Below are 57,025 nucleotides of genomic sequence, written 5' to 3'. Positions count from 1 at the left end.
GCCGGCGCTCGAAGCGGGGCTCGGCCTGCTGGGGGTGCCCTGGCCCGGCCAGGACGAGGACGGGCTCCGCGCATGCGCCACCGCCTACCGTGCCTGCGCCAAGGCGCTCACCACCGACGTCATCCCGCTGGCCGACGCCGCACTCCACAAGATCGGGGCGCACGACATCGGGGACCACGTCGAAACGTTCCGGGCTTTCTGGGCCGAGTACCACAAAGACGGCGACGACTCCTCCCACCTGCCCAACCTCGCCACCACCCTGCACGCCTTCGCCGATGTCCATGACGTCGCCGCCGACATCGTCGAGGCGCTCAAGGTGCTCCTCATCACCTGCGCGGCCGCGGCCCTGGCGTGGCTCGTCGCCTCGGCCGCCTTCGCCGGCATCGGTGCCGTCCCGGCGCGGGCCGCGATCCTGACCTTGCGCGGCGGCGCCCAGCGGTCCTGGGCCGTCTTCCGGCATCAGCTCGAACGTTTCCTCGGAAAGGGCGTGGCCGGCGCCGTCCGGAACCGTCTTCGCCGTCTGCTCGGCGCCCGTCGGCCCCTGCACGACACACCGGCCGCGATGACCGGAGGGGCCGCGCCGGGGGCGCGGCGGTTCACCTCTGACGAACTGCGCGTCCTCGCCGAGACCGAGGCGCGGGTCCAGCGGAGGCTCGTCGACAGGCTGGGGCCGTTCGCGCCGAGGATCGACTTCACGTCGGTCGCCATGGATCCGCGCATCGCGCGAGAGTTCGGCGACGCCCTCGACCGGCTCGGCGAGCGGTTCCCGAATGTGATGGCCAAGCTGAAGGAGATCGGCGTGAGCGACCCCAGGAGCAGGTTCGGATCCGACGGCCGCGGCGCCTACTCCGTGCTGGCCGGTGATGATCGCGGCATCTACTTCGACCCTCACCAGCTGACGGACCACCAGGTCGTCGCGTCCAGGTACGCGGCGAACATGAACTCCGGCTGGCTTTCACAGGGCTGGCGATCCGTGCAGGCGATCGTCCATCACGAATTCGGCCACCACCTTCTCGTCAATCTGCCGCCCAGTGGCGAGCGGCGGCTGAATCAGGCCATCCGGGACGTGCTCGGCCGGAGGGTCGATGTCCAGGGCGGGATGTTCCATCCGGCGACCGCGGCCCGGGTCAGGGAGGAACTGGGCGGCTACGGCGCCACCGAACCACACGAGATGATCGCCGAGGCGTTCGCGGAGTACATGTCGTCAAGCTCCCCGCGTCCGCTCGCCAGCGCGATCGGCAGGGAACTGGAGAGCATCTTCAACTGAGGTTCAGGAGGCCCGCACCCGCTCCTCGTAGAGCCGCAGCGGCATCTCTCCGTAGTCTTTGAGGACGAACCGGATGCCGTTGTCGCCCGGATACGGATTCCGATGGTCGAAACCGCCGAAGAAGATCGCGTCCGGGACCTTCTCCGGGAACGCGTCGCAGTGCGGCGTCCACAGGTCCGCCGAGGTCTCCGCCTCGGGATTGCGGCGCAACCGCAGGCGCGCGCAGGCGTCGCAGATGTTCGGCTCCCGTACCATGATCTCCCCTCCTCGAAGGTCACGAGCCTATCGCCGCGGCGGCCCCGGCCGGTGACCCCGCGGCGCCGTCGAGGGCGGCGCTCTCGGCCGCGGACGCCAGCGCGCGGACCAGGGCCGCCGTCGCCGGAGGATCGGGCGGCTCGCCGTAGACCGCGGCGATGACGTTCCTGCTGGAGCCGGGGATCTCGCTCAGCCGTACACCGGGGTGGCGATGGGCGGACAGCGCCAGGCGCGGCAGTACGGTGACACCCAGCCCGGCGGCGACCATGGCCTGCACCGCCACGTAGTCGTCGGTGGTGAACGCGATGGCGGGGTCGAACCCGGCCGCGCCGCACAGCGCCAGCAGGTGGCTCCTGCACCGGTCACATCCGGCGATCCACTTCGCGCCGGCGTACGAGCCGAGCTCCCCGCCCGGATCCACCTGCGGTGGGGTGACCAGGAACCCCGGGTCCTCGAACAGGCCGACCGTCCTCACCCCGCCGGCGCCGGCGCCGTCCACCCCCATGTCGGTACCGAGCCCCGAGGTGCCGTACCGGAACGTCACCGCCACGTCGACCTGGCCCGCGCGGAGCATGGCGAGCGCCTCGGGCGGCTCCGCCTCGATGAGGCGCAGGTCCAGGCCGGGGTGCTCGCGGGCCAGCCGCAGCGCCGCCGCGGGGACGAACGTGCCAAGCGCCGAGGGGAACGCGGCGAGGCGTACCCGCCCGGAACGCAGGCCGACGTGCGCCGCCAGCTCGTTCGACGCGGCGTCGAGCCGGCCGATGATCTCCGCGGCACGGTCGGCCAGGAGCCGCCCCGCTTCGGTGAGGCGGATGCCCCGCCCCACTCGCTGGACCAGCTTCGCCCCCGTCTCGGCCTCCAGCCGGGCCAGATGGTGGCTGACCGAAGGCTGGGAGTAGTGCAGTTCCCGGGCCGCCGCGGTCACCGAGCCGTGCCTGGCCACGGCATCGAGGACGCGTAAGCGCAGGACATCGAGCATCTATCAACCATATCTATGGGAAAGAGCGTGGGTTGGCATTGGACCTATGGATGGCCGATGCCCGAGCGTGGTCTCCGTGCAAACGACTTCGCCGTCCGTCACCGACGTCCTCCATGCCGCCCAGCTGATCGCTCCCCGCCTGCCCGAGACGCCCTTGTGGTCGTACCCCGTGCTCGACCGGCGGACCGGGGCGGAGACCTACCTCAAGCACGAGAACGCCCAGCCGACCGGCGCGTTCAAGGTCAGAGGCGGGATCAACCTGATGGCGCGGCTCCCCGAGGAGCAGCGGGAGGCGGGGGTGCTCACCTACTCGACGGGCAACCACGCCCAGTCGATCGCGTACGCCGCGCGGGCCTTCGGCGTCCCGTGCACGATCGTGATGCCCGAGAACCCGAACCCGTCGAAGGTGGCGGCCCTGGAGGCGCTCGGCGCCGCGATCGAGGTCAAGGGCGCGACGATGGTCGAGGCGGGCGAGTACGCCGCCACCCTGGCCGCCGTGCAGGGCAACCGTCTGATCAGCCCGGCGGACGAGCCCGACCTCATCGCCGGGGTCGGGACGCTGTACCTGGAGATCCTCAACCGGTGCCCGGACCTCGACGCGATCTTCGTCCCGATCGGCTCGGGGACGGGCGCGGCGGGCGCGTGCCTGGTGGCCAAGGCCGTCGCACCCCGCTGCCGGATCATCGGCGTGCAGTCGTCACTGGCTCCCACGGCGCACGACTCCTGGCGCGCCGGTGAGCTGGTCCGGCGTCCGGTGGGGACGGTCGCCGACGGCCTGGCCACCGGCTCGGCCTTCGCGACGCCGCAGAGGATCATGCGCGACCTGGACGACTTCATCCTGGTGAGCGACGAGGAGATCCGCCAGGCCCAGCGGATCCTGCTGTACGAGGCGCACACGCTGACCGAACTCGCCGGCGCCGCCGCCCTCGCCGGCCTGCTCGCCAGGAGGGAGGAGTTCGCGGGCCGGAAGGTCGCCCTCGCCTGCACCGGCGCGAACGCCTCCCCTGCCGAGCTCCACCGGCTGCTCTCGTCGCCGCCCGCCGGCACCTGACCCTGCCGGGCTCAGGACGCCGCGGCGGCGTTCCGGCCGGCTATGCGACCGTGGAGCAGGTCGACGAGGGTGGAGTGGATCTCGGTCAGGGGGCGCTCGGGGTGGAGCGCGCGGTGCTCGATCGACACCGTCAGCACCATGCCGAAGACGGCCGTCGCCGCCGTCTCGACGTCGAGGTCGGTGCGCAGCAGCTCCGCCGCGACGGCCTCGCGCAGCACGTCGGCGTACACCCCGAGGGCCTGCTCGCGCAGCCGGGCCACGGCGTCCTGCCAGGTGGTGCGCCACATCTCGGCCAGCAGGACCCTGGCGAACGCGCCGTACTCCTCGAAGAAGCGCAGCTGCGCCATCACCACCGCGTCGAGCCGGCGCAGCGCGTCGCCGGGCTCCGACTGGCGGGCCTGGTGGAGGGAGTCGGCCAGCCGGTGGATGCCGTGTTCGAGGAGGGCCGCGAACAGGGCGTCCTTGCTGCCGAAGTTGTAGAACACCGTGCCCTTGGCCACCCCGGCGCGCTCGGCGATGGCGTCGACGGTGGTGGCGCTGTAGCCCTGTTCGGCGATCAGCTCCACCGCGGCCATGTAGAGCTTGAGCTGGGTCTCCATGCGGCTCATAGCGACAGCTCCGGGTGCAGGCGGCGCAGGGACCAGGTGCGGCTCCGGTGGACGGCGAGCACGGTGAGCGCCAGGCCGAGGAGGGTGAAAGCGGTGAGCACGCCGCAAGCCTGCCACACGACCGCGGCGTCACCGCCGCTGATCAGGCGCCGCAGGGCACGCACCACCCAGCTCATGGGCAGCCACGGGGAGATCGCCTGGAAGAAGCCGGGCGAGGTCTCGATCGGGTAGGTGCCGGCCGCGGAGGTCAGCTGGAGCATCAGCAGCGCCAGGACGAGCACGCGGCCGGGCGGGCCCACCAGGGCGTTCACGGCCTGGACGATCGCGAGGAAGGCGCAGACCGTCAGCGCGAGCAGGCCGATCATGCCCGCCCAGTTCGCCGCCTGCAGCCCGAGGCCGAAGCGTATGACGCCCAGCAGCACCGCGATCTGCAGGAAGCCCATGGTGACGCCGGGGACCCAGCCCGCCATGGCGATCCGCCAGGCGGGGGCGGAGCCCGCCAGAAGGCGCGGGTTCATCGGGCGCAGCACCATGTAGACCACCATCGCCCCGACCCACAGCGCGAGCGGCACGAAGAAGGGCGCGAAACCCGTGCCGTAGTTGGGGACCCGGTTGTCGATCTCACTGTCGAGGCGCACCGGGTCGCTCATCATGCCCGTGCGGCTGTCGCGCTCGGGGGCGGTGTAGTCGGGGATCTTGCCGGCGCCGTCGCTGAGGCCGCTCGCCAGCTGCTGGGAGCCGTCGGCCAGCCGGTCGAGGCCGTGGTCGAGGTCGCCCGCCCCCGCGTGCAGCTTGCCGATGCCGGCGTCGAGCTTGCCCGCGCCCTGGCCGAGCGCGGCGAGCCCGCCGCTGAGCTGGTTGGCGCCGTTGCTCAGCTGGGACAGCCCCGAACCGAGCCGGCCGGTGGCCTGCGCCGCGGTGCCCGCGCCCTGGCTGAGCTTGGCCGAGCCCGCGGCGAGCTGCTTGAGGCCGCTGTCGAGCTGGTTGTACTTGTCGCGGGCGGCGTCGAGCTTGGTGCCGAGCGTGGGGGCGGCGGCGGCGAGCTTGCGGGCGGCGACGGCGACCGCGCGCGCGTCGTGCCGCACCTCGTCGATGGCGTCCTGCTGCGACTGGACGCGCTCCTGCAACCGGCCCGCGGCGTCGGCGAGCGCCTGCGCGGAGTTCGAGGCCCTGCGCAGCAGCGCCCGCAGCTTGGGGTCGGCGTCAGGGTGGTCGTCGAGCCAGCCCTCCACCGCCGCGAGGTCGCGCTGGGCGCGCTCGGCGTCGGCGTTGATCTGGGAGGGAAGGTCGCCGAGGCCGTCGGCGAGGAGGTCGGCGCCCTTCGCCACGGTGAGCGCGGCCTGCCGGATCTTCTCGCCGTCGCCCTTCAGGATCGGGACGTACTTGTTCGCGGCGTCGTTGATCGTGCGGGAGTAGGCGTGGACGCTCTTGTACGCCTGGGCGTTGCCGGCGGCGACCTTCTTCGCGCCCTGGTCGAGCTGGACGAGACCGCGGCGCAGGGTCTCGGCGCCACGCTGCGCCGTCGCGAGCCCTCCGGCGAGCCGCGACGCGCCGTTCTGGGCGGCGGCGGCGCCGGTGGCCAGGCGGTGGGTGCCCTTCTGCGCGTCGCCGAGCCCGTTCTCGAGCCTGGCGGCGCCCTTGCTGGCCTGCGCGGTGCCGTCGCTCAGCTTGTCGGCGCCCTTGGCGGCCTTGGCCGTGGCGTCGTGGATCTCGCCGAACGACAGGAAGATCTTGTCGAGGTAGCCGCGGATCGCGCTGCGGCTCGCGGCATCCCTGACCTCGGCGAACACCGCGTCGGAGATCGTGCGCATGATGTAGCTGCGGCCGGTGTCGACGCGGACGCCGAGTTGCGCCGGGGTGGGGGAGCCGTCGCCGTTGGGCGAGGCGAGGTCGGCGCTGAAGTCTTCGGGGATCGTCAGGGAGAGGTAGTAGGTGCCGTCCTTCACCCCTTGGTCGGCCCGGCGCGCGTCGACCTGGTGCCAGGCGAAGACCCGGCGCTGGCGCAACTCCTCGGCGAGGTCGGCGCCCGCGTCGAGGGTCTTGCCGTCGACCGTGACGGGCCTGTCGGCCACGACCAGGGCCACGGGGATGCGGTCGAGGTTGCCCTGAGGGTCCCAGAACGACCAGAGGTAGAGCCCGGCGTACAGCAGGGGGAGGAGCACGACGGCGGCCAGCGCCGCCCGGGTCAGGCGTGACCTGGTGAACCGGCGAAGCTCCAACCGCCCGAGGTGAAGCGGGAGCGGCTTCCTCACGACTGCTCCTTCCACGTCGCGGGGGTCGTCACCGGCGCCGCCCCGGCGGGGCCGTCCGGCCGCGACGTCTTCTCCGCCTCGCGGGCGGTGTCGTCCTGAGTCTGGTGCGCCTGGTGGGCGGCGTCGTCGTGCGGGCGGCCGGTCTCGGGTTCGGAGGCCGTCTCCGGCACGTGGGGATGAAGGTCCTGCTCGCGGACCAGGGACACGACGGCGTCGACGCCGGCGGGCGGCTCGGTCGCCGCGACCACCACGGTCAGCCCGCGGCCCGTGAGGCCCCGCAGCGTCGTCAGCAGGGCGCCGCGCTGGTCGTCGCGCAGGCCGGCGTCGAGGTTGTCGACCAGCAGCAGCTCGGGTTCGTCGAGCAGCGCGAGGGCGATGCCGAGGCGCATCCGCTGGTCGCGCCCGAGGTAGCGCACCAGGGTGCGATCGCCCTCGGACAGGACGGACACGTCGAGCCCGGCGTCGAGCAGGACGGCCTCGGCGATCTGGTCGTCGCGGTGCCGGCGCCCGCCGTGGCGCGGGCCGGTGGACGGACGGCCGAGCAGCTCGCGGGCCCGCAGCACGGCGGCGTACGGCAGGGGACGGTGCGGGCGCAGCCTCTCGTGGACGTGCTCGCGGACGGACAGGCCCTCGTCGAGGTCGTTGACGCCGTCGACCAGGCCGAGCGCCGCCAGGCGCCGGATGCGGTGGAGCTTGGTCTGGCCCGCCACGGCCAGTGTGCCGTCGGTGGGACGCATGCGCCCGGCGAGCGTCAGCAGCAGGCTGGTGCGGCCGCTGCCCGACTCTCCGACGAGGGCGAGGAGGCTTCCCGCGGCGACGTCGAGGTCGATGTCGCGGTAGACCCAGCCGTGGCCGCCCTTGAGGGACAGGCCGCTCGCGAGGATCGCCGGCGTCTCCGGACGCTCGCCTGGCATCGCAGGACCCCTTCTTTGTACTGACTGGTCAGTTTAAAGCTACCACCATCGCGGTCGCTTCGCGTTGCCCTGCTGTGAACGTTTCATGCCGTTCACGTGTGTGAAACCGGTCGCGGGGGAGGTCGCGCAGCTCGTGGCCCTCGCGGCCCATGTCGATCAGGCGCCCGGCCGCTCGGCGTGACCGGCCGGGTTGACAGCCGTGAGGGCCGTTCCTACCTTTCAAGTCGTTCGCTCACATGTATGACGTACATATATGTGGACGCTTCACGAAGCCCGGACAAGAGCCGAGGAGTGATCATGGGCGTGATCGTGAGCAAGAGGAACGCAGGCGGCGCCGTCCTGGCGGCGACCGGCCTGGTGCTGGTGGGCGGCCTCGTCAACGGCACGGCGTCGGCCGCCCCGGCGGTGGTCCAGGCGGCGGCCCCCGGCCTGGTGGGCTGGGCCACGCAGAACGGCGGGACCACGGGCGGCGGGAGCACCTCGCCGACCACGGTGAGCAGCGCCTCGGCGCTGACCAGCGCGCTGTCGGCCTCGGGCGCGGCGGTGATCCGCGTCTCGGGCACGATCACCTGTTCGGGGATGCTGAAGGTGACCTCGAACAAGAGCATCCTCGGCAACGCGGGCGCCACCATCGTCGGATGCGGCCTCAACGTCTCCCAGGCGAAGAACGTGATCATCCGCAACCTCGCCTTCAGGGACTGGAGCGACGACGCGATCAACGTCCAGTACTCCACGAACGTGTGGATCGACCACAACACGCTGAGCCACGGATACGACGGGGCCGTCGACATCAAGCGCGCCAGCGACTACGTCACCGTCTCCTGGAACCGTTTCTTCAACCACGACAAGCTGATGCTGCTGGGCCACAGCGACGACAACGGCTCGGAGGACCGCGGGCACCTGCGGGTGACCTACCACCACAACTACTTCGACGGCACCACCCAGCGGCACCCGCGCGTGCGCTTCGGCAACCCGGTGCACGTCTACAACAACTACTACGCGTCGGTGAAGAGCTACGGCGTCGCCTCCACCAAGGAGGCGGGCGTGCTGGTCGAGGGCAACTACTTCGAGAACACCAGCGACCCCTACCACCGCGGTGAGGGCAGCTCGCCCGCGGGCAACCTGGTCGCCCGCGACAACTACCTCTCCAACTCCGGGAGCGGGGACGCCGGAGGCAGCGTGGCCTCGATTCCCTACTCCTACACCCTGGACACCCCGTCGAGCGTGAAGTCGATCGTGACCGCCGGCGCAGGCGCCGGCAAGATCACCGTCTGAGGTCAGGGGACGACCCCGGCGCGGGAAGCACGGACAGCGGCAAGCCCCTCGTGCGACGGCACGAGGGGCTTTGGCGTTCCCGCCGCCGTCCGGCCCGCGCCCTACGCCCGGTGGCCGCCGCTCAGGCTGCCGACCGCCGCGACGACCCGGTCGACCTCCTCCTCGGTGTTGTAGTAGTGCGGTGACAGGCGCAGGCACCATTCGACGTCCTTGTCCCCGAAGTCGAACTGGGCGAACTCGCGGAAGCTGAGCGCCGAGTTGACGCCGCGGGCGTCCATGGCGGCCTTGAACGGCTGCGGCCGCCACCCCTCGATCGCGAACGTGACGATGGCTCCGAGCCGCGGTCCCCGGTCGAGTACCCGCACACCGGGGACGGCGGAGAGCCCCTCGCGAAGCCGGGCGGCCAGCACCGGCGACCGGCCCGCGATGGCGTCCATGCCGACGCGGCGGGCGTAGCGCGCGGCGGCGGCGCAGCCGAGCACGGTCGAGTAGGGGAACTCCCACTCCTCGAACCGGGCCGCGGAGTCGACGGGCCGGTAACGTCCGGGCTCGACCCAGCGGGCGCCGTGCATGTCGATGAACAGCGGCTCGTAGCCGGCGGCGAGGACCCGGTCGGACACGTACAGGAAGCCGGAGCCACGCGGGCCGCGCAGGAACTTTCGGCAGGTGGCGGTGAGCATGTCGCAGCCGATCTCGGCCACGTCCACCGGGTACTGGCCGATCGACTGGCAGGCGTCGACGAGGTACAGCAGGTCCTGCTCGCGGCAGTGCCGCCCGATCTCGGCGACCGGCTGGATCAGGCCGGAGTTGGTGGGGATGTGGGTGGCGGCCACCAGCCGGGGGCGGTGGGCGCGCATCAGGGCGGCCATCGCGTCCACGTCCACTCCGCCCTCGGGGGTGTCGGGCGCGTGCACGACCTGGACGCCGTAGCGCTTCCGCAGGGAGAGGAAGGCGATCTGGTTGGAGATGAAGTCGTTGCGGGTGGTCAGGATGACGTCCCCGGCCTCGAAGGGGATCGAGGACAGGGCGGTGGAGTAGGCGTGGGTGGCGCTGCCGGCGAACGCGATGTTCTCGGGACCGCAGTTGATCAGCGCGGCGATCTCGCCGTAGAACCCGCGGACCTCGGCCTCCCGGGCCGCCGAGGCCTCGTATCCGCCGATCCGCGCCTCCAGGTGGAGGTGGTCGAGCATCGCGGTCAGGACCGGGGTGGCGAGCAGGCCGCATCCGGCGTTGTTGAAATGGACGACGTCGTGGCAGCCGGGGGTGTCGGCCCGCAGGGCGGCGACGTCGAGTAGCGATTCCGAGGCGGAGATAGAAGTGCTACTGTCAACTCTCATGTATGACGGTAGCACTTCTGCCGCTCTCGCCGACAGCCTTCGAGCCCTGATCGCCCGGCTCTCGCCCGGCGACCGGTTGCCGAGCAGCAGGGAGCTGACCCAGCGCTATCGTGTCGGCCCCGGCACGGTGTCGCGGGCGATCGCCGAGCTGGCCGCCGAGGGCGCCGTGGTCACCCGGCCGGGCAGCGGCACCTTCGTGGCCACGCGCACAAGGGAGCGCCCTGAGGCGGCCGACACGACCTGGCAGACCGTCGCGCTGGCCGACCGGGCCGTCGACACCGGCTCGATCACCGACCTGCTGGGACCGCCTCCGCCGGGCACGATCATGCTGGACGGCGGATACCTGCACCGGTCACTGCAGCCGGCCCGGGCGCTGAGCGCGGCGCTCGCCCGCGCCGCGCGCCGTCCCGATGCCTGGGACCGCGCGCCGACGAATGGGCTGGCGCCCCTGCGCGCGGTGTTCGCCAGGATGGCCGGCGGTGGCGTGACCCCTGACGACGTGCTGGTCACCGCGGGCGGGCAAAGCGCCCTTTCGATGGCGTTCCGGGCCATGGCCGCGCCGGGCAGCCCGGTTCTGGTGGAGTCCCCCACCTATCCAGGGGCGCTGGCGGCGGCACGCGCGGCGGGGCTGCGCCCGGTGCCGGTGCCGCTGGACGACGACGGCGTACGGCCGGGCCTGCTCGCCGAGGCCTTCGCCATGACGGGGGCGCGCCTGTTCTACTGCCAGCCGACCTACCACAACCCCACCGGGACGGTGCTGGCTACCGAGCGCCGCCGCCAGGTGGTCGACGTGGCGCGGGCCGCGGGGGCGTTCGTCATCGAGGACGACTTCGCCCGCCACCTCGGTCACGGCGGGCCGCCGCCGCGTCCTCTGGTGGCGGACGACCATGACGGCACGGTCGTCCACCTGACCTCGCTCACCAAGCCCGCGGCTCCCAGCCTGCGGATAGGGGCGCTGGTCGCCCGCGGGCCGGTGATGGAGCGGCTGCGGGCGATCCGGCTGGTCGACGACTTCTTCGTCACGCGCCCGATGCAGGAGGCCGCGGTCGAGCTCCTCAGCTCACCCACCTGGGACCGGCACGTCCGCGCGCTGGCCCCGGTGCTGCGCGAGCGCTGCGAACGGCTCGCGTCGGCCCTGGTGCGCGAGCTCCCGGACTGGAACATCACCCGGCCGCCCCTCGGCGGGCTGCACCTGTGGGTCCGGTTGCCGGCCGGCGTCGACGACATGATGGTCGCGAGCGCGGCGCGGCGGCACGGCGTCGCCGTCGGACCGGGCCGCCGCCATTTCGCCGCCGAGCCGCCGGCGGCCTGTCTGCGCCTGGCGTTCGCCGCCACCGGCGACGCCGCCGATCTGTCCGAGGGCGTGCGGCGGCTCGCGAGCATCTGAGCGCCGCACGTCCTCGAGCAGGTCAGAAGTTGCCGTAGTCCGCCAGGAACAGGGCCTCGGCCGTGGCGGCGCGGCGCAGTTCCTCCAGGTCGAGGCGCTCGTTGGGAGCGTGGATGGAGGCGGCGTCGTCCTCCGCGCCGAACAGCAGGATCTCGGCGGCGGGGAACTGCTTGACCAGCGTCGCGACCAGCGGGATCGAGCCGCCCGCGCCGATGTCGCGCGGCGGGCGGCCGAAGGCGCGCTCCATCGCGCGGTTCAGCGCCGACCTGGCGCGGCCGCCGGTGTCGGCGAGGAAGCCGGAACCGAGGACCTGGTCGGTCACCGACACCTGCACCCCCCAGGGAGCCACGCGGCGCAGGTGCTCGACGACGTCGTGGGTGGCGGCGCCGGGGTCGCCCGCGGGAGGCACCCGGACGGTCACGCGCGCACGCGCGACCGGCTGCACGGCGTTGACGGCGTCCTGCACCGACGGCACGTCGATGCCGGTCACGGTGATGGCGTAGGAGGCCCAGAGACGGTCGGCCAGCGAGCCCGACCCCACCAGCGACACCCCGTCGAGGACGCCGGCGGCGCCGCGGAACCCCTCCTCGGAGGGCCCCGAGCCGAGGAAGATCCCACGCGGCAGCCCCGGCACGCGGATGTCGCCGTTGTCGTCGTGCAGCGAGGCGAGCATGCGGATCAGCGCGGCCAGGGCGTCGGGGGCGGCGCCGCCGAACTGGCCGCTGTGCACGGCCTCCTTCAGCGAGCGGACCTCGATGGTGAACGCGGCCATGCCGCGCAGCGAGGTCGTGACGGCCGAGTCGCCCGGTGCGGGGTTGCCGGTGTCGGCCACGACGATCGCGTCGGCGCGGAGCAGGTCGGGGTTGCGCTCGACGAACGCCTCCAGCCGCTCGCCGGCGTACTCCTCCTGGCCCTCGATGATGACCTTGATGCCCACGGGGAAGCGGCCCTGGAACGACCGCAGGGCGAGGACATGGGCAATGATGCCCGACTTGTCGTCGGCGGCGCCGCGGCCGTACAGCTGCCCGTCGATGAGGGTGGGCTCGAACGGGGGAGTGCGCCACAGGGCCGGGTTCCCGGCGGGCTGCACGTCGTAGTGGGCGTACAGCAGGACGGTGGGGGCGCCGGGCGGGGCGGGAGCCTCGCCGTACACCGCGGGGAAGCTGCCCTCGACGGGCAGTTGCCGCACGTGGGGCAGGCCGGTGCTGCGCAGCAGCTCCTCGGTGGCCGCGGCCGCCGCGAGCACCGGCTCCTCGGGGTAGCCGGGGAAGGCGACCGAGGGAATGGAGACGAGCCGTCTCAGGTCGTCGACCGCACGTGGCATCTCGGCTGTGACGGCGTTCTCGATCTGGTCAGGAGTCACGGATTTCTGTCCCCCGCATCGTCGCTGATGGAGCTCATGGATTCGACACATTGCACCATAGACAGGACGGCACCCGCGCCGGTAAGCCGACAGCGCCCGCACCAGCGGATATCCGCCGTCCGTACTCGCCACGCCGTGAAGGCCCGGCCGGGCCGCGGGTTCTCCCTACGACATCCCCAAACGAATTTCGTCGTGGTTACAGACCGATATCACGGATTCCGAAGTTCTTGCAGAGTGTCGCCACGCAACCAGTTGTGTTCGCTCATGCGGAGCATGCACACTGAGGGGAGTCGAGATCACGAGGAAAGATAGTCATGACGCGACCCGAGACCGACACGGCCGCAGTCCTTAAGGCAGCGCAGGACAACCTGTGGATGCACTTCACCCGCCACGGCGCCTACGACGCCGGCGAGGTGCCCACCATCGTCCGAGGCGACGGCGCCTACATCTACGACATCCACGGCAGGCGCTACCTGGACGGCCTCGCGGGGCTGTTCGTCGTGCAGATGGGACACGGACGCACCGAGCTCGCCGAGGCCGCGGCCAAGCAGGCGCAGGAGCTGGCGTTCTTCCCCCTCTGGTCGTACGCCCACCCCAAGGCGGCCGAGCTGGCCCACCGCCTGGCCCAGGTCACGCCCGGTGACCTGAACCGCGTCTTCTTCACCACCGGCGGCGGCGAGGCCGTCGAGTCGGCCTGGAAGCTCGCCAAGCAGTACTTCAAGCTCACCGGCAAGCCGCTCAAGCACAAGGTCATCAGCCGGGCCATCGCCTACCACGGCACCCCGCAGGGCGCCCTGTCGATCACCGGCATCCCGGCGTTCAAGCAGTTCTTCGAGCCGCTGGTGCCGGGCTCGGTGCGTGTCCCGAACACCAACCACTACCGCGCCGACGAGATCAGCGGTGTGCCGGGCATGACCCCCGAGCAGTACGGCCGGTGGGCCGCCGACCAGGTCGCCAGGGCCATCGAGATGGAAGGCCCCGACACCGTCGCCGCCGTCTTCGTCGAACCGGTGCAGAACGCCGGCGGCTGCTTCCCGCCGCCGCCCGGATACTTCCAGCGCCTGCGGGAGATCTGCGACCAGTACGACGTGCTGCTGGTCTCCGACGAGGTCATCTGCGCCTTCGGCCGGCTCGGCACGATGTTCGGCGGCCAGAAGTTCGACTACGTGCCCGACATCATCACCTGCGCCAAGGGCCTGACCAGCGGGTATTCGCCGATCGGCGCGATGATCGCCTCCGAGCGGCTGTTCGAGCCGTTCAAGTCGGGCTCGGCGATGTTCGCCCACGGCTACACCTTCGGCGGCCACCCGGTCGCCGCGGCCGTGGCGCTGGCCAACCTCGACCTGTTCGAGCGCGAGGACATCCTCGGCCACGTCACCAGGAACGAGCCGGTCTTCCGCGGGACGCTCGAGAAGCTGCTCGACCTGCCCATCGTCGGTGACGTCCGCGGCTCGGGCTACTTCTACGGCATCGAGCTCGTCAAGGACAAGGCGACCAAGCAGACCTTCAACGAGGAGGAGTCCGAGCGGCTGCTGCGGGGCTTCCTGTCCAAGGCGCTGTTCGACGCGGGTCTCTACTGCCGGGCGGACGACCGCGGCGACCCGGTCGTGCAGCTCGCGCCGCCGCTCATCTGCGGCCCGGAGCACTTCGACGAGATCGAGTCTATTCTGCGTTCCGTCCTCACCGAGGCCTGGAACCGTCTCTGACCGAGCGGGGAAGTCTCGTCGGGGTTCAGCGTCAGTTCCGTGGTGCCCGACGTGCAGGCGCCCCGGACCCATGCATCCTGAAAGGATTACGCGATGAAGATCGGCGTGCCTGCCGAGGTCAAGAACCACGAGTACCGTGTCGCCGCCACGCCGGCGGGCGTGCACGAGCTCGTCCGCCACGGCCACGACGTCTACGTCCAGCGTGACGCGGGCCTCGGCTCGCACATCCCCGACGAGGACTACCTCTTCGCCGGCGCGAAGATCCTCGACAGCGCCGACGAGGTGTGGGGCGAGGCCGACATGGTGCTCAAGGTCAAGGAGCCCATCGCCGAGGAATACCACCGGATGCGCGAGGGCCAGGTGCTGTTCACCTACCTGCACCTGGCCGCGTCCCGCGAGTGCACCGACGCCCTCCTCGACCGCAAGATCACCGGCATCGCGTACGAGACGGTGCAGGTCGGCAACAGCCTGCCGCTGCTGGCCCCGATGTCGGAGGTCGCCGGGCGGCTGGCGCCGCAGGTGGGCGCGTACAACCTGATGCGGTTCAACGGCGGCCGCGGCGTGCTGCCGGGCGGCGTGCCGGGCGTCGCCCCGGCCAAGGTCGTGGTGATCGGCGGCGGCGTGTCGGGCCTGAACGCCGCGCAGATCGCGGTGGGCATGGGCGCCGACGTCAGCATCCTCGACGTCAACATCGACCGGCTCCGCCAGATCGACGCGATCTACCAGGGCCGCCTGAAGACCATCGTCTCCACCTCCTACGCCATCGAGCAGGCGGTCGTGGAGGCCGACCTGGTCATCGGCGCCGTGCTCATCCCGGGCGCCAAGGCCCCGACCCTGGTGTCCAACGAGCTGGTCTCCCGCATGAAGCCGGGCTCGGTGCTGGTCGACATCGCCATCGACCAGGGCGGCTGCTTCGAGGACTCCCGGCCGACCACGCACGCCGACCCCACCTACAAGGTGCACGACTCGGTGTTCTACTGCGTGGCCAACATGCCGGGTTCGGTGGCCAACACCTCGACCTACGCGCTCACCAACGCCACCCTGCCGTACGCCGTCAAGCTGGCGAACCTCGGCTGGCAGGAGGCGCTGCGCGGCGACGCCGCCCTGGCGCTCGGCCTCAACACCCACGCCGGTCAGCTCACCTACGAGCAGGTGGCCGACGCGCACGGCCTGCCGTACACCCGCCTCGCCGACGTCCTCGCCTGACCCCAGGCCGGCGTCACGTGAGGCCGAGGCGTTTGCGTAGCCGCCTGGACGTGGCGAGCACGTGCTCGATCTCCGACGGCGTCGGCCACGGCGCCGTGCCGGGTCGCAGCAGCGTCGCCCGCACCGCCCCGAGGTGCTCGATCGCGCTCGCGTGCAGCCCGCTCTGCTCGGTCAGCCAGGCCACCACGTCGACGGGCTCCCGGAGCCGCCGCGTGAGCAGATCCCACGTGCCGAGGATCTCGGTGAGGTCGGCCAGCCGCAACGTGGTGCCGCCCCGCCTGCCCGCCGCGGCGACGGCGAGCTCGGCGCGGGCCACCAGCTCGGGCTCCACCGGGCGGTCCCACAGCGGCGCCGGCTGCTCTCCCGCCCTCGGGGCGGCGTCGGCCGCGCTTCCGATGACCGACCGCAGGGTGGACAGCTCCGCGGCCGCGCCCGGATGCCCGCACATCGCGGCCTGGCGCAGCCAGTGCTGCCCGCCCCGCAGGTCGCTGTGCTCGGCGATGAGCAGCAGGCCGAAGTTGTACGCCGACTCGGGGTCGCCGCTCGCCGCCGCCCGCCCGAACCAGTGGCTGGCCGCGCGGGGGTCCTCAAGCTCGACGCAGACGAATCCCGCCATGCGCTGGTCCTCGACCCTGCCGAAGTGCGCCGCCCGCTCGAACCAGGCACGCGCCGTGCGCAGGTCACGGCGGGCCAGCGCGAGCCTGCCGAGCTGGGACGCCGCCGCCGGGTGGTCGGCCCGGGCGGCGAGGCGGTAGAGCGCCTCCGCGCCCTCCGGGTCGCGGTCGGCGTGCAGCAGCCGGCCGAGGTAGTAGGCCGCGTCGGCGTGCCCGCCCCGCGCGGCGTACTCCCACCAGCCGCGTGCCTGCGCGTCCTCGCCCGCCGCGTAACTCATGAAGGCGAGGTCGTGGGCGGAGGCCAGGTCTCCGGCCGAGGCCGCCCGATGGTGCCAGTCGCGGGCCGCCAGGCCGTCGCCGATGTCCTCGCACAGCAGCGCCAGCCGCCGCGCGGCCGGGCGCGAGCCGGCGCGGGCGGCGCTCTCGAACCAGTGTCGCGCGCCGCGGAAGTCCCCGCGCTGTTCCAGCAGCAGGGTGGCGAGGTTGACGGCCGCCTCGGCGTCCCCGGCTCCGGCGGCCAGCTCGTACCAGGTGATCGCCTCGTCGAGACTGCCGTGCTTCTCGTGCCAGATGCCGAGGTTGTAGGCGCTGTCGATGTTCCCCGCCGCCGCGGCCCGCTCCCACCAGTGGCGCGCGGCGGACCGGTCACCGCGCTGGGCGTACAGGCGGCCGAGCCGGTGGGCGGCGGCCGGGTCGCCCGCGTGGGCGGCGGTCAGCAGCTCGCCCTCGCCAGGGTCGCCTCCGGAGGAAGGCTCGGGAGCACGGGGCATCGGCACGGCGTGCCGGGCGACGGCCGCCTCCGGTTCACCATGCCACCACGTCATGGGGGACAGAGTCGCACGTGATCCACTGCGACGGATCGTAATCGACAGGTTCTTGCCGTCCGGCGGAACGCGTTTGACCCGCCGGTCTCGCCGCACGTCAGCGGGCAGGAGGGGCGCCCGGCCGGTTGATGTCGATGACGCCGGTGTACATCCCCATGCCGCACACGTACCGGAGCCTTCCCGGGCTCTGGGGCGCGAGCCGTACGGTCGTCTCTCCCGAAACGGGCAGGGTGATGTCGTGACCCTGGATGGTCACCGATCGCGTGCATCCGTGGTTCTCCCGGGTGCGGAAGACGATCTCGGTCGGCCGTCCGGCCTCCACGGCCGCCACGGCGGGACGGTAGCCCTGGTCGGTCGACCAGATGGTGATCACCTGGGTGCCGTCGGCGCGGACGGACGCGCCGGCGGCGGCCGGCGCCGAGGTCTCGATCTCCGGCAGCCACCCGCCCAGACGCAGCCCGGCGGCCATGGTGACGACGCCGGCGACGAGGGCCGCCAGCGCCGCGACGGCCGCGAGCCGCGTCGTCGCCAACCGGCGCAGCAGCAGGCCCAGCGCGGCGAACGCCGGAGCGGTCCCGGCCGTGAACCCGGCCATCACCGCGGCGCCCCCCAGCCAGGAACCGCTGGACACCGCGACGACCTCGGTGGTGAGCGTGACGCCGCATGGAACGAGGATCGTCGCCGCCCCGAGCGCCGCCGCGCGCCCTGACATGATCCGGCGTGGCGGATTCGGCGGGGAGTGGCCTCCAGGCCGGGCGAGCCGCCGTAGGACGGCGCCGATCTCGCCGCACCGCTCCTCGCCGCGTCGGCGCCGCAGTGGTGATGCCGGTGGTGGCGGGGTGGAGGTCACGGCCTCGGTGGGGTGGCGGTGGCGCAGGAGGAGGCGGGTCGCGTAGAGGGCCACGGCGGCGCCGGATGCGATCAGCAGCACCGCGCGGGCCTGCGGCGGGACCGGCGTCGCGCCGCCGAGCAGGCCGAGAAGCGCGCCCGCCGTCGTGTGGGTCGCCAGCCGCCCGCCGAGGAACGCCGCCACCAGCCCCGGGCTCGACGGCGAGGGGGCTGCGCCGGGCGCACAGCAGGAGGACACCCCCGTGGTGCGGGGAGGCTGGACGAGGCCGATCAGGAGGCCTCCCTGCACCGCCGTGCAGGAGGCGGTGCCGGCGAGCAGACCGGCGGCGAGCCCACCGGCGAACAGGGCGGCCGACGTCACGCGGCGCGCACCGAAAGCGGATCGACGCGTGGCACGGCCGGCGGCGGCCCGCCGCGTGATGCGTCTTCCGCCGCGGGGTGCGGTCGTCGGCTCGGCTCCACGAGATCCTCCTCCGTAAAGGCCTCCTCGCGGACCGTAACCGATACCGGCGGTGACCGCCAGTGACAGTTTCGTAACGCTACGACGATCGGCGGCGCCGGTGGCCGTACTCCCCGGTGCGCCCGGTCAGCCGGTACCGGATGGCCGGCAGGTGTCTGTCAGAGCCACCCGGGCTTGACCAGGCCCGACTCGTAGGCGATGACGACCAGCTGGGCGCGGTCGCGGGCCTGGAGCTTCATCATGGCGCGGCTGACATGGGTCTTGGCCGTCGCGGGGGCCATGTAGAGCTTGACGGCGATCTCGTCGTTGGTCATGCCCGCGCCGACCAGGGTGAGGACCTCTCTCTCCCGCTCGGTCAGCTGGTCGAGACCCGCCATCGCGGACGGCTCCTTGGCCCGGGAGGCGTACTCGGCGATGAGCCGCCGGGTCACGCTGGGGGACAGCAGCGCCTCACCCGCCGCCACGACGCGGACGGCCTGGATCAGCTCGGCCGGCTCGGTGTCCTTCACCAGGAAGCCGCTGGCGCCTCCGCGCAGCGCCTCGAAGACGTACTCGTCGAGCTCGAACGTGGTCAGGATGATGACCTTGACGTCTCCGGGCATCTTCCGCGTCGCCGTCAGGCCGTCCATGCCGGGCATGCGGATGTCCATGAGCACCACGTCGGGCTCGTGGATCTCGGCCAGCCGGACGGCCTCCGCGCCGTCGGACGCCTCGGCCACCACGGCCATGCCCTCCTGGGCGTCGAGCAGCGCGCGGAACCCGGCCCGCACGAGGGCCTGGTCGTCGGCCAGCAGGATCTTGATCACTCGGTTTCCTCGGATGTGTCGTCGCCCGCCGCGGGCGGGACGGGAAGGCGGGCCTCGACGCGGAAGCCGTGGCCGTGGGGCGCGGCGGTCAGCGATCCCCCGAGCGCCGCCGCGCGCTCGCGCATGCCAGGGATGCCGTTGCCGCCCCGCTCGTCGCCGAGCGTGACCGGGAGGGTGGCGCCGGTGTCCTCGACGCGGACGACCAGCTCCGCCTGCCGGTACAGCAGCGTCACCGTGGCTCCCGCGCCGGGCGCGTGCTTGGTGACGTTGGTCAGCGACTCCTGGACGATGCGGTAGGCGGCCCGCTCGACACCGGGCGGAAGCGGCCGGGGCGTGCCCACGACCCGCTTGGTCACGGTGGGCCCGCTGCGCTCGACCAGCTCGTCGAGCCGGCTCAGGCCCGCCGTCGGGGACCTCGGCGCCCCCTCGCGCAGCACGCCGAGCACCGACCGCATCTCGGTGAGGACGTCCTTGCTGGCCTGCTTGATGGTCGCCAGGGCGGTGCGGGCCTGCTCGGGGTGTTCGTCGATCAGGTGCAGCGCGGTGGACGCCTGGACGTGGATGAGCGAGATGCTGTGGCCGAGCACGTCGTGCAGCTCCTGCGCCATCGTGAGCCGCTCCTCGCTGACCTGGCGCCTCGCCTCCTCCTCTTCGACCCGCTCGCGCTCCACGCGCTGGTCGCGCCGGGCCCGGGCCACCTCGGAGACGGTCAGCACGAGCAGGACGACCGCCGCCACCGCGCCGTGGTGCCAAAGGCCGAGCGGGGTCGGGACGATCCAGGTGGCGTAGGAGACGAAGAACAGGTAGAAGGTGCCGGCCGCGAGCCAGGTGGCGCGGCGATGGCCGGCCATGACCGCGTTGAAGATCGCGACGATCGGGCTGAGGAAGATCGGTCCGTAGGAATAGCCCTGGTACACGAAGGCGCAGGTGGCGGCGATCGTGACCCAGAGGGCCGCGACGGGGTGGGCGCGGCGCATGAGCAGCCCCAGCGGGCCGGCCGCCGCCAGCGCGTATCCCAGGGGGTCCAGCGGGACGCGGGTGGCCGGGTCGCCCGGGTGGACCTGGGCCTTCTGCGCGCCCGCCGTGCCCCAGGTCTGTCCCATGGCAACCAGCAGAGGCAGCATGGGCTCGATCGGATAGCGTCGTTTCGCGCGCACCCCAGAACGGTATGTCACCCCGCTGACCAGCGCATCGGCCCAGCGTGGCAGGACGGTCTACGCTCCCGGGTGTACGAGGGGGCCGCCCTCCGCGTGGGCGGGGGCACCGGACCGGATGCTTTCACAGCGATTGACCGCGCTCGTGACGCTGTGAGTCAATGCTGGTGCGATCTAGGAATGAGGTCCACCATGAGCATTCGCCGCGTGGCCGTGCCCCTCGTCGGGGTCGCCGTCTCCCTGACGTTCGTCGCGCCTTCAGGAACCGCCCAGGCCTCGATCACCGCCGCGCGCGGCGACGTCCAGGTCACCCGGGGGGAGGCCAAGGTCCCCGTCGCCGAGGGGTACGGCGGCGCGGTCTCGACCGTCGACCTGGACGCCAGCAAGGCCGCCCTGCGCGTCCTCGAACAGGGCGGCAACGCCATGGACGCCGCCGTCGCCGGCGCCGCCACGCTCGGCGTCACCGAGCCGTACTCCGCGGGGCTCGCGGGCGGCGGCTTCCTCGTCTACTACGACGCCCGCCGCGGCAAGGTCGTGACGATCGACGGCCGAGAGAAGGCCCCGCAGGCCATGACCGAGACCTCCCTGCAGGAGAACGGCGCGGCGATCCCGTTCGACCAGGCCGTGACCAGCGGGCTCTCGGCCGGCGTGCCCGGCAGCGTGGCGCAGTGGGAGCTCGCCCTCGACCGCTACGGCACCTTCTCGCTCGCCAAGGCGCTCCAGCCCGCCGTCGACGTCGCCACCCGCGGCTTCACGGTCGACCAGACCTTCCACGACCAGACCGCGCAGAACGCCGACCGTTTCGCCGACTTCACCTCCACCGCCGCCCTGTACCTCCCGAACGGCGCCCCGCCGCCCGTCGGGTCGGTCTTCCGCAACCCCGACCTGGCCGCGACCTACCGGGAGCTGGGCCGGCGGGGCGGCCGGTGGCTGTACGGCGGCAAGCTCGGCCAGGAGGTCGTCGCCACCGTCAAGGCGCCCCCCGTCAGGCCGGGCGCCACCCGGGTCGTACGGCCGGGCCTGATGGAGGTGTCCGACCTGAAGGCCTACCGGGCGCTGGAGCGCCGGCCCACCAAGATCGAATTCAAGGGCATGGACGTCTACGGCATGGCGCCGCCGTCCTCGGGCGGGTCGACGGTCGGCGAGGCGCTGAACATCCTGGAGGCGCTGCCGAAGGCCGGCCTGCACGAGTACCTCGAGGCCTCGCGGCTGGCCTTCGCCGACCGCAACAAGTTCGTCGGCGACCCCGACCACGTCGACGTGCCGCTCAAGGAGCTGCTGTCGGACGGGTTCGCCAAGGAGCGGGCCTGCCTGATCGGCGACGTGGCCTTGCCGAGCCCGGCCGCCCCCGGTTCCCCGGACGGCTCCTACGGCGAATGCCGGACGCAGGGCGCAGCCGCCGCCGGCGGCGAGGCCGCCGAGAAGCCCGAGGGGCCGGAGACGACGCACCTGGTCGTCACCGACCGCTGGGGCGACGTCGCGGCGTACAACATCACCATCGAGCAGACCGGCGGGAACGGCATCGTCGTCCCGGGCCGGGGCTTCCTGCTGAACAACGAGCTCACCGACTTCACCTTCGGCCCGGCGCCCGGCGACCCGAACCTCCCGGCCCCCGGCAAGCGGCCCCGCTCCTCGATGGCGCCGACGATCATCCTGAAGAACGGCAGGCCGTTGCTGGCCGTGGGCTCGCCGGGCGGCGCCACGATCATCACCACGGTGCTGCAGATCCTCGTGAACCGCTACGAGTTCGGCATGTCGCTGCCCGAGGCGATCGCCGCGCCGAGGGCCAGCCAGCGTAACGCCGCGGTGACCCAGGCCGAGCAGGCCTTCATCGACCGCTACGGCGCCGAGCTGACCGCGCGCGGGCACCGGTTCGCCATTCCGACCACTCCGCCGGTCGGCGAGATCGGGGCGGCCACCGGCCTGGAGTTCCTCGGCCACGGCAAGGTGCAGGCGGTCGCGGAGCCCTCGCGCAGGGGAGGGGGCAGCGCGCTGGTCGTCGTCCCGGGCAAGCTCACGCGATGAGCTCGTAGGCCCCCGGCTTCGCCCTGCGGGTGCGGGCCCAGAACTCGAAGCTGAAGCCCGGCCACAGCGTTCGGTTGCGGCCGGCCGCGTCGAGGTACCAGCTGCGGCAGCCGCCCTCGGACCAGACCAGTCGCGAAAGCCGTCGCTGCAGCCCGGCGTCGTAGGCCCGCTCGACCTCGGGCCGCACGTCGAGGGCCTTCGCCCCGGTGGCCGACAGCAGGCGCAGGCACGACATGACGTGCCGCACCTGGGCCTCGATCATGAAGACGACCGAGTTGTGCGCGAGCCCGGTGTTCGGGCCGAGCAGGAAGAACAGGTTCGGGAAGCCCGAGGTGGTCGTGCCGAGGTAGGCGTGGACGCCGTCGCGCCAGGCGTCCTGGAGCTTCAGGCCGTTCCTGCCGACGATGTGCTGCTCGTGCAGGACGTCGGTGACCTTGAAGCCGGTGCCGTAGACGATCACGTCCACGGGGTGCTCCCGGCCGGTGGCGTCGACGATCGAGCGCTCGCGTATCTCGGTGATCGGGTCGGTGACCAGTTCGACGTTGTCGCGGAGCAGGGCCGGGTAGTAGTCGCCGGACAGCAGGATGCGCTTGCAGCCGATCGTGTAGTCGGGGGTCAGCTTGGCGCGCAGCGCCGGGTCGGGCACCTGGGCGGCCAGGTGGCGTTCGGCGAGCGCCTGCTGCGCCTTCATCAGCCGCGGGTCGACGGTGAAGCCGAGGGCCCGGGCCTCCAGCAGCCAGTAGATCGCATCGCGCAGCACCCGCAGCGTGAACGGCAGCGTTCGCAGTGTTCTCCTGGTCCGGGGCGACAGCTCGAGATCGGGTTTGGGCTGGATCCACGGGGCGGTCCGCTGGAAGACGTGCAGCCGTTCGACCACGGGGGCGATGCGCGGGACGAACTGCACGGCGGACGCGCCGGTGCCGACCACTGCGACGCGCTTGCCGGTCAGGTCCAAGGTGTGGTCCCAGTCCGCCGAGTGGAACGACCGGCCGGTGAACGCCTCCCGCCCGGGGATGCCGGGGTAGGACGGGACGTGCAGCGCGCCGATGCCGGACACCACGGCGTTGGTGGTGAACCTCTCCCCACCGGTGGTGGTGACCTGCCAGCGGCTCGCCCGGTCGTCGTACTCCAGCGCGGCCACCTTCCGGCCGAAGCGCAGGTGCGGGGCGAGCCCGTACTTCTTCACGCACGCCCGCATGTACGCCCAGATCTCCTCCTGCGGGGCGAACAGGCGCGACCAGTCGGGGTTGAGGGCGAAGGAGAAGGAGTACATGGGAGAGGGGACGTCGCAGGCGCACCCGGGGTAGGTGTTGTCGCGCCAGGTGCCGCCGAGGTCGGGTTCCTTCTCGAGGATCACGAAGTCGTGGTAGCCCGCGTCCTTGAGCTTGATCGCCATGCAGAGGCCGGCGAAGCCGGAGCCGATGATCGTGATGCCGGGGCCGGTGGGTGGTGCCATGCGATCTCCCTATTAGACCTATGGTCTAATTTAGGTTCCAAGCGAGGCACGGTCCAGGGGGCGCCCTGTTTCCGGGCAGGGGAAAAGCGCCGACGGCGGCGTTGCCGGCGGCGCGGACTCCCTGTTGAGGTGGGGCGTCAGCGCACCAGGAGGAAGACCACCACGGCGACGACGATGACGGCGGCGGCGATGGCGATCGCCGGCACCAGGAACGACCGCTGCGGCGGGGCCGCCTCCGGCTCCTGACGCTGGGCGAAGGCCTTGAACTGCTGGGTGTTGCCTGCAGGATCAATCTGAGGTTCTGACATGGCAGAGACTTTAGCCACCCGGGACGACAGTTGAGGCTGTTTATGCCGGTTAGGCAGTGATCCGTGCATCGGAAGGCCGCCGATTCGGGCGAGTGCGGGACCGCCGGGTCGGGCGGATAGCGTGGGAGCATGCTCCGCACGCTGTTCTCGCCCCGCCTCGTGGGCCTCCACCTGGTGACGATCGGGGTGCTGATCTCGTTCACCCTCCTCGGGCGGTGGCAGCTCGGAGTGTTCGAGGAGTCGGGCAGGCCGCGCGCCGCCCTCGACCCGGCCCCCGTGGCGGTGGCCACGCTCCTGAAGGCGGGCGAGCGCGTGCCGGCCACGGTGGTGGGCCACCGAGTCACGGCCGAGGGCGAGTTCGACGCCTCCCGGCAGCTGCTCGTGGCCGAGCGCGCGCCCACGGTCGAGTCCGGCGGCGGGGCGGGCCGCGACGGAGGGTACTGGCTGCTGACCCCGCTCAAGCTGTCCGACGGCACCTTGCTGCCCGTCGTACGGGGATGGGTCTCCGACCCCGCTGACCCGGCGACCGCCGTACCGGGCGGGCAGGTGAGCGTGACGGGACGTGTGCAGCCCTCCGAACCCACCGACTTCGCCAGGCCCCGGACGGCTCCCCTTCCCCAGGGGCAGGTGGCCACCGTCTCCACCGCCTCGCTGATCAACCTCTGGCCGGGCGCCCGGCTGCGCGACGGATTCGTCGTCGCGACCGCGCAGGTCGCGGTGAGGTCCGGGGCCGCGCCCGCCCCGGCCGAGCGGCTGGTCGCGGCGCCGCCGCCCACCGCGCCCGGGGGGTTCACCTGGCGCAACCTCGCCTACGCCGCCCAGTGGTGGATCTTCGCGGCGTTCGCCGTGTTCATGTGGTTCCACTTCGTCCGCGACGCCCTCCGCGGCGGGCGGCGGGGCGAAGGGGCGGACGCCGAGGGCTCGGACGACGAGGACGAGGCGGTGGAGGCCGGCCGGGCCGTCGGGACGTCCCCGCAGGGCTGACCACGCCCCCGCCGGGATATCGTGTGGTGACCGCTCTCCAAGCGAGGTAATGACTGTCGTGGAATCCGCGTTCAAGCCCTTCCGGGTGATGGCCTACATCGTCGGGTGCATGCTGCTCGCCCTCGTCGCCGCCATGGTCGTGAAGTACGGCTTCGGCAACGCCACCCCGGTGGCGATCATCGGCCCCCTGCACGGCTTCCTGTACGCCGTGTACCTCCTGACGGCCCTCAACCTCGGGCTGAAGGCGCGCTGGTCGTGGCCCTTCACCCTCGTCGTGCTCCTCGCGGGCACGATCCCGTTCCTGTCGTTCGTCGCCGAGCGCAAGGCGGCCCAGCGCGTCCTCCGTGCCCAGGACGCCGCCGCCTCCGCCTGACGACCGGAGCCGTCACCGCCGGCCCGCCCCGCGATCGGGGTGGGCCGGTCGCGCCTTCAGCGGCCGATCTGGCGGCGCCGGATCCTGCGCAGCCGGGCCCGCTGCGACTCGTCGAGCATGAAGTAGGCCACCACGGGACCGCCCAGCACGGCGATGACGATGATCCACGCCACCAGCGACGGCAGCAGGAGAAGGGCGAGTACGGAGGCGATCCCCGCACCCAGGTAGTACTTAGCGAGTGGCGACATGGCCGGCCCTTTCTTTCAGCGGGGGAGATCCCCACCGCCCATTCTGCGTCGCCCCTTCAACGCGCGGCGGCTTCGGGCGAGTTCCACCCGCCACGAGTCGCGCCGGCGGCCTTCCGCCCGCGCCGTCGCCGTACGGCCGCCTTCCGCCGGCTCAGGCCTATTCCGCCAGGGCCTTCAAGGTCGCCTCGCCGCACGGGTCGGCGGGGGTGCTGACGGGGACGAGCGCCACCTCGTCGACGCCCGCCTCGGCGTAGGCGTCCAGGCGGTCCATGATCTCGACCGAGTCGCCGATCAGGGCGACCGACTCCAGCAGCGCGTCGGGGATGGCCGCCGCCAGGTCGGCGGGCGAGGGACAGGTGCGGGCGTAGGCGACGACGTCCGCGAAACCGGCCTCGGCGAACATCTCGGCGTAACCCGGCGCGGCGAGGTACGGGGCCACGCCCTGCCGGATCTGCGCGATCGCCGCCTCGTCGGGGTCCACGGCCGCGGCGACCCAGGCCGCGACCCGTGTCGTGCGGTCGAGCAGGCGCAGGTCGGTGACCAGCCGGGCCGCGGCGGCGGGGGTGAGGAGGTCGACCACCATGCGGTCGGCGAGCGCGGCGGCGCTCACCGCGAGGGGGCCGAACGCGGCGACGGTGATCTCGGACCGGGGGGCGGGCAGGCGGAGCCGGTACCCCTGACTGGACAGCTGCGTGCCGGAGAAGCCGGACTCCTCCCCGTCGAGCAGCGGCCGCAGCGCCTGGACGGCCTCGTGCAGCGCCGTGCCGGAGCCGGCGCGGGAGCGGCCGTGCCACCGCTCGACCACCTCGGCGCTGGAGGTGCCGAGCGCGACGCCGACCGGCCTGCCGGTGAGGGCGGCGACGGAGGCCGCGCCCATGGCGATCATCATGGGGTCCCGGACGGTGACCGCCAGCGGCCCGACGGTCAGCGTGATCCCGCGGGTCGCCGTGCCGATGGCCGTCGCCAGGGCGAAGGCGTCGTAGGTCCCTCTCTCGCCCACCCATACCTCGGGGTAGCCGCACTCGTCGGCGATCTGAGCGGTACGCACCGCCTCGCCCGCCGGGCGGTCACGCCACACCCCGAGGGAGACGCTGAGCCTCATGTGTTAACGCTCCTGCCGTAGCCCGCCGGGGAGCCCGTGCCTCACGGCGTGCCCCCGGCAACGTCCATGCGAGAGGCTTAGTCAACATCATGATCGAGGTTCCTCACCACCGGATGTGGAAGATCGTTCATGTTGTCCGAGGTGAAAGATTCAGCGGATCGGCGCCCTTGTCAAAGGTCGGCGGCGCGGGCGGTGAGGATGTCGTTGACAGGGCGGTGAGCAGGAAGAAAGCATCGCCGGCGAGTACGGTCGGTGGGAGCGCTCCCAGCCATCGGCGGTCCTCCGGTCCCGCGGCCTCATGTCGAAAGCGAGCGATCCGATGAGTGCTTCCGATTCCGCCTCTCCGCCCCCGCGCCCCGCCCGGCCCGCGCACCTGCGGCTCCTCGCCCTCCTGGCCGCCGTCACGGCGGTCGCGGCCCTGCTCGCGCCGGCACGGGCCGCCTCCGCCGCCGACCCCGCCTGCCGTGTCGACTACACCCTCAACCAGTGGAGCGGCGGGTTCACCGCCCAGGTGAAGGTCACCGATCTCGGCCCGGCGCTCACCGGCTGGGAGGTCCGGTGGACGTTCACGGCCGGCCAGACGGTCACCTCGGCGTGGAACGCCAAGGTGACGCAGACGGGGAGCGCGGTGTCGGCCGTCAACCTGTCCTACAACGCCACGCTCCCGGCCGGAGGCTCGGCCGACTTCGGCCTCCAGGGCGCCTCGGGGACCGCCAACCCCGTGCCCACCGACTTCACCCTCAACGGCGTGCCCTGCAACGGCACCGGGACACCCACGCCCACGCCGACCCCCACGCCGACCCCGACCCCGACTCCCACCCCGCCCGCCGGGTGCGCGGGAGCCGTCGTCTGCTCCGGTTTCGAGGACCAGACAGGCACGACCCCCACCGGCGACTGGCAGGTGACCGCGCCCAACTGCCAGGGCTCCGGCACGGCCACCGTGGACACCTCCACGGCCCACAGCGGCGCCAGGTCCCTGCGGGTGAACGGCGGGGGCGGGTACTGCAACCACGTCTTCGTGGGCACGACCAGGACCGTCTCCGCGGCCGGCCCCGTGGTGTACGCGCGCGTGTGGGTCAGGCACACCACGGCTCTGCCCGCCTCCCACGTGACCATGATCACCATGGCCGACACCGCGGACGGCGGGAAGGACCTGCGGATCGGCGGGCAGAACGGCGCCCTGCAGTGGAACCGCGAGTCCGACGACGCCACCCTGCCGGAACAGAGCCCGGCGGGCGTCGCGCTCAGCACGCCGCTGCCCACCGGCCGGTGGGTGTGCCTGCGCTACCAGATCGACACCACCAGGCAGGCGATGAGCACCTGGCTGGACGACAAGGAGGTCGCGGGACTGCACCTGGACGGCACGCCGACGCACGACGTCGACGCCCAGTGGCTGAGCCGCACGACGCCACCGCGCCCGGCGACCCTGCGCCTGGGCTGGGAGAGTTACGGCGGCGACGCCGACACCCTCTGGTTCGACGACGTCGCCCTCGGCTCCTCCCCGATCGCCTGCTGAGCCCACCCGGCTGCACCGGATCTTCACATATCGCTCAGGGTCGTCTGCACCGGACGGTCCTAGGCTCCCCTCCATGGCAGACCAGCGGCGCGTCCTCGTGGTCGAGGACGACGACACCATCGCGACGGCACTGCGGAACCGGCTCGTGGCCGAGGGGTTCGAGGTCCGGGTCGCGGGCGACGGAGAGGAGGCGCTCGCGGCGTACGCGCGGGCCGAGCCCGACCTGGTGGTCCTCGACAGGCTGCTCCCGGGCGTGGACGGCATCGAGGTGTGCCGGCGCATGCAGGCCGCCCGTCCGGTCCCGGTGCTGATGCTCACCGCTCTCGGGGAGGAGACCGACCTGCTCGTGGGGCTCGGGGTGGGGGCCGACGACTACCTCACCAAGCCGTTCAGCATGCGCGAGCTGGTCGCGCGGATCCACGCCCTGCTCCGCAGGGTCGAACGGGCCGCGCAGCTCGCGCACGAGGACACGGTGATCCGCGTGGGGGAGGTGGAGATCAACACCGCCGAGCGCCGGGTCTTCGTGCGCGGGGTGGAGTCCCAGCTGACACGCACCGAGTTCGACCTGCTCAGGCGCATGGCCGAGCGGCCCGGCCACGTCTTCGAGCGTGAGCGGCTGCTGTCGGACATCTGGGGCTTCTCGGAGGCGGCGGCCACCCGCACCGTCGACAGCCACGTGCGGGCCCTGCGCCGCAAGCTCGGCTCGGGCGTCGTGCGCACGGTGCACGGCGTGGGGTACGCGATGGTCAAGCCGTCATGAGGCCGCTGGACTTCCTCGGCCGGATCAAGATCAAGCTCGGGCTGGTGATCCTGCTCGCGGTGGCCACCGCCTTCGCGATCAACGAGTTCGGCCGCTCGCTCGGCGTCGTCGGCGTCGTCCGCATGAGCCTGGCGGCGGTGCTCAGCCTCGGCACGGTTCAGCTGATCGGCCGGGGCATGACCAGGCCGCTGCGCGAGATGGCCAAGGCCGCGCAGACGATCGCCAAGGGCCGGTACGGCATGCGGGTCAGGGCCACCTCCCGGGACGAGGTGGGCGAGCTGGCGCGGGCCTTCAACGCGATGGCCGCCGACCTCGGCGAGGTGGACCGGCAGCGGCGGGAGTTCGTCGCCAACGTCAGCCACGAGCTGCGCACCCCCATCGCCGGCCTGCAGGCCGTGCTGGAGAACATCGTCGACGGCGTCTCGCCGCCGGATCCGGCGACGATGAGCACGGCCCTGGCCCGGACCGAGCGCCTCGGCCGCGTGGTCGCCCAGTTGCTCGACCTGTCACGGCTCGACTCGGGGGCCAGGTCGATCGAGCCGGAGCCCGTGGCGCTCGGGCCGCTGTGCGCCCAGGCCGTGCGCGAGGCCGCTCTCGCCCGCGACGACCTGACGATCAGCGCCGCCGTCCCGCCGGGCCTCGGCGTGCGCGCCGACCCGGCGCTGCTCGGCCAGGTGCTGGCCAACCTGCTCGACAACGCGGTCCGGCACAGCCCGCCCGGCAGCCTCGTCGTCCTGTCCGCGCGGCCCGCGCGGGCGGGCGTACGGCTGGAGGTGGCCGACCAGGGCCCCGGGATCCCGGCGCCGGAACGTTCCCGGGTCTTCGAGCGCTTCTCCCGCCTCGACGCCGCCCGTGCGGCGGACGCGGGCGGCGCGGGCCTCGGCCTGGCCATCGTCAAGGAGATCGTCGAACTGCACGGCGGCTCGATCGCGGTCGCCGACGCACCCGTCGGCTGCCGCATGGCGGTCGACCTTCCCGGAAGGACGCCCGCCGTGGACGACACCGAGGACGAGCCGTCACCGGCTCCCGAACCCGCCGAAGAGCACACTCAGGAGACGGGGCACCCCGAAGCGGACGACCCCGCCGGCGTCGGCGGCGGCTACGTGCCGCCCCCGCTGCTGCCGCGCCCCGACCTCCCCGAGACGCCCCGCTGGGTGCCGCCGCTCGCCGCGGCGGTGGGGGTCTTGGCGGCGGTGGTGCTGCCGTTCGCGCGGCCGGGCCTCGGCGGCGTCCTGGTGACCGTCGCCGCCGGAGCGGCCGTGCTGCCCTGGGCGCGGCACCGGATCACGCCGTGGACGGCCGCGTTCGCCCTGCTGGCGTACGCGATGGTGGCCGTCGCCGCGTTCCGCGACGCCGGGTGGCTGGTGATGCCCATGCTGCTTGCGGCCTTCGCCTTCGCGGCCCTGGCGGTGTCCGGCGCGGGACGCGGCTGGCTCGGGATGGCCGCCGGTGTGCTCTCGGTGCCCCTGGCCGTGCTGCCGCTGCCGTGGTTCCTCGCCGCGCCGCTGAAGGGCCGCCGGCAGCGGCTCGCCCCGGTGGTGGCCGGGCTGGGCCTGGCGGTGATCCTGATCATGGTCTTCGGAGTGCTCCTGACCGAGGCCGACGCGGTGTTCTCCGCCTACGCCGACCGCGCGCTGTCGGCGGCGGTCCAGAACTCCTCGCTGCCGATCCGCCTGGTGGTGTTCGCGGTCTTCACCGCGCTGGTGGGCGCCGCGACGCTCGTGGCGCTGCGGCCGCCGGTCGATCCCGTGCCGCCGGACCTGCGGGGGCGGGCGAGCGGCACCCTGTGGATCCCGCCCCTGCTGGCGCTGGACCTGCTGTTCGCGTCCTTCGTGGCCGTTCAGATCACCGCCCTGTTCGGCGGCGACCGGAGGGTCGTGGAGACCGCGGGGCTGACCTACGCCCAGTACGCGCGGTCGGGGTTCTTCGAGCTCGTCACGGTCAGCGTGTTCGTGCTCGGCATCGTCGCCCTCGCCGCCGGGGTGCTCGCCCCCAAGGGGCGGCAGCGGTGGCTGCTCGGCGGCCTGCTCGGCCTGCTGTGCGCGCTGACCCTGGTGATCCTGGCCTCCGCCCTGCACCGCCTCGGCCTCTACGTCGACGCCTACGGCCTGTCGCGGCTGCGGGCGTCGGTCGGCGCGGCCATCTTGTGGCTCGGCGCGGTGTTCGCGCTGGTCATGGTGACCGGGGGACTGCGGCTGGCCCGCCGCCCGTCCGGCCCGCTCCCGCGCATGCTGGTGCTGGTGACCGGCCTGTCGCTGGTGGCGTTCGCCGTCTGGAACCCCGACCTGCGCGTCGCCGAGAGCGCCGTCGGGCGGGGGCCGGGCAGGCTCGACGCGGCCTACCTGAGCGATCTGGGCGCCGAGGCCGTCCCCGTCGTCGACCGGCTGCCGGAGCCGGCGCGCAGTTGCCTGCTGTCGCGCATGGGGATCGTCGGCCGCCTGGGCGTTCCCGACTCCTGGCAGGGCTGGAACCTCGCCCGCGAGCGGGCCAGGGACGTGCTGCGGGACCGTCCGCTGCGGGAACGCTCCCAGGACAGGTGCGAAGAGATAAGGTCGCCTGGGACATAGGTCGTCAGAGCGGGCTCCCTGAAAGGCACGGCTGCGGTGGACGGGTCGGTTTACGTCTATGTCGAGGACGTGCGCGACGAAGGCGCCGGCCAGGTCCTCGACCGGATCGCCGGATACGGCGTGCGCGAGGTGACGGTCGCCGCCGCCCACCACGCCGCCCGCGACGTCACCCCGCACGGCGCCTCGCGGATCACCATCCGGTCCGACGGCGTGCACTTCCCTCCGCCGGGGGAGGTGTTCGCCGGCCTGCGCCTGGCGCCGCCGGTGCAGCCCGGCGCCGACGAGGAGCCCCTCGCGGCGCTGCGCGAGGCCGCGGCCGACCGGGGGATGGCCGTGCACGGGTGGACGGTCTTCCTGCACAACACCACGCTCGGCCGCGCCCACCCCGACGTCACCGTGCAGGACTGCTTCGGCGGGCGCGGCTACCCCGCGGCCCTGTGCCCGGCCCACCCCGACGTCCGCCTGTACGCCGTCGCGCTGGCGAGATCGGTGGCGCGGCAGGGGGCGAGCAGCGTGGTGGCCGATTCGCTGCACTTCGGGGAGTTCAGGCAGGGGTACGAGCAGGAGCGGTGTTTCGTCCCGCTCGGCCCGATGGACGAGTTCCTGTTCGGCCTGTGCTTCTGCACCTGGTGCATGCGCCGCGCCGCCGACCTCGGGGTGAAGGCCGAGGTCGCCCGCGAGGAGTGCGCCCGCATCGTCGGCGGCGTGCTCGACGGCGACCCGCCCGCGCAGGGCGAGGTCACGCGGGCGGCGCTCACCGCGTACGCGGGGCCGGAGGCCGTGGCGTACGCCAGGGCCCGCTCCGAGACGGTGACCTCGCTGGTCAGCGAGGTGTCGGCGGCGGTGGCGTCCGAGGGCTCCCAACTGACCTTCCTCGACGGCACCGGCCACCGCAAGGGGTACGCCGACGGGCTGCCCCCGGCCGGGCTGGCCGCCCACGACGCCTGGCAGCTCGGGGTCGACCTCGTCGCGCTCGGCGACCTGGTGCCGTCGTTCGGCGTGCTCGCCTACGCCAGGGACGCCGCGCGGGTGGCCGACGACGTCGGCGCCTACCGCCGTTCGGTGGGCAACGACCGCGAGCTGCGGGTGGTGCTGCGCCCGGGCCGGCCCGACACCGACTCCGAGGACCGGCTGGCGGCGAAGGTGCGCGCGGTCAAGGCCGCCGGCGGTGACAAGGTCGACTTCCACGCCTACGGCCTGGTGCCCTACAACGTGCTGGACCGCATTCCCCGCGCCCTCGGCCGCCAGGCCTGAGCTCAGGCCGATTCGCGCACGATCAGGTCGCTGGGGAGGGTGACGCGGTCGCTGGTGCGCTTCTCCGGCGGCGTGAGCAGCAGACGCACCATCGCGGTCGCCTGCTCGGGGATCGGGTGGCGCACCGTGGTCAGCGGCGGATCGGTGTAGCGGGCGGCCTCGATGTCGTCGAAGCCGACCACCGCGACGTCGTCGGGCACCCGCCGGCCCGCCTCCCGCAGCGTGCGCAGGGCGCCGATGGCCATCAGGTCGTTGGCGGCGAACACCGCGTCGAGCGCGGGGTCGTCCTCCAGGAGCTGCCGCATCGCCGCAGCGCCGGAGGCCCGGGTGAAGTCGCCGACCGCGACGATCGAGCGGCGGTCGGAGCCACGCAGGGCGTCGCGGTAGCCGGTGAGCCGGTCCTGCCCGGCGATCATGTCGGGCGGCCCGGCGATCGTGGCGATGCGCCGCCTGCCGGTGTCGAGCAGGTGCCGCACACCGGCCGCGGCTCCGCCCACGTTGTCGTTGTCGACGAACGGCATCTCCACCGCCACCGCGGGCCTGCCGTACGACACCACCGGCACCCCCATGCGCTTGAGCGCGGCGGGCAGCGGGTCGGCGCCGTGCATCGACAGCAGCAGGACCCCGTCGACGTGCCCGCCGGAGATGTACCGCTCGACGCGGGCGTGGCCGCTCGGCGAGCCGGCCAGCATGAGGACGACCTGCTTGTCGGCCGCCTCCAGCTCGGCGCCGACCGTGCGGATCACCGTCGAGAACAGCCAGTCGTCGGAGAACACCCTGGTGGCGGGCTCGGAGATGACCAGCGCCACCGAATCGGTGCGCTGGGTGACGAGACTGCGGGCGGCGGAGTTCGGGACGTACCCGAGCTCGTCCACCGCGCGCAGCACCGTCTCCCTGATCTCCGGGGTGACCGTCGCCTGGCCGTTGACGACCCGCGACACGGTCGCCCGGGAAACCCCGGCCCGCGCGGCCACCGCCTCCAGCGTCGGTCGTTTCATCACACAGCCTCGTCTTCCTCGGGTGGGGAGGTCATCGGGCGAGGCCGTTCCTCCGGATGACATCCCTGTACCACAGCGCGCTGTCTTTGGGGAGTCGCCGCTGGGTCGCGAAATCGACGTGCACGATCCCGAACCTGCGGCGGTATCCATCGTGCCACTCGAAATTGTCCAGCAGCGACCATACGAGGTAGCCCCGCAGGTCCGCTCCGGCCTGGATCGCCGCGTGGGCGGCGCGCAGGTGGGCGTCGAGGTAGGCCAGGCGGTCGCGGTCGTGCACGGCGCCGTCCTCGACGACGTCGTCGAAGGCCGCGCCGTTCTCGGTGACCAGCAGCCCGGTCTCCGGGTAGTCGCGCGAGAGGCGCAGCAGGAGTGAGGTGAGGCCTTCGGGGACGATCGGCCAGCCCATGGCCGTCGTCGGGCCGCTGGGCGGTTCGAAGAAGACGCCCTCGCTGCCGGGGAAGGCCGGGTTGGCGGGCTCGCCGGGTTTCGGCGACACCACGGAGGGGTTGTAGTAGTTGATCCCGATCAGGTCGATCGGCTGGTTGATCAGGGCGAGGTCGCCGTCGTGGATGTGGCCGAGGCCGCCGTGCCGGGCGGCGACGGCGAGCACGTCGGCGGGGTAGCGGCCGCGCAGGGCGGGCTCCAGGAACTGGCGGTTCATCAGCCCGTCGATCAGGTCCGCGACCTCCGGGGGGCCCTCGACGGGGGAGAGGTTGAAGGTCAGGGAGACCTGGCGCGCGCCCGCCGCGCGCAGCACGGCCGTGGCGAGACCGTGCCCGAGCAGCAGGTGGTGCGCGGCGCGGAAGGCGGCGGCCGGGTCGGTCCGGCCGGGCGCGTGGACGCCCCAGGCGTACCCGAGGAAGGCGATCAGCCAGGGCTCGTTGAGCGTGGTCCAGGTGGCCACGCGGTCGCCGAGCCGGTCGTGTACGGCCGCCGCGTACTCGGCGAAGCGGTGCGCGGTGTCGCGCTCCGCCCAGCCTCCCCGCCGTTCGAGGGCGAGGGGGAGGTCCCAGTGGTACAGGGTGACGTACGGCGATATATCGGCTTTTAGTAGCTCATCCACCAGCCGGTCGTAGAAGTCCAGGCCCTTGGCGTTGACGGCCCCGCCGCCCGCCGGCTGCACCCGGGGCCAGGAGACCGAGAAGCGGTACGCCCGCAGCCCGAGCTCGGACATCAGCCGCACGTCGTCGGCGTACCGGTGGTAGTGGTCGCAGGCGACGTCGCCGGTGTCCCCGCCGGCCACCTTGCCCGGGGTGTGGGAGAAGGCGTCCCAGATCGAGGGCCCGCGGCCGTCCTCGCGCGCCGCCCCCTCGACCTGGTAGGCGGCCGTGGCCGCGCCCCACACGAAGCCGTCCGGGAAGACCAGCGCCTCTCGCGTGCCCGTCATCCCTTGACCGCTCCCTGCATGATTCCTCCGATGATCTGCCTGCCGAGCAGGATGAACACCAGCACCAGCGGCAGCGTCGCCACCGCGGTCCCGGCGAGTGAGAGTGTGAAGTCGGTGACGTAGCCGCTGGCCAGCGTCGACAGCGCGACCTGCACCGTCGGGTCGTCCGGCGTGAGCACCACCAGCGGCCAGAAGTAGTCGTTCCACGCCGTCATGAACGTCAGCATCCCGAGCACGGCGGCCGCCGGGCGCGCGACGGGCAGCACCACGTGCCAGAAGAGCCTGATCGTGGACGCCCCGTCGACCCGCCCCGCCTCCAGCAACTCGGTCGGCAGCGCACGGGAGAGGAACTGCGTCATGAAGAACACGCCGAACGCGCTGACCAGCGACGGGACGATGACGGCGGCGATCGTGCCGTTCCACTGCAACTTGATCATCAGCATGTACAGCGGGATGATCCCGAGCTGGGTGGGCACCATCATCGTCCCCACGGTGATCAGCAGTAGGGCGTTCCTGCCGCGGAAGCGCAGCTTGGCGAAGGCGAAGCCCGCCAGCGTCGAGAACAGCATCACCGAGACGGTGATCGAGCCCGCCACGACGAGGGAGTTCAGCAGCGCGAGCGCGAACGGCGCGGTGTCGAAGACCCGGGCGACGTTGGCGAAGAGGTTCCCACCGGGGAGCAGCGGCGGGGGCATCTCGGCCATGGCGGAGTTGTCGTGCGAGGCCACCACGACGCTCCAGTAGATCGGGAACGCCGAGAAGAACGCCACCGCGAGGAGCGTGAGGTACGTCAGCGGGTGCCGCCTGAAGGAGCCGAGCGTCCTGGTCCCGCGCGCGGCGACCCGTGCCGGGGCGGCGATCGCTCTGATCGTCATGACTCCAGCCCTCCTCGCATGCGCCGGATCATCACGTAGTTGAGCCCGACCACGACGACCACCAGCAGGAACATCACCCACGCCGCCGCCGAGGCGTAGCCGAACTCGAAGCTGCGGAACCCCTTCTCGTACAGGAAGAGTCCGAGGGTCTGGAACTGCCGGTCCGCCCCGCCCGTCGGCATCGCGCCGGCGCTGACCTGCGCCCCGAACAGCATGGGCTCGGCGATGACCTGCATGGAACCGATCGTGGACACGATCACCGTGAAGATGATCGTCGGCCGGATCATCGGCACCGTGATGCCCCGGAACTGCCTGAAGGCGCTCGCGCCGTCGATGGTGGCCGCCTCGTACAGCTCACGCGGCACGGCCTGCATGGCGGCGAGGTAGATCAGGGCGTTGTACCCCGTCCACCGCCACATGATCATGGTGGCGAGCGCGGCGTGGCTGCTCGCCGTGCCGGCCTGCCAGTCGACCCGGTCGAATCCGAAGGTCGACAGGACCGCGTTGATGATGCCGAACTCCCGGCCGAACAGCTGGCTGAAGATCACCACGACCGCGACCACGCTGGTCACGTTCGGCAGCAGCATCGTGACCCGGAACAGCGTCTGGTATCTCAGCGGCCGGTTCAGCAGGTGGGCGAGCCACAGGGCGAACAGCAACTGCGGGACCGCCGACAGCACCCCGATCGACAGGGTGTTGAAGGCGGCGTTCCAGAAGTAGCCGTCCCCGACGAGCTTGGTGAAGTTGCCCAGCCCGACGAACGGATGGTCGCTCTTGAGCAGGTTCCAGTCGTGCAGCGACACCCAGGCGGTGTAGACCAGCGGGAACAGCCCGAAGGCCACGAAGAGCAGGAAGAAGGGGGAGACGTAGGCGTACGGCGACAGCTTGATGTCGAGCTGGTGCAGGCTCCGCCGCTTCGCCAAAGGAGCGTGCATGGATGTCCTTTTCCTTCGGGCCGGCCGGGCCGCGGGGTCTCCACTCCTGTGGCCCGCGACCCGGCCGGGACGGCTAGCTGATGCCCTGGACGTCCTTCAGGACCTGCTGCCACGACTGCTCGGGGGTCTGCTTGCCCTGCTCGATGCGGGTCAGGCCGTTGCCGATGGCCGTGCGCACGTCGCCTTCCTTCGGCCCGAGGTGCTGCGGCTTGAGGTTCTTGGCGGCGTCGGAGAAGATCTGGCCGACCGGTGCGCCGTTGAAGAAGTCCTTGGTGTAGTTCCTGATGTCCGGCTGGTCGTACAGCGACGGGATCGACGGGAAGTTGCCGATCTCCTTGAAGACCTTCGCCTGGTTCTCCTTCGAGGTCAGGAACATGATCAGCTCGGCGGCCTCCTTGGGGTGCTTGCTCTGCTTGGGCACGGTGAGGTGGGTGCCGCCGCTGTTGCCCGCGCCGCCCGGCACGGCCGCGATGTCCCACTTGCCGGAGGCGTTCTTGGCCTGGTCCTGGATGTAGGCGGTCATCCAGGCGGGGCAGATCACGGTCGCGAACGAGCCCTTGGCGAAGCCGGTGTTCCACTCCGGCGTGAACGCCCCGATCTTGGCGTCGAGACCGGCCTGGATCATCTGGACCGACAGGTCCCAGGCCTGCTTCACCGCCGGGTTGCTGCCGACCACGACGGTGTCGTCGGCGTCGTACACCCCCTCGGGGGCCTGCGCGATCATCGCGCGCATGACCTCACCGGGGCCGTCGACGAACTTGGCGCCCTTGGGGGCGGCGGCGGCGAACTTCTTGCCGGTCTCGATGTACTGCTGCCAGGTGGGCCACAGCTTGGAGACCTCCTCGCGCTTCGTGGGCAGGCCGGCCGCCTTGAACAGGTCGTTGCGGTAGCACATGGCGAGGCCGCCCACGTCGGTGCCGAGCCCGATGATCGACGAGCCGTCCTTGGAGACCCCCTGCTGCCACTTCCAGTCGAGGTACTCGCCCTGGCGGGCGGCCGCGCCGTAGTCCTTGAGGTTGTAGAACTTGTCCGGTTGCGCGGTGAACGAGCTGATGTAGCCGACCTCGATGGCCTCGACGTCGGCGGTGCCCGCGCCGGTGGCGAGATGGGCGGCCAGGTTGGTGTGGTGGTCGGCGTACGACGCCTGGCGCTCCTCGATCGTCACGTTCGGGTGGGTCTTCTTGAACTCCTCGTACAGGGGCTTGAAGCCGAAGTCGCCGAAGAGGCCGACGGTCAGCTTCACCGGCTCGGCCTTGGCGCCGCCCGACCGGCCGGCGGTGGCGCCGGAGCCGCCGCCACCGCACGCGGCGGCCGTGACGGTCAGCAGGACGGCGGCGAGCAAGGGGGTGGCGATACGGGCGACCCGCTGCCGGGAATGTGGCATGCCCATGGGAACCCTCCCTGGGTCCATTTATCGTGATCTTGAAGAGAGCGCTCTCGCCTAGATTGGGCTCGCCGTACGGCCACGTCAAGACACGTCCTTGTAACAAGGTTTCTTTTCTATTACGCGATTGTGCCCGGTGAGACCGAGGTCGGAGACGTCCTGCCTGGCCGAACGGCGGAAGGAGAGCTACCACCGGAGGCACTTCTATAGAGAGCGCTCTCATGATCTAGGAGAACCTGTTGACAGGGGATACGACCGCATCTAACGTCGGCGGCGCCGAGAGCGTTACGAGGACGTTACGCCGGCGCGAACGCCTGGTCGTCCGGCACCGCGCGCGCTCGAACGGCCGTCGAGCCGCCCGCGAAACCTGCCCATGGAAGCCGGCGCCCCTTTCCCGAGGTCCGGGCCGGCCCCTGAGAAGTGTCTGATCTGTCCCCCAGAGAGAAGAGGATCATCATGGGCACCTCCCTCCTGTCCCCGGCGAGGGGCCGGCCCCGGCTCCGCGCCCTGCTGGCCGTCGTCGGCGCGGCCCTCCTCCCGCTGGCCGCCATGACCGTCACCGGCGGTCCGGCCGGCGCGGCCGTACCGCCCACGCCGAGCGGCTGGAGCCTGGTCTGGAGCGACGACTTCGACGGCTCCGCGGGCTCGCTCCCCTCGTCCGCTAACTGGATCATCGACACCGGCCACGCCTACCCCGGCGGACCGGCGAACTGGGGCACCGGGGAGATCCAGAACTACACCGCGAGCCCCTCCAACGTCAGCCTCGACGGCGCCGGCAACCTGCGCATCACCCCCATCAAGAGCGGCTCGGAATGGACCTCCGCGCGCATCGAGACGCGCCGGGCCGACTTCAAGCCGGCGGCCGGCCGGGTCCTCCGCATCGAGGGCCGCATCCAGATGCCCAACGTCACCGGCAACGCCACCCTCGGCTACTGGCCGGCGTTCTGGGCGCTCGGCTCGCCCTACCGCGGCAACTACTGGAACTGGCCCGGCATCGGCGAGTTCGACATCATGGAGAACGTCAACGGGATCAACGCCGTCTGGGGCGTCGTCCACTGCGGGGTGAACCCCGGCGGCCCCTGCGGCGAGACCACCGGGCTCGGCGCCAACCGCGCGTGCCCGGGGGCGAGCTGCCAGTCGGCGATGCACACCTACCGCTTCGAGTGGGACCGCAGCGTCACTCCCAACCAGCTGCGGTGGTACGTCGACGGGCAGCAGTTCCACAGCGTCAGCGAGAACCAGATGGACGCCGGCTCGTGGAGCGACATGACGAGCCACGCCGGGTACTTCATCCTGCTCAACGTGGCCATGGGCGGCGCCTTCCCCAACGCGCTCGGCGGTTCCACGCCCACCGCGGACACCGTGTCGGGCCGTCCCATGCTGGTCGACTACGTCGCCGTCTGGCAGAGCGGCGGATCCACCACGCCGCCGCCGGGTGGCGTGGACGCCCGCTCCACCATTCAGGCCGAGAACTACCAGGCCCAGTCCGGCACGCGGCTCGAGGCCACGACCGACACCGGAGGCGGCCAGAACGTCTCGTACATCGGGAACGGCGACTGGCTCCGCTATGACGGGGTGAACTTCGGGAGCGGCGCCGCGACCCAGTTCAAGGCCCGGGTCGCCTCGGGGGCCGGGGGCGGCGTCAGCGGGCTGGTCCAGGTACGGCTGGACAGCCTCGCCGCGGCTCCCATCGGCGACTTCGCCGTGGGCGACACGGGAGGCTGGCAGAGCTGGCGCACCGTCCCCGCCAACATCAGCGGGGTCACCGGCACCCACACCGTCTACATCACCTTCGCGAGCGGCCAGCCGGCCGACTTCGTCAACCTCAACTGGTTCACGTTCGGGAACTGACCGCCGTCCCCGGCCCGCGTCCCCTGCCGGGCGCGGGCCCCGCGGCGCGCACCGCGGGGCTCCGCGAAATCCAGGATTCGGCCCGTCACCCTGGTTATCCTGGGCAAATGAAGATCGGTAAGCAGGTCGTCACCGGCCTCGCCCTCGTCGCGACGGCCGCTCTGGCGGGATGTTCGACCGAGAGCGCCTCGCCCGCGTCCGGTCTGAGGATCGGCAGCTCGTCCTTCACCGAGGGCGGCGCGATCCCGCAGAAGAACGCCTGCGCCGAGCAGGGAGGCCGCGACGTCTCGCCCGCGCTCGCCTGGAGCGGCGTCCCGGACTCGGCCCGCGAACTGGCCATCGTGGTGAACGACTCCGACGCGCCCGGCGGTTCGTACATCCACTGGATCGTCACGGGCATCCCCGTCTCGCGGAACCACGTGCAAGAGGGGGAGTCGCCGGGGAAGGTCGCCCGGGGCAGCGACGGTCGCCGCCGGTACGCCGGCCCGTGCCCGCCGAGCGGCACCCACCACTACCACTTCACCGTGTACGCGCTGCGTGACCGGATCCGCCCGAAGGGCGACGCGAAGGCCGTCCACCAGCAGATCAAGGACGCGGCGATCGCCTCGGCCGAGACGGTCGGCACCTGGGGCCACTGACCGTTCAGTGCCGCAGGCGCGCCCCGTCCAGCACCAGGTCCACGGCCCGGTCGGCGAAGCCGTCCTCCAAGGGCATGCCCCGGAAGACGGCGCGCAGCCACACCGCTCCCGCGAGCAGGTCGACGATCGTCATCGGGTCCGTGCCCGGCCGCAGCTCGCCCCGGTTCGCGGCCCTGTCGAAGATCGGTAGCTCCCGGGCGAAGCGCTCGGCGAAGAAGCGCCGGGTGGCGACGGTGAGCTCCGGGCTGTTGACCGCCGCGCCGAGGGCGGCGACCGCGATCTCGGCGGCGGGTGGCGTGGTCAGCAGCGCGGCCATGCCGTCCACCAGTCCTTTCAGGTCGCCGCGGAGGCTTCCGGTGTCGGGAGCCTGGAAGTCCAGCACACGCGCCTCGACCAGGGCGTCGCCGGTGAGGGCGGCCTTCGAGGGCCACCAGCGGTAGATCGTCGTCTTGTTGACCCCGGAAAGCTCGGCGATCCCCTCGATCGTCAGCCGCTCGTAGCCGTTCTCGGCCAGCATCTCCAGCGTCGCGCGGAAGATGTCCTGCTTCCTGCGCGGGCCCGCTCCTGTCGCCGTCATGCCACCACCATATTGCAACGCACCGTTGCGTTGGTTTATCGTCAAATCACGACGCAACGGTGCGTTGCATTCGAGTGGCTTGAGGAGTGACCATGAAGCTGCCGGTCGTGTTCGTGCACGGCATGCGGGTCAGCGGCACCATGTGGACCCCGGTGATGTCCCGGCTCGACCGGCCCGCCGAGGCTCCCGACCTGCCCGGCCACGGTTCCCGCAGAGGCGAGCCGTTCGGCCTCGGACCCGCCACCGAGACCGTCGCCTCCGCCGTCGACCGGATGGGCGGCCGCGCGCTCCTCGTCGGCATGTCGCTCGGCGGCTACGTCGCCATCGCGACCGCCGCCCGCTTCCCCGGTCGGGTCGCGGGCCTGGTCGCGATGGGCTGCACCTTCCGGCCCCGCGGGGCCCTCAAAGCCGTGTACGGCCTGGCGGCGTCGCTGGCGGCCCGCGACCCGGGCCTCGCCGGGCGCCTCAGCGAGTACGCCTTCCGCCGAACCGTGCCGGGGGAGCCGGCGGAGGCGGTCGTCGCGGGCGGGTTCAGCTGCGAGGCCCTGCCGGCGGTGGTGAAGGCCGTGGGCGACGCCGACCCGCTGGCCGATCTCGCCGCCTACCCCGGACGCGTCTGGCTGGTGAACGGCTCGCGCGACCACTTCCGCCGCGACGAGGCCGGCTTCCTGCGCGCCTGCCGCGACGGGCGGCTGATCCGGATCCCCGGGCGCGGCCACCTTTCCGTGCTCGCCGAGCCCGCGCGGCTGGCCCGGATCGTCGAGGACTCCGCCCGCCTGGCCGGCGCGCGATCAGCGTGACCGCGTGCCGCCCGTGAACGCGGTCGCGATACCGAGCCCGAGGTAGACGCACCCGCTGACGTACCTCAAAGCCCGCTGCCGCCCCCGCAGCACCGTGCCCAGCGTGCCCACGCCGAGGGCGTACACCATGTCGTTCACCAGACCGAGGGTCAGCAGCGCCAGGCCCAGCACCACGATCTGCAGGGCGGGGGCGCCCGCGTCCGCGTCCACGAACTGGGGGAGGAAGGCGAGGAAGAAGAGGATCACCTTCGGGTTCAGCACGTTGACGATCACCCCCTCCGCGAACACCCGGCGCAGCGGCTGCCTGGCCGCCTCACGCGCGTCGGCGCCGTTCCGGCTGGTCAGCGTGCGGATGCCGAGGTAGACGAGGTACGCCGCGCCCGCCCACTTCACGGCGGCGAACGCGGTCGCCGACCGGGCGATGAGGTACGACAGCCCCGCCGAGGCGGCGGCGATGTGGACCAGCGTCCCCGTCTCCACCCCCAGGGCCGACATGACCGCGGCGGCGCGCCCCTGCGCGAGACCACGCGCGGTGATGTAGATGATGTTCGGCCCCGGGACGATCACCAGTGCCGTCGCGGCGAGAAAGAAGACCAGCAGTTTCGAGGGGGAGACCATGGCCATGACCGTAGGTTCTGCCCGCTTCCGGCGACAGGGCCATATGGCGTGGCATTTCCCGTCCAATCACGATGGCATACTCCGAGCGTGGTGTTGGGTGAGGCGCCGGGGGCGCTGGTGGGGCGGTCGGACGAACTCGGCCGCCTGCTCGCCGTGCTCGACGCCGCGGGTGACGGGCAGGCCGGGGTCGCCGTCATCGGCGGCGACGCAGGCATCGGCAAGACGCGGTTGGTGGCCGAGATCGTACGGCTGGCCACCGGGCGGGGCTTCGCCGTCCTCGGCGGGCAGTGCGCCGAGCTGGGCGACGCCCTGCCGTACCTTCCCCTGGCCGACGCCCTGCGCGGCGCCGCGGGCGACCCCCGCCTGGCGGAGGCGATCGAGACGCGGCCCATGCTCCGCAGGCTCGTGCCCGGCGCGTCGTCCGTCGCGGCGCCCGAGACCGGCTCCGGGCTCGCCCAGCAGCAGCTGTTCGGGTCCGTGCTCGACTTCCTCACCGAGCTGTCGCAGGCCCGGCCCGTGCTCCTCGTCCTCGAGGACCTCCACTGGGCCGACGGCTCCACGCGTGACCTGCTGGTGTTCCTCAGCCGAATGATCCATCGCGAGCGGATCTGCCTCCTCGGTACCTACCGCACCGACGACCTGCACCGTCGCCACCCCCTGCGTCCCCTCCTCGCCGAGCTGCAGCGACTTCCCTCGGTGACCGCCGTGAAGCTCGCGCCGCTCAGTGCCGACGAGATGTCCGACCACCTCGTCTCGCTCGGCGCGTCCGACGCCAAGGTCATCGGCGGCATCATCGAGCGGGCCGAGGGAAACCCGTTCTACGCCGAGGAGCTCCTGGCCGCCGAAGGCCTCCCGTACAACCTCGCCGACCTGCTCCTGGCGCGCACCGAGCGGCTTTCGGAGCCCGCCCAGCGGGTGCTGCGCGCGGCGGCGGTCGCGGGCCGCCGCATCGACCACGACCTGCTGCGGAAGGTCTCGGGCCTCGACGACGCCGAGCTGGAGGCGGCCATGCGCGAGATCGTGTCCCGCGGGCTGCTGCTGCCCGACGGAGACTACGGGTACGCCTTCCGCCACGCGCTCCTCCAGGAAGCCGTCTACACCGACCTGCTCCCCGGAGAACGCACCCGCCTGCACGGTGAGTTCAGCCGCCTGCTCCACGACTCCCCGGCCGAACTCGCCTACCACCATCTCGCCGGTCACGACCTCCCCGGAGCCCTGGCCGCCTCGGTCGAGGCCGGACGGCGGGCCGATCGCGTCGGCGCGCCCGGCGAGGCCCACCGTCACTACGACCAGGCACTCGCCCTGTGGCACCGCGTCCCCGACGCCGAACGCGTCGCGGGGATCGACAGGGTGCGCCTCGCCCTGCTGTCCGCCGCCGCCGCGGACGAGAGCGGCGACCCCCACCAGGCGATCAACCAGCTGCGCGAAGTGCTCAGCACCACCGAGCCGACCGCCGAGATCTGGGAGCGACTCGCCTACTACCTCATCGACTCGGGCGACGACGCGGCCGTAGAGGCCGCCAGAACCGCCGTCGAGCTGGCCACCGGCTCCCCGCCTGACCGACCGGCGTCCGGGCGGATGACCGCACGCGCCCTCGCGACGTACGCACGATCACTCACCTGGACCTCCCGGCACGACGAGGTGAGGGAGCTGGCCGGCCGGGCCCTGGAGGCGGCGCGATCGGCGGGCGTCCGCGACGCCGAATCCAGCGCGCTGATCTCCCTGGCCATGGTCACCGAGATCGAGGGCCACCTCGAGCGCGCCGAGGAACTGCTCGCCCTCGCCGCCGGCATCAGCTCGGGCAACCTGTCCATCGACCTGCGCGCCATCTTCCACCTCGCGCGGGTGCGGTACGAACGCGGCGACCTCGCCGCCGCGGCCGTCATCGCCGAGGACGGCGCGAAACTGGCACGCGAGACCGGCCTCACGTGGAGCGTCTACGGCACCGACCTCACCTTCCTCCGGCTGCTCATCGACTACGTCGCCGGCGACTGGGAACAGGCGGCCGCTCTCGCGTCCGGCTTCGCCATACGGGTCGGCAGCATCCGCGAGGCCCTGCTGTCGGGGTATGCCCTCTTCCTCGAAGTCGCGCGCGGCGACGCGATCGTCGAAGAGCGGATGTCCTGGCTCGAGCCCTTCTGGCCCGACGGGTTCGTCACCTACATCGTGCGCGGCCTCGCCGCCGAGCACGCACTGTGGAACGACGATCCGCGAACCGCCCTCGACCACGTCGAGGCCGTCCTCGAAGTACTGGAGCCGTACGAGGCCGTCACCATCCGCATCTGCGCCACGGGGCTGTGGGCCCTGGCCGAGCTGGGGGAGAGCGGAGAGCAGGCCGACGACCTGCTGCGACGGGCCCGCGCCTCGGCCACGATCGGCCCGGGGTCCGGGGCGCGCGGCGAGATGGGGATCGAGGGGCGAGCCTGGCTGGCCCGCGCCGAGGCCGAGTGGCACCGGGTCAACGGCACCGACGGCCCCGACCTGTGGCGCGGGGTCGTCGATGCCTTCGACTACGGGTTCGTCTACGAGGTCGCCCGGTCACGCTGGCGGCTGGCCGAGGCGTTGCTGGCGGCCGGCGACCGCGACGAGGCGCTCGCCGAATGGCGGCAGGCCGTCGCCGCCGCGGACAAACTGGGCGCCGCCCCTCTCGGCCGCGCCCTCGCCGCCCTCGGACGCCGCGCCCGCTTCACCACCCCGTCCACTCAGGGACGGCTGACCGGCCGCGAGCAGGAGGTTCTCGCCCTGGTCGCCATCGGCCTGTCCAACCGCGAGATCGCCGAACGGCTCTTCATCGCCCAGAAGACCGTGAGCGTCCACGTCTCCAACATCCTCGCCAAACTCGGCGTGACCTCCCGCACCCAGGCCGCCGCCTACGCCCACCAGGAAGGCCTGACCGCGGCCCCCGGTGACACCACGTGAACGCGGCGAACGGCACCGGCGGGTTTCGGGCGCTCCCTTGGCCATCTGTGTCAGACGAACGGGAGAGAGGCGCCGCGTCGCCGCGGTGATCCCCGATCACCTGGTCCAGGGGAGCGCGGCTAAGTCGGTGGTCGATCACGTCTGCGCGTGCGTGGACGCAGCCCGGGTGCTCCCGGCTCGGCTCGATGAGGCGAGCGCGGCAATCGGTGGTCGGCCACGTCTGCGCGTGCGTGGACGCAGCCCGGGTGCTCCCGGCTCGGCTCGATGAGGGGAGCGCGGCAATCGGTGGTCGGCCACGTCTGCGCGCGCGTGGACGCCACCCAGTACTCCCGGTTCAGCCCGACGACCTGCTGCCCGGACCATTCGCCGCCAGGAACTCCGTGACGAGCGCGGCGACCACTTCCGGCTGCTGGGCGAGCATGTCGTGACCGGCGTCCAGTTCCGTGACCCGCACATTGGCCGGTACGCCCGCGAGGTCGCGCCGTACCCCTCTTCTGTACGCCTCCATCAGCTCCCCGCCCGACATCCCCGGCGGGTCCTGGTTCGCGATCACCACGAGCGCGGGACAGGTGACCTGACGCAGCAGAGGGATCGTGTCGCGAAGTTCCGGTGTGTATCGCACCGCGTTGAGAAGCTCCGCGCCGGGCCGGGCGTAGATCTCCCCGTCCTTCTCGATGCGGGCCCTTTCGGGGAACATCGCGAGGAACTCGGGAGGGAGCGGCCGGCCCATGGTCGCGACCTGCGCGTCGAACACGGCCTTGAGCTTCGCCAGCTCCTGGTCCCGCGCGACCGGATCCATCCCCGGGTAGTTGCCCGGGTCGCTCTCGGCGGACCGCAATCCGTCCAGGTTGACGATGGCCGGGCATTCGGGGTGGCGCCGGGCCCACAGTACGGCGAGCATTCCCCCCAGCGACTGCCCGACGATCGCCGGGTTGCCGAGGCCGAAATACTTCACCACGGCCTCGACGTCGTCCAGAACCCGTTCCCACTCCCACGGCCCGTCACCGGACAGCCCATGGCCCCGTAGGTCCATGGCCACGACCCGGTGGTCCCGTAGTTCGAACCCGTCCCACGCCTCCAGCGTGCCGCCGAGCCCATGGAGGAGAAGCACGGGCGCGCCGTGCCCGCCGAAGTCCCGCGCCGCGAGAGGGATTTCGTGTTCAGTGATGGTCACGTCGTGCGGCATAACGCTCCTGAGGTTGATTCAGCCGTTCGCGTATCGATTGCGTGGTCACCCCGCCGTCGGGATGCCGGTCGAGCTTCGCGCGTTTGACCAGGTCGTGAACTCCTTGCCGGGTGATGCCGAGCATCGCCCCCGCGGTGGCGAACGGCACCGCCTCCCTCCCGGGGTGGCCCACCCGTCTGGCCACCACCCTGCCGAAGGCCGTGCGCCACCACTCCTCGGGCGGATCGAACAGGTCGTCCCCGGGGAAGACCGCCGCGATCAGGCGCGCCGCGGTACGAACCGCGAGAGCGTCGTCACGTCCCAGCAACTGCGCGGCCCACACCTCGGCCTCGATCCGCAGCCGCTCCCTGACGGGGCCCACCTGCTCGTCCGAGCCGAACAGGATCTCCAACGGATCGACGACCCGCCGCTCGACCAGCCCGACCAGCTCTTCGACCAGCGCCACGTGCTCGCTCGTACTCACTTGACGGACAATAGCAAGTACTTGCTCATGCCTGTCAAGTAGTGACCCTCCGGCCGGCCGCAGCCCACTCGACGGATGGGCCGCGACGTTTCCACGGCCCTTGAGGTGTCCGCGGTCTCCGGCGCGGCCGTTGGTTCGTTCGAGGGTGAGTCGCGACGTTTCTGTGGCCCTGGGGGTGTTCGTGGTCTCCGGTGCAGTCGTTGGCCCACTCAACGGACGGGCCACGGCCTTTCCCGTGGCCCCTGAGGTGTCCGCGGTCTCCGGCGCGGCCGTTGGTTCGTTCGAGGGTGAGTCGCGACGTTTCTGTGGCCCTGGGGGTGTTCGTGGTCTCCGGTGCAGTCGTTGGCCCATTTGGCGGCCGGGCCAGGGCCTTTCCTGTGGCTCTCGGGTGTTCGTGGTCTGCGGTGAGGACGTCACCGTCCGCGACTCGGTTCTTGACGGGCTGCCTTCTCCCTCTTATGTGGCGTGGTGTTTTGTCGACTCGTCAGCAGCCTTGCCGCCGAGCGGAACCCCGAACACTCCTCGAACCCGAATCACGACGCGGGAACAGCGGGATCACTCACAAAGCTCGTCCGGCAGCGGGATCACCGACAAAGCTCACTCGGCTAAACGAGGGCGGAGACCCTGGCTTCATGTGTTCGACGACGTTCTTCCAGATGCGATCCTGACGGGATACGCCGTCTCCAGGATCAACTGTCGCTCGTGGCGCGAGCGGCGCGAGTGAGCTCGCGGACGACGTCGATCAGCTCGGCCGGATCGAACGGCTTCGTCAGGTAGGCGTCGACGCCGATACCGAGGCCGCGCTTCTTGTCGTCTTCCTGGGCCCGGGCTGTGATCATCATGATCTTTATGTGACTGGTGCTCTCGTCGGCGCGCAACTTGGTGGCCGTCATCCAGCCGTCCAGGCGAGGCATCATCACGTCCAGCGTGATCACGTCGGGCTGCACGGCGGCCACGCGATCAAGGCAGTCCTGCCCGTCGGTCGCCGTCTCGACCTGGAAGCCCTCCAAGCTGAGGTTCACGGCGATGAGCTGCCGAATCACCTCGTCGTCATCGACGACCAGCACGCGTCCCAGAACCTCTTCCACGGCCGCGAGGCTAACTCGCCAAATAGGATCTCGCGACCTTTTGGCAAAACTTTGTCAACGCTCGCGACTGTTCACCCCACAAGACCACCCTGAACCACCACCGCTTCCTTCCGTCGCCCCTGCCTCCCGCCCCCTTACTCTGGGACGTCCCTCGAGCTGCGTAGCGCCTCGGCCTTGCTTTCCTCGCTCTATGCCGCCCGTCGCCCTGGGCATGCCCCCCTCTGCCGGCCGCTTCCCAGCCCACCAGCACGCTGGCTTGAACACGTCGGAGAGGCCCTGGAGGGGCAGGAAGAGCAGTTGTCTGCATCAGACCGCATCCAGCGCCGGTCCGCCCCCGGATGCTGTCCACCACGGCCCCCTGCCGTCTCGTTTATCCACAGGAACGGTGGGACTGTCTCAGCCGCTCGCGCATGTCCGCAGGTCAGCGTCTGATTTCGGTTCCACCTCGTTTCCCGCGCCGCTTCGGTAGTCCACAGAGCCGCGTTCGGCTCCGTGTGGACCCGCCCGCCCGGCCGATCCTGGCACCTCGATTCTTCGTCGAGCCCAAGGGAGGGCATCCGTGATCACGATGCTCGTCACCACCGTCCTTGTCACGGGGGCGGCTCTTTCCGGAGGTTCTACGGGCGTTCCGCGCCTGCAGGCAGCTTGTTGCTCTCACATCCGCTGGCTGCCCCGCCTGGAAGCCCGCACCCCGTCGCCCGGCCGACAAGTCCTCGGCCACCCGCCCGGCCCCGAAGCCTTTGCCCAGCTGTCTGGTCTCGAAGTCTCCGCCGAGTCGTCCGGGCCCGAAGCCCCTGCGGGGCTGCTCGGCCTCGTGCAGCTCCGATCGCCACACACTCCACCAGCGGCCTGGTGGCCATTCAGCCTCGCTCAGTGGCCTGGCACCGTCGTCCCCCACTGGTCCGAAGCCACACTCAGGAGATGGCTCACCGCGATCTCCTTGACCCCGCTCGCTCAGTCGTCGCCGACCGTGCCCAGGGTGTGGCGGCGCATCGCCTCGACCTCCCGAGGGGATCTTGGGAGAGGCTCAAGAGAGGTTGGAAAGGCCCCGATGGTCTCCCTCTGCCGATACTTCATCACCGGCGATGCCCTCTTACTGACGGGTTCCGAACCCACCGAGCCCCCGACTCCCGCCCCTTCCCAGCCGCCCTCCCAGTCGGCCGGATCGCTTCATCGCCAGATCGACCCTTACGGCTCTCCTGGCGCCCGCATGTGGACCTGGCCAGCGCATCACCTCGGCCCTCGTCGATCCTCAGAGCATCGACTCGATCAGAGCCGGCCCGGCCGCCGCGGTGAGGGAGGAGGGGACGCCCTCGCCCCCACCGTCGTCCATCAACCGGCGATCCTCGACGAGGCCGCTGGCGAAGCCACCGGTGACCCCAGAGGTGGGTCCAGTCGACGTCCCAGCGAGCAATCCAGGGCTCGTTCGCGTGACGAAGCCGGAGGGGGCGGGCCATGCTCGAACTCAAAGGCCCGTTCCACATCCCGCCCCAGCACCGAGCCTCACTCCCGAGCCACCCCCCGCCCCAGCCCTCGGCCTCACTCCGTACCCGACTCCCGGCCTGCCCTCCAGACCGACTCTCGGCCCGACTCCGAGGCCTTCCCTCGCCTCGACCTGCAGACTGACCCCGTGCCCGGCTCGGGGGCTCTCTCCCGGCCCGGCTTCCGCGCTGCCCTCCAGGGTGACCTCCGATCCGGCTCGGAGGCTTTCTCCCCGCCTGGCTTCCGCTCTGGCTCCCAGGTCAGCTCCCCGCCCGGCTCTCGGTCCGGTTTCGGGGCTCGCTCCCGGTCCGGCTTGCGGCCTCTTTCCCGAACCAGCGCTCGGGCCGGCGTCCGGCCTCACTCCCGTCGAACCGGCGCTTCCTTCTCTCGATCGCGTCCCGCCAGGGCCGGATCCGTCGCCGTCGCGGTGGCGCTCCGTCAGATCGGCACGCCATACGTCTGGGGCGGAGGATCCAGGGCCGGTGCCACGGGCGGTGGCTTCGACTGCTCCGGACTGGCGCTGTACGCCTGGTCCCGAGCCGGGATCACGCTGCCGCACTACACGGGCAGCCAGTTCGCCAAGGGCACCAAGATTCCGTTCTCTCAGCTTCGCCCAGGCGATCTCGTCTTCTTCGGCGGCGGCAACGGTGACCCCACCCACGTCGGCATCTACGTCAAGGACGGCGTGATGGTCCACGCGCCCAAGACCGGCGACGTCGTACGCAAGGTCGACTTCGCCCATTCCGCCTACTACCGGGCCCGCTACAGAGGAGCGATCAGACCAAGCGCGTGAGCCTCGGCGACCCACACCGCTCCACCGCTTGGCATCCTCATGCTGTCCCACCGACCCCCCGGGGCCCCACCCCGTCCCGGCTGTCTGAGCGGCCCGGCGCGCACTCACCACCCCGAGGGCCTCGCGCCGTCCAGCTGTCTGGGCGGTCCCGCGACGTCCCAGCGCCCGGGGCCCTGCGTCGTCTGTTGTCTGGGCGGTCCCGCGATGTCCCAGCGCCCCGGGGGCTCCGTGCCGTCCGGCTGGCTGGGCGGTCCTGCGCTATCCCACCGTCCCGGGGCCCCGCGTCGTCCGGGTGTCTGGGTGACTCCGCGCGGTTCCACCGCCCCGGCGGCCCGCCCTGTCCGGCTATCTGGGCGGATCCACGCCGTCCCGCCGCTGGGCGTCCTCGCGCCGTCCCGGGGCCGGCGGCGGTCCCAAGCCGTTTCGCGAGCCGGCGGCGGTCCCGCGCCTCCCGCCGGGCGTCGGCCTCCGGCGGGACGGCCGGACGGAGGGACGGAGGAGCGGAGGGGCGGGGGACGGAGGGGCGGAGGGGCGGAGGGGCGGCGCGGGGAGACCGCCGCCAGGAGGGCTGTGGTGGCAGGACGCTTGTTCGGCGCCTGCCATCACAGGCCCTCAACCGAGACGTGATCGTCCGTCCGGGCTTTCAAGTAACAGAAGTCCTCCAGATGCTGGTAGCCTTACCACTCGTTGAGCCCCCTTAGCTCAGGGGATAGAGCACCGGCCTCCGGAGCCGGGTGCGCAGGTTCGAATCCTGCAGGGGGCACAAGATCAAGGCCGGTTCGCAATTCTGCGAGCCGGTCTTTTTCGTGTCGCCTGGTTGTTGTGAGCTTGCTGGTCCGCGGCGCCTCGTGCCGTCGGATGACGGCCCGGGGTTCCTGCGCGATCCGTGATCGAACAGGGCGGATGTGCGCGTCCTTGCCCTACACGCGTGCCTGAGGCCGCAGCTTGCCGTAATGCAGGCCCCGGCAAGCGAGCTCGAACCTCGATGTCCTGGCTCAGCGACTCTCATGCCGACTCGGCGAAAGTGCCGCAGATGCGATCATCGGTCAGGTGGACGACTGCACCTTCTGCAAGATCGCCGTTGGCCAGGCCCCAGGGCATCGTGTCCTGCACGACAAGGCAACCGTGGCGTTCCTGGACATAGCCCCGGCCGCTCCAGGACACACCCTTGTTGTCCCGCGCACCCACGCCCGCGACATCTGGGACCTGCCGGAAGAAGAACACGCCCGGGTCGCCAGGATGGTGCACCGTGTCGCCCGGCTGCTGAAAACGGCGCTGGCCCCTGACGGCCTCACCATCACCCACGCCAGCGGCGCGGCGGCCGGCCAGGACGTGTTCCACTTCCACACTCATGTCATTCCGCGCTGGTCGGGCGACGGGCTACGCCCCAAATGGGCCTCCCGGCGAGCCCCTGAGGAGGACCTCCAGGCGATCCAGGCGCGCATCCAAGCAGCACGGTGAGAAACACATCCGGGCCCTGCGCCACAGCGTCTCCCCTCACCTTCAATGAACTGTGGACTCGCCGATCAACTCAGCGCATCTGATGCGCCGCAGGTAGGTGTGCTTCCGGACCAGATCTGCTTCCAGATCTCCCGGGGGAACTGTGCGAAGGCGAGCAGTTCCTCACGGGCCAGGTCCCGGTGGTCGGCGGCCCCTTCCACCAGTGGAAACTCGCAACGCAACCCCGGGGACATCGTTGCGAGTCGTTCTGGGAGGGGGCGGTGAGGGGTTTCTACTGGTTTGTGTCACGGTATTGGGGGTTTGCGAATCTTCATCGACACGTGAAGGCCGCGCCGTTGGGCTCTCCGGGAGGTGTCATGCCGGGAGGGTGCGCGGGAGTGGTCCAGGCGACGGAGCTTGAAAGGTTGGTCGGCCGGTGCCCCTGCTTTCCATCGTCACGCCGAGTTACAAGCCGGTGCGGGAACAGCTTTTGGAGGCCTACGAATCCGTGCGTTCCCAGGAGCTGCCGGACGGCTGGGAGCTTGAATGGGTCATCCAGGAAGACGGCGACACGGGCGCGGTCCGGGATATTCTTCCGGCGGATTCCCTCGTCAACTTCGGTACGGGCCGGCGTGGCGGTGTCGCGTTGACGCGCAACCTCGCGCTCGCACGCTCGAAAGGCGAGCTGGTGAAGAATCTCGATCAGGACGACATTCTGGCGCCCGGCGTGGTCGCGAGAGATATCGAGATCCTCACGTCGGATCCACTCGTGCAGTGGACGACATCCCGTGTTCTCGACCTGCTCCCTGACGGCTCGACGGTCGGGTTCGACAGCGATCCGGCGACGGGACGGCTGGAGCCGGGAATGGTGCTCGAGCACTGGCGCGCGCACCATTACCGGTTGCCGGTGCATCCGACCACGATCTGCATCCGCCGTGATCTGGTGATGGCTCTCGGCGGGTGGATGGGCATTCCAGGGTCGGACGATACCGGCTTGCTGGTCGCGGCGAGTGTCGTCAGTTACGGCTATTTCCACGGTGAGGTGGGCTTGTTCTACCGCAAGTGGCCAGGGCAGGAGACCGCCGCCCCGGAGCACTATGCGCCAGGTGAATGGAACCTGCGGATGAGTGTCGTCGAGGAGCGCGCCGAGGCCATTCGGAAGATCTGGCCCTGCCCTCCGGTCCTTCCGTGACGGCTCCAGTTCTTGGACTTCTGCGAGGAGAACCGGGTGGGGTGGTGGGATTCAGCGCCGGCCGCCGTTCCCTTACTGCCCAGGAGGTCCGCGAGGCCGATCAGGCGGCCGGTGCCGGCGGCCTGATCAGCTTGTGCCGAGGGCGGCGTAGGTGGACAGGAGGGCGGTGATCGGGGCATTCGGGGCCGCTGACAGCGCCGGCCCGCGTGGTGACCGTCGCCTGTCACCATCGGGCCTTGGTCCGGAACAGCAACTCGCCCCAGGCACCGGAGTGACGTAGTCAGGCCGCTCGCGTACGGCGGTCGGCTTGGGGGCTGGGCGGTGGCCGGCAGGTCGGGGGCGACAGTGGGATGAGACGTCCGGCGGTCATCGAATCGTGGAGCTTGGCCTCCGCGGGGCGGTCGGCCATGGCCTTGAGGTTCGGGCTGTCGAGTTGCTTGGTGTCGGCGTGGCGGGAGGTTGGCTGGAGGAAGACGTGCCGCTTTGCTGAGTGCCTGGAGTCCGGCGTTGGCGAGCATGTGCCCGGTCCTTCTGCCGAGGTTTAACACCGGAGGCTAGCGAAACGCTGTCCTGCCCCCCGGCGGCGAGGCATCCCGGTTCACACGGTCTTCCAGTGCCGTGCGCCGATTCGACATCCGTCCGCCGGAGGATCGGAGACCGACGGACATGGAGAAGCGCTGTGGGCAAGGAGAACGATGACGCTCTCGACGGGCGCTCCGGTAGCGCCGATCGCCACGCACGACCTGCTCGTCTTCCTGCTTCAGGTGGCCCTGCTGCTCCTGCTGGCCCACGTCCTCGGCCGGCTGGCCGGAAGGCTCGGCATGCCGGCCGTCGTGGGTGAGCTGCTGGCCGGCGTCGTTCTCGGGCCCTCGCTCCTCGGGCACCTGGCGCCGGCGGTTTCGGCCTGGCTGTTCCCCGCGGCCTCCGAGCAGTTCCATCTCCTGGACGCCGTCGGGCAGGTCGGCGTGCTGCTGCTCGTCGGCCTCACCGGGATGCACGTGGACATGGGGCTGGTGCGCCGTCGTGGGCTCACCGCGGCCGGGGTCAGCGCGGGTGGCCTGTGCGTCCCGCTCGGCCTCGGCGTCGTGGCGGGGTTCCTGCTGCCGAGGACGCTGGTCCCGCACGGTACCGACGCCACGGTCTTCGCGCTGTTCCTCGGCGTGGCGATGTGCGTCAGCGCGATCCCCGTGATCGCGAAGGTGCTGATGGACATGGGGTTGCTGCACCGGAACGTCGGGCAGCTCACGCTGACCGCCGGGATGATCGACGACGCGTTCGGCTGGTTCGTCCTGTCGGTCATCTCGGCCATGGCGGGCAAGGCGGTCTCGGCCGGTACGGTGCTGACGGCCCTGGCCCACCTTGCCGTACTGGTGGCGTCCGCCCTGGTCATCGGCCGGCCGCTGGCCCGGCGGGCGCTGCGATCGGCCGCCGGGGCCACGGAGCCCGGCCCCACCGTCGCGACGGCCGCCGTACTGGTCCTGCTGGCCGCCGCCGGCGCTCACGCGCTGGGCATGGAGGCGGTCTTCGGGGCCTTCGTCGGCGGCCTGCTCGTCGGCACCTCGGGGCGGGCGGATCCCGCGAGGCTCGCGCCGCTGCGCGCGGTCGTGCTCGCCGTGCTCGCGCCGGTCTACTTCGCCATCGCCGGTCTGCGGATGGACCTGACCGCGCTCGGCCGGCCGCGGGTGCTGGTCGCGGGGATCGCGATCCTGCTCATCGCGATCGCCGGCAAGTTCATCGGGGTGTACGCCGGGGCGCGGGCGAGCCGGCTGAACGGCTGGGAGGCCCTCGCCCTCGGCGCGGGCCTCAACGCCCGCGGGGTGATCGAGGTGGTCGTCGCCATGGTGGGCCTGCGGCTGGGCATCCTCGGGGTCGAGGTGTACACGATCGTGGTGCTGGTCGCGATCGTCACCTCGCTGATGGCGCCGCCGATCCTGCGGTTCGCGGTGGCCAGGATCGAGGAGACGGCCGAGGAGGAGATCCGGGAGAGCGAGCAGCGGGGCTGGATCGGCGGGCACCTCGTCCGGCCGTTCCCCGAGGCGGGCGGCCGGGGGTCAGGCGAGTACCGTCTCGTCGACGAGCGCGGCCCGGACGGCTGACGGGTCGTCGCCGGTCAGCGGCACCGAGAACACCGCCGTACGGCCGCGGGCCGCGTAGACGACGTAACGCAGCCCGTCCTCGTCCCAGACGTCCTGCACGTCGGAGGACAGCTGTGCGGACGTCGCGCAGAAGGCGGGGCTGCGGTACAGCAGGCGCAGGGTCACTTCCAGCGGGATCTCCCGCGGGTCGGGCGCGGCGAGCGGCCTGCGCAGCCGTACGACCAGCTTCCGCAGGGGGACCAGCCAGTGGCGGTCCAGCTCGGAGGACAAGGCGAGAAGGACGGCGACCTCCGCCACGCCGAGGAGCGCCGACGGGGTGTCCAGCGAGGAGGGCCGCGCCCAGACCGCCGCGACGCTCATCGCGAGCAGCAGCGCCGCGCGGGCGAAGCCGCGCCGGTCGGCGGGGCGGGAGTGCGCGCCGAGGCAGCCGCACGAGGACGCGGGCGCGGCCACGTGCGCGTACCCGAGGTAGGCGAGGAAGCCCGTGGAGAGAAGGGCGGCCGCGGCGCCGTCCACGGGCAGGGCCGGTGGCAGCAGCAACGCCGCCGCCACCGCGAGTTCCAGCAGGCCGACCAGCCGCAACGCCGGCACCGCGCGCGCCGGCCCGACGAGGCGCGCGAGGGCCGTCCGGCCGGCCTGCCCCCGCATACGCCGGCTGAACAGTTTCATCAGTGCGGCCCAGACGAGCACGAATCCGACCACGTACGGCTGCAGGGCGGCGACCATCTGCATCTCTGTCTCTCCTAGGGAGGGAGGCCCCTCACACCCGGTCCCCTCCCCCCGTGGCGCCGCGAATGGGCGCGGTGGGGACTGTGAGGGTGCCGGCAGGGGAGCGGGTGTGAGGGGTGGGGGGTGAGGTGAGGGTCAGTGGGCGGAGAAGACGGTGGCGATGTCGATCTCGTTGGTGTCGGGGTGCCAGGCGCCGAGGATCTGGACGTGCTGGCCGACCTGGAGGAGGGAGAGGTCGGCGGAGGGGGGCGCGTCGGCGTACACGGCGACGGACTTACCGGCCACCCGGTGGCAGAGGATCTCCTTACCGTTGTGGTCGAGGTGGAGCTTCTCGCCGGTGATGTTCCGGACGTGGCCCTTGATGTTGACGATGTTCAGCCAGACCGATTCGGCGGCGAGGACGCCGTCCGGCATGCGCACGCCGCGGGCGTAGAGGCCGTCACCGGGCTTGGCCTGGTCGAAGGCGACCGGGCCGAGCTTCCAGAGGCTGGTGCCGTCCACGACGCGGATCCGGTGGAAGACCAGGTTCGACCCGAGGACGAGGAGGGTGTTGTCCTTGATCGACCGGATGCGGCCTTCGGCGAAGTTGGGGTCGGGCGTGCCGGGCGCGATGTCGGGGGCCGTGGCGGCGAAGGCCGCCTCCGGGCCGAGCGATCCGAGGGCGGTGGCGGCGA

Annotated in this window: 48 protein-coding genes and 1 tRNA gene (2 of these 49 running past the window's edge); 22 read left to right on the top strand and 27 right to left on the bottom strand. The window is 71.8% G+C overall.

Going from position 1 to position 57,025, the window contains the following annotated elements:
- Positions 1–1,267: the 3' portion of a hypothetical protein gene (locus tag KIK05_RS00990; protein ID WP_214408555.1), read on the top strand. 17 nt of this gene lie to the left of the window's left edge; only the last 1,267 of its 1,284 coding nucleotides appear in the window; its start codon lies off the left edge, out of view; its stop codon occupies positions 1,265–1,267.
- Positions 1,268–1,270: 3 nt separating this feature from the next.
- Here the strand turns inward: KIK05_RS00990 and KIK05_RS00985 are convergent, their stop codons facing one another.
- Positions 1,271–1,522 carry a hypothetical protein gene (locus KIK05_RS00985; RefSeq protein ID WP_214408554.1) on the bottom strand — a complete coding sequence of 84 codons (252 nt, stop codon included), beginning with the start codon at positions 1,520–1,522 and terminating at the stop codon, positions 1,271–1,273.
- Between the two features lie 19 nt (positions 1,523–1,541).
- Complete coding sequence (locus KIK05_RS00980; RefSeq protein WP_214408553.1) at positions 1,542–2,501, bottom strand: LysR family transcriptional regulator; 960 nt, start codon at positions 2,499–2,501, stop codon at positions 1,542–1,544.
- Between the two features lie 76 nt (positions 2,502–2,577).
- Here KIK05_RS00980 and KIK05_RS00975 point away from each other — a divergent pair, with 76 nt between their 5' ends.
- Positions 2,578–3,552 carry a threonine ammonia-lyase gene (locus KIK05_RS00975; RefSeq protein WP_308249679.1) on the top strand — a complete coding sequence of 325 codons (975 nt, stop codon included), beginning with the start codon at positions 2,578–2,580 and terminating at the stop codon, positions 3,550–3,552.
- 11 nt (positions 3,553–3,563) lie between these two features.
- On the opposite strand, the gene KIK05_RS00970 is transcribed toward KIK05_RS00975, so the two are convergent.
- From KIK05_RS00970 to KIK05_RS00960, 3 genes are read right to left on the bottom strand one after another with little or no spacing between them, the layout of a single operon-like run.
- The gene (locus KIK05_RS00970; RefSeq protein ID WP_214408551.1) at positions 3,564–4,160 is read right to left on the bottom strand and encodes a TetR/AcrR family transcriptional regulator; all 597 of its coding nucleotides are present in this window, start codon (positions 4,158–4,160) and stop codon (positions 3,564–3,566) included.
- Complete coding sequence (locus tag KIK05_RS00965; protein ID WP_214408550.1) at positions 4,157–6,412, bottom strand: YhgE/Pip domain-containing protein; 2,256 nt, start codon at positions 6,410–6,412, stop codon at positions 4,157–4,159. The genes KIK05_RS00970 and KIK05_RS00965 overlap by 4 nt, the downstream gene beginning before the upstream one ends.
- On the bottom strand, positions 6,409–7,326 hold the full coding sequence (locus KIK05_RS00960) for an ATP-binding cassette domain-containing protein (protein ID WP_214408549.1): 918 nt from the start codon (positions 7,324–7,326) through the stop codon (positions 6,409–6,411). The genes KIK05_RS00965 and KIK05_RS00960 overlap by 4 nt, the downstream gene beginning before the upstream one ends.
- Before the next feature lie 297 nt (positions 7,327–7,623).
- Here KIK05_RS00960 and KIK05_RS00955 point away from each other — a divergent pair, with 297 nt between their 5' ends.
- Positions 7,624–8,601, top strand: a complete 978-nt coding sequence (locus tag KIK05_RS00955) for a pectate lyase family protein (protein ID WP_214408548.1) — start codon at positions 7,624–7,626, stop codon at positions 8,599–8,601.
- A 101-nt stretch (positions 8,602–8,702) separates the two neighbouring features.
- Here the strand turns inward: KIK05_RS00955 and KIK05_RS00950 are convergent, their stop codons facing one another.
- Positions 8,703–9,938, bottom strand: coding sequence for an aminotransferase class V-fold PLP-dependent enzyme (locus tag KIK05_RS00950; RefSeq protein WP_214408547.1), 1,236 nt, complete (start codon positions 9,936–9,938; stop codon positions 8,703–8,705).
- On the opposite strand from KIK05_RS00950, the gene KIK05_RS00945 reads away from it, so the two are divergent.
- Entirely contained in the window at positions 9,937–11,325 is a 1,389-nt protein-coding gene (locus KIK05_RS00945; RefSeq protein ID WP_214408546.1) for an aminotransferase-like domain-containing protein, read from the top strand. The two genes, KIK05_RS00950 and KIK05_RS00945, sit on opposite strands and share 2 nt — an antisense overlap.
- Positions 11,326–11,347: 22 nt before the next feature.
- Here KIK05_RS00945 and KIK05_RS00940 read toward each other — a convergent pair whose 3' ends face one another.
- Complete coding sequence (locus KIK05_RS00940) at positions 11,348–12,688, bottom strand: dipeptidase (RefSeq protein WP_214408545.1); 1,341 nt, start codon at positions 12,686–12,688, stop codon at positions 11,348–11,350.
- Between the two features lie 314 nt (positions 12,689–13,002).
- On the opposite strand from KIK05_RS00940, the gene KIK05_RS00935 reads away from it, so the two are divergent.
- Complete coding sequence (locus tag KIK05_RS00935; RefSeq protein WP_214408544.1) at positions 13,003–14,394, top strand: aspartate aminotransferase family protein; 1,392 nt, start codon at positions 13,003–13,005, stop codon at positions 14,392–14,394.
- Between the two features lie 93 nt (positions 14,395–14,487).
- Positions 14,488–15,600, top strand: coding sequence for an alanine dehydrogenase (gene ald / locus KIK05_RS00930; RefSeq protein ID WP_214408543.1), 1,113 nt, complete (start codon positions 14,488–14,490; stop codon positions 15,598–15,600).
- Positions 15,601–15,613: 13 nt separating this feature from the next.
- Here the strand turns inward: ald and KIK05_RS00925 are convergent, their stop codons facing one another.
- The 4 genes from KIK05_RS00925 to KIK05_RS00910 all read right to left on the bottom strand — a co-directional run bounded on the left by KIK05_RS00925 (position 15,614) and on the right by KIK05_RS00910 (position 20,310).
- Complete coding sequence (locus tag KIK05_RS00925) at positions 15,614–17,038, bottom strand: tetratricopeptide repeat protein (RefSeq protein WP_214408542.1); 1,425 nt, start codon at positions 17,036–17,038, stop codon at positions 15,614–15,616.
- A 97-nt stretch (positions 17,039–17,135) separates the two neighbouring features.
- Positions 17,136–18,248: a sulfite exporter TauE/SafE family protein gene (locus KIK05_RS00920; RefSeq protein WP_214408541.1), complete on the bottom strand. Its 1,113-nt coding sequence runs from the start codon at positions 18,246–18,248 to the stop codon at positions 17,136–17,138.
- 257 nt (positions 18,249–18,505) lie between these two features.
- A complete protein-coding gene (locus KIK05_RS00915) occupies positions 18,506–19,153 on the bottom strand; it encodes a response regulator (protein WP_214408540.1) in 648 nt (215 codons plus the stop codon).
- Entirely contained in the window at positions 19,150–20,310 is a 1,161-nt protein-coding gene (locus KIK05_RS00910) for a sensor histidine kinase (protein ID WP_214408539.1), read from the bottom strand. Before KIK05_RS00910 ends, KIK05_RS00915 begins: the two co-directional genes overlap by 4 nt.
- A 189-nt stretch (positions 20,311–20,499) precedes the next feature.
- Between KIK05_RS00910 and ggt the strand changes: the two genes are divergently transcribed.
- Positions 20,500–22,332: a gamma-glutamyltransferase gene (ggt, locus tag KIK05_RS00905; protein WP_214408538.1), complete on the top strand. Its 1,833-nt coding sequence runs from the start codon at positions 20,500–20,502 to the stop codon at positions 22,330–22,332.
- Here ggt and KIK05_RS00900 read toward each other — a convergent pair.
- Complete coding sequence (locus tag KIK05_RS00900; RefSeq protein WP_214408537.1) at positions 22,322–23,788, bottom strand: flavin-containing monooxygenase; 1,467 nt, start codon at positions 23,786–23,788, stop codon at positions 22,322–22,324. The two genes, ggt and KIK05_RS00900, sit on opposite strands and share 11 nt — an antisense overlap.
- Positions 23,789–23,925: 137 nt before the next feature.
- A complete protein-coding gene (locus KIK05_RS00895) occupies positions 23,926–24,096 on the bottom strand; it encodes a hypothetical protein (protein WP_214408536.1) in 171 nt (56 codons plus the stop codon).
- Between the two features lie 129 nt (positions 24,097–24,225).
- On the opposite strand from KIK05_RS00895, the gene KIK05_RS00890 reads away from it, so the two are divergent.
- Together KIK05_RS00890 and KIK05_RS00885 are read left to right on the top strand one after the other, a co-directional pair.
- A complete protein-coding gene (locus KIK05_RS00890) occupies positions 24,226–25,080 on the top strand; it encodes an SURF1 family protein (protein ID WP_214408535.1) in 855 nt (284 codons plus the stop codon).
- A 58-nt stretch (positions 25,081–25,138) separates the two neighbouring features.
- Positions 25,139–25,453, top strand: a complete 315-nt coding sequence (locus KIK05_RS00885; RefSeq protein WP_214408534.1) for a DUF3817 domain-containing protein — start codon at positions 25,139–25,141, stop codon at positions 25,451–25,453.
- A 56-nt stretch (positions 25,454–25,509) separates the two neighbouring features.
- Here the strand turns inward: KIK05_RS00885 and KIK05_RS00880 are convergent, their stop codons facing one another.
- On the bottom strand, positions 25,510–25,701 hold the full coding sequence (locus KIK05_RS00880) for a tail-anchor membrane protein (RefSeq protein ID WP_214408533.1): 192 nt from the start codon (positions 25,699–25,701) through the stop codon (positions 25,510–25,512).
- A 157-nt stretch (positions 25,702–25,858) separates the two neighbouring features.
- Complete coding sequence (locus KIK05_RS00875; RefSeq protein ID WP_214408532.1) at positions 25,859–26,803, bottom strand: LLM class F420-dependent oxidoreductase; 945 nt, start codon at positions 26,801–26,803, stop codon at positions 25,859–25,861.
- A gap of 319 nt (positions 26,804–27,122) precedes the next feature.
- On the opposite strand from KIK05_RS00875, the gene KIK05_RS00870 reads away from it, so the two are divergent.
- The 4 genes from KIK05_RS00870 to KIK05_RS00855 all read left to right on the top strand — a co-directional run bounded on the left by KIK05_RS00870 (position 27,123) and on the right by KIK05_RS00855 (position 32,900).
- Complete coding sequence (locus KIK05_RS00870; protein WP_214408531.1) at positions 27,123–28,319, top strand: cellulose-binding domain-containing protein; 1,197 nt, start codon at positions 27,123–27,125, stop codon at positions 28,317–28,319.
- Between the two features lie 73 nt (positions 28,320–28,392).
- Complete coding sequence (locus KIK05_RS00865) at positions 28,393–29,079, top strand: response regulator transcription factor (protein ID WP_214408530.1); 687 nt, start codon at positions 28,393–28,395, stop codon at positions 29,077–29,079.
- Complete coding sequence (locus tag KIK05_RS00860; RefSeq protein WP_214408529.1) at positions 29,076–31,646, top strand: DUF4153 domain-containing protein; 2,571 nt, start codon at positions 29,076–29,078, stop codon at positions 31,644–31,646. The genes KIK05_RS00865 and KIK05_RS00860 overlap by 4 nt, the downstream gene beginning before the upstream one ends.
- Positions 31,647–31,682: 36 nt before the next feature.
- Positions 31,683–32,900: a hypothetical protein gene (locus KIK05_RS00855; RefSeq protein WP_214408528.1), complete on the top strand. Its 1,218-nt coding sequence runs from the start codon at positions 31,683–31,685 to the stop codon at positions 32,898–32,900.
- A gap of 2 nt (positions 32,901–32,902) precedes the next feature.
- On the opposite strand, the gene KIK05_RS00850 is transcribed toward KIK05_RS00855, so the two are convergent.
- The 5 genes from KIK05_RS00850 to KIK05_RS00830 all read right to left on the bottom strand — a co-directional run bounded on the left by KIK05_RS00850 (position 32,903) and on the right by KIK05_RS00830 (position 38,485).
- Positions 32,903–33,898, bottom strand: a complete 996-nt coding sequence (locus tag KIK05_RS00850; RefSeq protein ID WP_214408527.1) for a LacI family DNA-binding transcriptional regulator — start codon at positions 33,896–33,898, stop codon at positions 32,903–32,905.
- Positions 33,899–33,929: 31 nt separating this feature from the next.
- Positions 33,930–35,285 carry a GH1 family beta-glucosidase gene (locus KIK05_RS00845; protein WP_214408526.1) on the bottom strand — a complete coding sequence of 452 codons (1,356 nt, stop codon included), beginning with the start codon at positions 35,283–35,285 and terminating at the stop codon, positions 33,930–33,932.
- Complete coding sequence (locus KIK05_RS00840) at positions 35,282–36,160, bottom strand: carbohydrate ABC transporter permease (RefSeq protein ID WP_214408525.1); 879 nt, start codon at positions 36,158–36,160, stop codon at positions 35,282–35,284. Before KIK05_RS00840 ends, KIK05_RS00845 begins: the two co-directional genes overlap by 4 nt.
- The gene (locus KIK05_RS00835; protein ID WP_214408524.1) at positions 36,157–37,095 is read right to left on the bottom strand and encodes a carbohydrate ABC transporter permease; all 939 of its coding nucleotides are present in this window, start codon (positions 37,093–37,095) and stop codon (positions 36,157–36,159) included. Before KIK05_RS00835 ends, KIK05_RS00840 begins: the two co-directional genes overlap by 4 nt.
- Positions 37,096–37,168: 73 nt before the next feature.
- The gene (locus tag KIK05_RS00830; RefSeq protein ID WP_214408523.1) at positions 37,169–38,485 is read right to left on the bottom strand and encodes an extracellular solute-binding protein; all 1,317 of its coding nucleotides are present in this window, start codon (positions 38,483–38,485) and stop codon (positions 37,169–37,171) included.
- Between the two features lie 450 nt (positions 38,486–38,935).
- Here KIK05_RS00830 and KIK05_RS00825 point away from each other — a divergent pair, with 450 nt between their 5' ends.
- A complete protein-coding gene (locus KIK05_RS00825; RefSeq protein ID WP_214408522.1) occupies positions 38,936–40,330 on the top strand; it encodes a glycoside hydrolase family 16 protein in 1,395 nt (464 codons plus the stop codon).
- 107 nt (positions 40,331–40,437) lie between these two features.
- Entirely contained in the window at positions 40,438–40,968 is a 531-nt protein-coding gene (locus KIK05_RS00820; protein ID WP_214408521.1) for a YbhB/YbcL family Raf kinase inhibitor-like protein, read from the top strand.
- A 4-nt stretch (positions 40,969–40,972) separates the two neighbouring features.
- On the opposite strand, the gene KIK05_RS00815 is transcribed toward KIK05_RS00820, so the two are convergent.
- Positions 40,973–41,545 carry a TetR/AcrR family transcriptional regulator gene (locus tag KIK05_RS00815; protein WP_214408520.1) on the bottom strand — a complete coding sequence of 191 codons (573 nt, stop codon included), beginning with the start codon at positions 41,543–41,545 and terminating at the stop codon, positions 40,973–40,975.
- Positions 41,546–41,637: 92 nt separating this feature from the next.
- On the opposite strand from KIK05_RS00815, the gene KIK05_RS00810 reads away from it, so the two are divergent.
- Positions 41,638–42,345, top strand: coding sequence for an alpha/beta fold hydrolase (locus KIK05_RS00810; protein WP_214408519.1), 708 nt, complete (start codon positions 41,638–41,640; stop codon positions 42,343–42,345).
- Here KIK05_RS00810 and KIK05_RS00805 read toward each other — a convergent pair.
- Positions 42,337–42,963, bottom strand: a complete 627-nt coding sequence (locus KIK05_RS00805; protein ID WP_214408518.1) for a LysE family translocator — start codon at positions 42,961–42,963, stop codon at positions 42,337–42,339. The genes KIK05_RS00810 and KIK05_RS00805 overlap by 9 nt on opposite strands.
- 87 nt (positions 42,964–43,050) lie before the next feature.
- Between KIK05_RS00805 and KIK05_RS47885 the strand changes: the two genes are divergently transcribed.
- Complete coding sequence (locus KIK05_RS47885; RefSeq protein WP_308249678.1) at positions 43,051–45,882, top strand: ATP-binding protein; 2,832 nt, start codon at positions 43,051–43,053, stop codon at positions 45,880–45,882.
- Positions 45,883–46,216: 334 nt separating this feature from the next.
- Here the strand turns inward: KIK05_RS47885 and KIK05_RS00795 are convergent, their stop codons facing one another.
- The 3 genes from KIK05_RS00795 to KIK05_RS00785 all read right to left on the bottom strand — a co-directional run bounded on the left by KIK05_RS00795 (position 46,217) and on the right by KIK05_RS00785 (position 48,619).
- The gene (locus KIK05_RS00795; RefSeq protein WP_214408517.1) at positions 46,217–47,056 is read right to left on the bottom strand and encodes an alpha/beta fold hydrolase; all 840 of its coding nucleotides are present in this window, start codon (positions 47,054–47,056) and stop codon (positions 46,217–46,219) included.
- Positions 47,043–47,531, bottom strand: coding sequence for a hypothetical protein (locus KIK05_RS00790; protein ID WP_214408516.1), 489 nt, complete (start codon positions 47,529–47,531; stop codon positions 47,043–47,045). The genes KIK05_RS00795 and KIK05_RS00790 overlap by 14 nt, the downstream gene beginning before the upstream one ends.
- A 689-nt stretch (positions 47,532–48,220) precedes the next feature.
- Positions 48,221–48,619 carry a response regulator transcription factor gene (locus KIK05_RS00785; RefSeq protein ID WP_308249677.1) on the bottom strand — a complete coding sequence of 133 codons (399 nt, stop codon included), beginning with the start codon at positions 48,617–48,619 and terminating at the stop codon, positions 48,221–48,223.
- A 1,909-nt stretch (positions 48,620–50,528) separates the two neighbouring features.
- Between KIK05_RS00785 and KIK05_RS48650 the strand changes: the two genes are divergently transcribed.
- From KIK05_RS48650 to KIK05_RS00760, 5 genes are all read left to right on the top strand, one after another.
- On the top strand, positions 50,529–50,894 hold the full coding sequence (locus tag KIK05_RS48650) for a C40 family peptidase (RefSeq protein WP_308249676.1): 366 nt from the start codon (positions 50,529–50,531) through the stop codon (positions 50,892–50,894).
- A 691-nt stretch (positions 50,895–51,585) separates the two neighbouring features.
- Positions 51,586–51,657: transfer RNA gene (locus KIK05_RS00775), tRNA-Arg, on the top strand.
- Between the two features lie 287 nt (positions 51,658–51,944).
- A complete protein-coding gene (locus KIK05_RS00770; RefSeq protein ID WP_214408515.1) occupies positions 51,945–52,355 on the top strand; it encodes an HIT family protein in 411 nt (136 codons plus the stop codon).
- A 415-nt stretch (positions 52,356–52,770) separates the two neighbouring features.
- Positions 52,771–53,526 carry a glycosyltransferase family 2 protein gene (locus KIK05_RS00765; protein ID WP_214408514.1) on the top strand — a complete coding sequence of 252 codons (756 nt, stop codon included), beginning with the start codon at positions 52,771–52,773 and terminating at the stop codon, positions 53,524–53,526.
- Between the two features lie 695 nt (positions 53,527–54,221).
- Positions 54,222–55,622: a cation:proton antiporter gene (locus KIK05_RS00760; protein WP_214408513.1), complete on the top strand. Its 1,401-nt coding sequence runs from the start codon at positions 54,222–54,224 to the stop codon at positions 55,620–55,622.
- Here the strand turns inward: KIK05_RS00760 and KIK05_RS00755 are convergent.
- Positions 55,578–56,354: a MauE/DoxX family redox-associated membrane protein gene (locus KIK05_RS00755; RefSeq protein ID WP_214408512.1), complete on the bottom strand. Its 777-nt coding sequence runs from the start codon at positions 56,352–56,354 to the stop codon at positions 55,578–55,580. The two genes, KIK05_RS00760 and KIK05_RS00755, sit on opposite strands and share 45 nt — an antisense overlap.
- 132 nt (positions 56,355–56,486) lie before the next feature.
- A protein-coding gene (locus KIK05_RS00750) for a cell wall protein (RefSeq protein WP_214408511.1) crosses the window boundary here: on the bottom strand, positions 56,487–57,025 show its 3' portion. 58 nt of this gene lie beyond the right edge of the window; only the last 539 of its 597 coding nucleotides appear in the window; its start codon lies beyond the right edge, outside the window — the gene reads right to left on this strand; its stop codon occupies positions 56,487–56,489.

Source organism: Sphaerisporangium fuscum (genome assembly GCF_018531465.1).
GTDB classification, from domain to species: Bacteria; Actinomycetota; Actinomycetes; order Streptosporangiales; family Streptosporangiaceae; genus Sphaerisporangium; species Sphaerisporangium fuscum.
The sequence above is the reverse complement of the archived record's forward strand: the minus strand, read 5'-3'. Positions and strand labels throughout refer to the sequence as shown.

What these genes read in the sequence shown, in the direction of transcription:
- KIK05_RS00935 (WP_214408544.1), top strand. Translation starts at nt 13,003, where the DNA reads ATGACGCGACCCGAGACCGACACGGCCGCAGTCCTTAAGGCAGCGCAG.
- KIK05_RS00950 (WP_214408547.1), bottom strand. Translation starts at nt 9,938, where the DNA reads ATGAGAGTTGACAGTAGCACTTCTATCTCCGCCTCGGAATCGCTACTC.
- KIK05_RS00840 (WP_214408525.1), bottom strand. Translation starts at nt 36,160, where the DNA reads ATGACGATCAGAGCGATCGCCGCCCCGGCACGGGTCGCCGCGCGCGGG.
- KIK05_RS00830 (WP_214408523.1), bottom strand. Translation starts at nt 38,485, where the DNA reads ATGGGCATGCCACATTCCCGGCAGCGGGTCGCCCGTATCGCCACCCCC.
- ald (WP_214408543.1), top strand. Translation starts at nt 14,488, where the DNA reads ATGAAGATCGGCGTGCCTGCCGAGGTCAAGAACCACGAGTACCGTGTC.
- KIK05_RS00895 (WP_214408536.1), bottom strand. Translation starts at nt 24,096, where the DNA reads ATGTCAGAACCTCAGATTGATCCTGCAGGCAACACCCAGCAGTTCAAG.
- KIK05_RS00980 (WP_214408553.1), bottom strand. Translation starts at nt 2,501, where the DNA reads ATGCTCGATGTCCTGCGCTTACGCGTCCTCGATGCCGTGGCCAGGCAC.
- KIK05_RS00845 (WP_214408526.1), bottom strand. Translation starts at nt 35,285, where the DNA reads ATGACGGGCACGCGAGAGGCGCTGGTCTTCCCGGACGGCTTCGTGTGG.
- KIK05_RS00985 (WP_214408554.1), bottom strand. Translation starts at nt 1,522, where the DNA reads ATGGTACGGGAGCCGAACATCTGCGACGCCTGCGCGCGCCTGCGGTTG.
- KIK05_RS00755 (WP_214408512.1), bottom strand. Translation starts at nt 56,354, where the DNA reads ATGCAGATGGTCGCCGCCCTGCAGCCGTACGTGGTCGGATTCGTGCTC.
- KIK05_RS00860 (WP_214408529.1), top strand. Translation starts at nt 29,076, where the DNA reads ATGAGGCCGCTGGACTTCCTCGGCCGGATCAAGATCAAGCTCGGGCTG.
- KIK05_RS00880 (WP_214408533.1), bottom strand. Translation starts at nt 25,701, where the DNA reads ATGTCGCCACTCGCTAAGTACTACCTGGGTGCGGGGATCGCCTCCGTA.
- KIK05_RS00850 (WP_214408527.1), bottom strand. Translation starts at nt 33,898, where the DNA reads ATGAAACGACCGACGCTGGAGGCGGTGGCCGCGCGGGCCGGGGTTTCC.
- KIK05_RS00760 (WP_214408513.1), top strand. Translation starts at nt 54,222, where the DNA reads ATGACGCTCTCGACGGGCGCTCCGGTAGCGCCGATCGCCACGCACGAC.
- KIK05_RS00825 (WP_214408522.1), top strand. Translation starts at nt 38,936, where the DNA reads ATGGGCACCTCCCTCCTGTCCCCGGCGAGGGGCCGGCCCCGGCTCCGC.
- KIK05_RS00835 (WP_214408524.1), bottom strand. Translation starts at nt 37,095, where the DNA reads ATGCACGCTCCTTTGGCGAAGCGGCGGAGCCTGCACCAGCTCGACATC.
- KIK05_RS00970 (WP_214408551.1), bottom strand. Translation starts at nt 4,160, where the DNA reads ATGAGCCGCATGGAGACCCAGCTCAAGCTCTACATGGCCGCGGTGGAG.
- ggt (WP_214408538.1), top strand. Translation starts at nt 20,500, where the DNA reads ATGAGCATTCGCCGCGTGGCCGTGCCCCTCGTCGGGGTCGCCGTCTCC.
- KIK05_RS00945 (WP_214408546.1), top strand. Translation starts at nt 9,937, where the DNA reads ATGTATGACGGTAGCACTTCTGCCGCTCTCGCCGACAGCCTTCGAGCC.
- KIK05_RS00805 (WP_214408518.1), bottom strand. Translation starts at nt 42,963, where the DNA reads ATGGTCTCCCCCTCGAAACTGCTGGTCTTCTTTCTCGCCGCGACGGCA.
- KIK05_RS00960 (WP_214408549.1), bottom strand. Translation starts at nt 7,326, where the DNA reads ATGCCAGGCGAGCGTCCGGAGACGCCGGCGATCCTCGCGAGCGGCCTG.
- KIK05_RS00900 (WP_214408537.1), bottom strand. Translation starts at nt 23,788, where the DNA reads ATGGCACCACCCACCGGCCCCGGCATCACGATCATCGGCTCCGGCTTC.
- KIK05_RS00870 (WP_214408531.1), top strand. Translation starts at nt 27,123, where the DNA reads ATGAGTGCTTCCGATTCCGCCTCTCCGCCCCCGCGCCCCGCCCGGCCC.
- KIK05_RS00820 (WP_214408521.1), top strand. Translation starts at nt 40,438, where the DNA reads ATGAAGATCGGTAAGCAGGTCGTCACCGGCCTCGCCCTCGTCGCGACG.
- KIK05_RS00815 (WP_214408520.1), bottom strand. Translation starts at nt 41,545, where the DNA reads ATGACGGCGACAGGAGCGGGCCCGCGCAGGAAGCAGGACATCTTCCGC.
- KIK05_RS00875 (WP_214408532.1), bottom strand. Translation starts at nt 26,803, where the DNA reads ATGAGGCTCAGCGTCTCCCTCGGGGTGTGGCGTGACCGCCCGGCGGGC.
- KIK05_RS00925 (WP_214408542.1), bottom strand. Translation starts at nt 17,038, where the DNA reads ATGACGTGGTGGCATGGTGAACCGGAGGCGGCCGTCGCCCGGCACGCC.
- KIK05_RS00955 (WP_214408548.1), top strand. Translation starts at nt 7,624, where the DNA reads ATGGGCGTGATCGTGAGCAAGAGGAACGCAGGCGGCGCCGTCCTGGCG.
- KIK05_RS00890 (WP_214408535.1), top strand. Translation starts at nt 24,226, where the DNA reads ATGCTCCGCACGCTGTTCTCGCCCCGCCTCGTGGGCCTCCACCTGGTG.
- KIK05_RS00865 (WP_214408530.1), top strand. Translation starts at nt 28,393, where the DNA reads ATGGCAGACCAGCGGCGCGTCCTCGTGGTCGAGGACGACGACACCATC.
- KIK05_RS00810 (WP_214408519.1), top strand. Translation starts at nt 41,638, where the DNA reads ATGAAGCTGCCGGTCGTGTTCGTGCACGGCATGCGGGTCAGCGGCACC.